Source organism: Paenibacillus albiflavus (genome assembly GCF_004344915.1).
Taxonomy (GTDB): Bacteria; Bacillota; Bacilli; order Paenibacillales; family NBRC-103111; genus Paenibacillus_AM; species Paenibacillus_AM albiflavus.
Genome location: NZ_SKFG01000017.1, coordinates 1 through 57671, shown reverse-complemented (window position 1 = coordinate 57671; position 57671 = coordinate 1). Strand labels below are relative to the sequence as shown.

Here is a 57671-nt window from a genome sequence, read left to right as displayed (position 1 = left end):
CATTTTCACAAAGTGCTCATCCTTTCGCTTATGCTCATGCTCATCACGCCCTCAGTACATGTACAAGCTGCAGAGACGAAGCCACAGGTACAGGTTCTCCTTCTCTATGACAGTCTTGCTAAGCATACTGCACAAGAGGGTAATGTTGAGGCGCTTAAGCGAATGCTTGCAGCCTACGGTGTACAAGTTACATTCACAAGCATCGATCAATATGTTTCAGGACTCATCACAAAGTTTAATAAAGTCATTTATATCCAGAACGCAGGTGATTTATCGATCACGAATCCCGATTATTTGCACGATATGGAGGGCTATACAGGGGATTACATGCATATTGGCAAGCAGATACCTGCCAAGTTACAACGCCAGCTGGGGGTTCAAATAGCGACAACCCTTCCATCATCGATTCAATTCCAAATCGATCGGTTCTCGCAAACCATTACGAATGACCAGAGCCTTACGTATATGGTTAGCGCAATAGGCACGACATACGGAAGCCTCATTTCTGACAGTACCGAATTACATGCGCCATTCGCTGTATGCAATGGATCTTATGCTTATATTCCTTATTATCAGCAGGGCAATTTAAGTGAGCTTATGATGGCTTATCCACTTAAAGATTGGCTCGGTGTAACCCGTGAGGCGCAAACGTATCTCCTGTTCAAAGTGATTTATCCATTTTCTGATCTGTCCTTATTAAAGCAATTAGCCGATCAGCTTTTTGACGCAGGCATTCCTTTTATGGTCAGCGCTCGTCCTGTATTCGAGAACACCGATTATCCTGCTATGTTGCGCTACCTCGAAGCCTTGAAATATGTGCAAGCAAAGAATGGAACGATATTGATCAATGCGCCAGTCGTACAACCAACCATAAGTCAAGAACGGCCTCTCAAGGAACAAATGGAGTCCTTCATCGACGTATTAGCCGATTACGGAATTGCTCCACTTGGAATCGGAGCTGAAATGTATTGGTCATATGATCGGCTATATGGAAGCTCTGGAATGGGATTCTTCAATTCCGCTATCCTGTTCCCTGATGAAACCATTAGACACCGTGAGGAGACACCTACCGCTTATTCATTCGCGTTCTCTGGCTTTAGTTTAAGTGCCGAAAACACGCAGGAGATTAATTATTCTGGTATAACATCGCCACAACTGCCGATGGATACAATGCTTACTTATGATTTCATAGATGATGAAACTAAGCTTGCGCAATTGGTTGATAGCATCAGGAATAGCTGGAGATTATTCGGTGATTATAAGAATGAATCACATACCGTTCAAACATCCAAGAACACAATCGTTTCAAATCAAGGCATTCTTACGATTAATCAGCAGGTAATAGATTTGAACGAAGCGCCTAAGATTATTGAAACTAATTATGACTATGTAGAAAAACAGAAGCAAAGCTTTGCAACCTTGTTTAATATTCAGAATAAAATTTTTGCTATTCTTATTCTTATTTCACTAGTTGTTTTTGGTTTTCTGCTGATCATAGGAGCCAGATTGTATAAACGCAAATATAAGAATCAAAGGAGACAATAATGACAATTTCAGACGTACTCATGCTCATCTCCGTCATTTGTATCTGGTCTCTGCTGCTCGTGAATGTCGTGCTCATCATTGCTGGTTATTTGTATTACATGAAGGTTGAGCATGATCCGCTGCCTACGATTCAAGGAGAGCCACCTTTCGTGTCGATCATGGTACCTGCGCATAACGAGGGCAAAGTCATCATTCAAACCGTTGAATCCCTTCTTGCCTTTGATTATCCGCATGATAAGTACGAAATCATTGTGATCAACGATAATTCTTCTGATAATAGCGATCTTCTCCTTCGCAATCTGCAGGATAAATACGCACAGCGCAACTTAATTGTGATTAATACGGATGCTACGACGGGCGGCAAAGGCAAATCCAATGCTTTGAACATCGGCTTCAAGCAAAGCCAAGGTGAACTCATCGCCATTTATGACGCGGACAACACACCTGAAAAAGGAGCCTTACGCTATCTGGTCGCCGAGATTATGAATGATGCATCCCTCGGGGCGGTTATTGGTAAATTTAGAACACGCAATCGCAACACGAATTTATTAACTCGATTTATCAATATTGAGACGTTATCCTTCCAATGGATGGCCCAAGCTGGCCGCTGGCAGCTATTCAAGCTATGTACCATTCCAGGCACGAACTTTATTATGCGTCGTCACATTATTGAAGAGATTGGCGGGTGGGATGTTAAGGCAATTGCAGAAGATACCGAGATTAGCTTCCGAATCTACTTGATGGGCTACAAAATCAAATTTCAGCCCAAAGCCGTAACCTGGGAGCAAGAGCCTCAAACGCTCAAGGTTTGGTTTAAACAGCGCACGAGATGGGCCAAAGGGAATATCTATGTCATCATCAAGAACATCCCTCTTCTCTTTAAGCGTTCAGCTCACAAAATCAAATTTGATATTCTCTATTTTCTATCCATTTATTTTTTGCTATTAACATCCCTTGTTATCTCAGATCTATTACTAATCTTTAATGCTTTAGGATTTGTTCACACAACAATCGCAAGCTTCAGTTCATTTCTCTGGTTGTTAGCCATTACGCTCTTTATCTTGGGCACCTTCTTAACGATCATTACAGAAAAAGGAGAAATGCGATTATCGAATATCTGGATCATCATGCTGATGTACGTCAGTTATTGTCAGCTCTGGATGATCGTCTCTGTAAATGGCCTGTACAACTATTTCAAAGATGTCATTTTCAAGCGTGAAGTTAAATGGTATAAAACAGAACGATTCTAGAACAAGGAGGAGTGCTTATGAATAAGCGATTCATTTGGATAAGCATCATATGCCTAGCTTTATTAATAACGCCAATAGTGCCAGTGTCTATAGCAAATGCCGAGACTAGCAGTCCTCGAACGTATGACCTGTCATTTATCGATTCCAATACTTCCTTATCTGGAATCTCAACAGCTAAGAATCAATATTTCAACATCGATCCGAATTGGAATGTAAATGAAGTTGTCTTTCATCTGGATTATCAAGCAACACCTTTGACAGATGATAATCGGTCCAGCGTCACGCTATCGATCAACGGAACTGACTTTCATGCTTTTCGTCCAATTAAAGCTGATCTAACCAAACAACGATTAACGATCATCATTCCCAACGAATTAATTATAAAAGGGACAAACACCCTTTCGGTGCGGGGCAATATCCAGCTGCCTAATGACAACTTGATTTGTATTACGGATAATACCAGGGAAAATTGGCTTCAATTGTACAACACATCCGGCATTACGATTCATTACACGAACGCACCTTTGGAACCGAGTATTCGCGAATTCAATCGATTATTTACAAGCATCGATACCATTGCAGACCACAAGAATGCTATAGCCGTATCGGAACAGAGCAGTTCACAAGAGCTAGAGGCAGCCATATATGCCCTCTCGGGGTTTGCCAAAGCGAATCCATTAAAATCGCGAACTACTATACCGCTTTTCACCTCCAACAAGGACATGAGTGATAAACAAGCTGTTGTCATGATCGCTTTATACGATCATCTTCCTGCTACATATAAAGGACTGTTAGGCACACCTGACCTAAACAACAAAGCGCTTATTCAATTAGTCAATGCGAATACACAGCCTACGCTTGTGATCACCTCGAATGATCCGAATCTACTTGTGAAAGCAGGTCGCTTTGTCGCGAACCAAGAACTGATGGGGCAAATCGATAGTGACAAGAAGATCATTGATGACAATACGGATGTCACAACACGTATGGTGAATATGAATCAGAATATCGTTTTGACTGAAAATGGAGAAGAACTACGGGGGCCTTGGCGTCAAGAACGATCCTTTTTTATCGCCCTCCCTGCTAGTCGTACCATTGCAGATTCAAGCAAGATTAAATTGGATTTCCGTTATGCCAAAAATTTAGATTTTGACCGCTCCATGGTGACGATATACGTCAATAACACGCCAATCGGGAGCAAGAAGCTGACACCAGAATTTGCGGATGGTGATAGCCTAACCCTACCTATCCCCAAAAATTTGAATGTAGCAGGCAATTTCAGTGTATCCGTCGCATTTGATCTGGAGATGACGGGTACTGGTTGTATCGATTACCAAAATGAAATGCCTTGGGCATTTATTACGAAGGATTCTCTGATCCAGCTTAACACCAAGGATCAAACGAATCTCTTATTCAACAATTATCCATATCCCTTCATGCGGGACGGAAATTACAGTCAAGTCGCCGTTGTAATGCCAGCCGAACGTGACCAATATACGTATCTCACCCTAACCAATTTATTTAATTTACTTGGACAATTTGCCGAAGGAAATACAGGAAATGTAAACTTCTTTGAGGATAATGTCGGGTCTGATGCCTTGCAGGGTCGCTCAATTATTGCGATTGGGTCGTATCAGAATAACAAAGTTATTCAAGCCAATAACGACAAGCTCTTTTTTCAATATGCACCTAATGGAACTGAGTTTCAATCCAATGAAAAAATGAGTATTGACCCTAGCTACGGCAAGCGGATTGGAACCTTACAGCTAATCGAATCTCCTTATAGCCCGGGAAATGGCTTATTAGCCGTTACTGGCGCTGGATCCGAATATTATTATCTTGCGTCCAAACTAATCGCTAGTTCAAGCTCGATTTGGCAAATATACGGCGATGCAGCCGTGACCGACAAGGATGGCACGATTCAATCCTTCCGATTCAAAAAGCAAGCTGGAGAAGAACAAGTATCGCCAATTAAGGATATCCTGCAAAATAAGAATACACTCGTTTTCCTAGTCACCTTCTCACTCATTCTCATACTCGTTCTTGTCTCGTTAATCCTGATTCTTCGTAAATATCGGATGAAACGGAGGAATAAATAATGAGACGAAATCAAAGCAGCTTATTGTCGGATAGTGCCTTTCTGCTCCTATTTATTCTTTGCTTTGTAAGTATTATTGTGACTTCAGGAGATGGCGACCAATCGCACTATCTGACGAACATTATTGTGCTGAACATCGCCTTCCTGATTGCGATCATTACGTATTTCTTTAATTTAATTACGGGATTAGTGCTGAATATCATTTTTATTTTTGGTTATGGCTCATTCATTCTCTATCAGACGCTTGTCATCGGCACTGCCGTTGAATCACTGAATTATTTCTGGTTAGTCATTACCCCCCTCTTCACCGTTATCACTTGGGCGATGACACTAGCCAATAAACGACTCCAGGCAGAGAATGCCCGTCTCCAGAAGAGAAATGAGATATTAGCTACAGTAGACGAAAATACCAACTTGAAAAATACACGGTCATTCCATAAGGACGCTGAAGTCTTCATGGCCTTGTCTACCCGCTATCAAATTCCGATAACCCTGCTCATGATCACGGTTAAATACTGGGATGAATTGAAGCGGATGATCAATGAGGATCAGATGAATGAAATTATCATGGAGATTTCCAAGCTAAGCGAGACGAGCGTACGCATGAACGATTCGTTGTACATGTTTGATAATGTAAGCCCTACATGGGGGTTGCTATTGTTCACAGAACACTCTGGAGCCGACATCGTTATCGAACGGATCAAACAAAAAATCGATGTGCTGAATGCCAATGAATTCGCGGACAACTATAAAATTCATCTACAGCTTAGAATCGGAGCGATCGAATATAACCCCGATACCATTTCTTCGCCGCTTGATTTTATTGTACAGGCCAAAGGTCAGTTGGAATACGATGTATAACTAGAGTAAAGGGCTGCTCGCCCTGTCTCTGACAGGTACTTTCGTCACGCATCATACGAAAGAAATGTGTAGGCTCTGTTAGCTCACACATTTCTTTTTTAATCACAAATCCTGTGTAATGCGGGTACCCGCTTTACCATCCAGAGCCAGATCCGCCTGATCCAGGGAGCAAATGACAGCGGTTCCGCCTTTCTCAGCAAAGCCTATGGCTGATTCCATTTTAGGCCCCATGCTACCGGCACTGAACTGGCCCTCATCCGCATACTGCTTGGCTTCTTTCAGTGAGATCGTCCCCAGTGATTTTTGATCCGGTTTCCCATAGTTCACAAACACGTTCTGGACATCGGTCAAAATCATGAAAACATCCGCATGCACATCCTGGGCAAGCTGGTAGCCGCTGCGGTCTTTATCGATGACGGCTTCCACGCCCACAAGGGTTCCGTCCGCTTGTCGGGATACAGGAATACCTCCGCCACCGGCGGCAATTACAATGGCCCCTTGGTTGGTCAGAGACCCAATTACATCTGCTCCGATGATGGATTTTGGCATAGGAGACGGAACGACACGACGCCAACCTCTGCCCGCATCTTCCTTGACAATCCAGCCTTTATCTCCTGCAAGTCGGTTGGCTTCTTCTTCGCTGTAGAAAACACCAATTGGTTTAGTTGGATTTTGAAATGCCGGATCTTCTCTTGATACCTCGGTTTGTGTCAGCATGCTCGTAACAGCATTGTTTAATCCGAGCTTTTGAAGCTCATTTTTCAGGCATTGGTCCATCATATACCCGATAAAGCCTTGGGATTCTGCGCTGCACACATCAAGTGGAAACTGCGGAACCACTTCCTTGGCTTCGTCCTGCTGACGTAGTATATTTCCTACCTGTGGGCCGTTTCCATGTGTGATAACCACTTCATAACCCTGCTTCACAATGCGGGCGATCACCTCACAGCTTTTTCGAACGTTTTCCAGTTGATTTTCATAGGTTGCCTGCTGTTTAGGTTGTAAAATAGCATTGCCGCCAAGAGCAATCACAACTTTTTGTGCCAATTTGAATTCCTCCTTATGATCAGCATACCGATCAGTATGCCAAATGCTGTATCCAGTCCCGAGCTGTGTCCTACACACAGCAATTCTCGGGTCCGTTCATTTAAGTTGTCTGTATCCTTTTGAAGAAGGGCATTCAAGACACCTGTCACCACCGAACTGAAGTTCTGATTCAGTGCATACTTCAGGTATTCCCGGCTGATATCGGTGGTCAGGACTTCTTTCTCTACCAGTTCAGATAAATGCAAGCGAAATGTATCCGTGAACATCCCCGTTACCGCATCCACAGCGAGCATTCCCGCGAGCATATCATCTCCAGAAGGTGTTAGGCCTTCCCCTCGCCCAATCCAGTATCTGAGCACTTTATCTATCTGCGACAAGTCTTGGGTCTGAGCCGCATCCATTAGCTGCATAACCTTCCGTTCACTATCCGAGCAGGAAGCATGAGGTTCCTTTATGAAGCATTCGATAAAATGATCCACCGAAATACCTGCTCCTGTAGGCTGACCATGAATCAGCAGCTCAGCTGCAAACGCATTCAAAAGACAGAGCAACTCCTCCTGCTGATCTATTGTCAATCCTATATCGGAATGATAAGCGTCCTTAGGATCCAATTGAATAGAGAACGAGGAAAAGAGAAGAGACGACATACTGATGTCATAGAGAACCTTTTCATCTTTTTTGATCAATGAAATGAGCTCCGGCACATGCGTATCTTCGAGATGGATGCCGAAGGGAAGCTTGCCATTCTTCGTGCTGCCTATAAAAATAAGTCCAGCTCCCATTCGGATATTCCAACCATTCTGAAACACACTATGCACATAGCCTTGTTCACCTGAATGGAGGAGAGGAAGCACAGCGGAGCTGAACTTCCCTTCTACCTGGATTGAATGTCTCATACCGCTCTCCCCCTTTCCTTCGTTTCGTTAAATCAGTCCCAGCTTTTGTGCATAAGCTTCAAGAGCTTTCTCGAAGCAAGCCAGTGGTGCGCGAACTGTACCTGCCCCGATTTGGCCGACTCCAGGTTCTTTGTGCGCAATACCGGTATTAATCACGGGTGTGATGCCCGTTTCTACTACTTTCCTTGCATCAATACCGAGACAAATTCCTTGGAAGTTCCAAGTTGGAATCGTGAAGTTAGGGTTATGGCCGATACAGATTTCCGTCATTTCATTGCTAGTTGCCAGCGCATCTTCAAATCCGCCAGCACCCACAAATCGAGTAACACCAGGAGCAGCCACCATAGCCATACCGCCAACACCGAATGCTTCCGTAATGGCACTATCACCGATATCCGGGTTCGCCATATCTTGAGAGTATCCTGTGAAGAACAAGCCCTGTGGGGTATTAACTGGAGCGGTAAACCACTCGTCTCCCATACCGCTGATCCGGATTCCGAAGTTTTTGCCGTTTCTCGACATAGCCGTTACTACGGTACCATGCTCAATCGTTCTTGCAGCATCCAGTACCGCTTTAGAGGTTGCCATGGCAATATTCAGGAAAAACTGATCGGTATCAGCTAGGAACTTCACCACGTCGAATTTATCTTTTTCGGATGCATTCGTTTGTAGGATATAAGGACTGATTTCTTTCAAGAATACGAGAGAAGCAGCGATATTCCGCTGATGGAATTCGTCTCCCATAGTAATTGCCTTTGCTAGCATGACATTAATATTCAGGCCGTTCTCGGTCTGGGATAAAGCTTTAGAGAGGGTAGGCGCCAGCACATCCCTCATCCAGTTCAGGCGCTGAACAACCTCATCGGAATAGGCTCCAAAGCGCAGCACTTTTCCGATTCCTTCATTCATCGTGCAATAAGCACGGTTGCCGTCTGTCTGATTTTCTACAACCAGAAGCGGCATGTTCGCAGAAGTGATGCCGCCCATTGGCCCCACGGCTTTGACGTGATGACATGGAATGAAAGTCACTTCTCCTTGTTTCAGCATGGTCATCGCTTCTTCTTCATTCGCCGCCCAGCCTTCGAACAAGGAAGCCCCGATACAAGCACCCTGCATAGGGCCTGTCATATCTTCGAATTCAATAGGTGGACCGGCGTGCAGAAGTACCCTTCCGTTTAATTGTTCTACTACCGATTTGGCAGGAACCACGTCCACTAGGAACGGGGCACCGGCTACTATTTTTTGTATGACTGCCTGATTTGATTCATCTATTGTTTGATAAGGTCCGTACATGCTGCATCCTCCTAATCGATATATATTTACTTAAGCAGGCTCAGAATCTTACGCATTCTTTCATTGCCACCAGCTACCGGGCGCCAGTCAAAGTGAACGGCGCTTCCGCCGTAGCTAGTTACCGCATTCACAAACTTCTTGAGTCCAACATTGACAACTCCCGGTTTTCCGTTCAGCAGCTTGGTGATGGCTTCAGAAATCTCGATGTCTCCTTGTTCTGCCTGCTCTGCAGGAGTGAATGATTTATCCTTTTCTTGAAGCTGGATGCCCATCATCGCGAGGGCGGTCCGTACAGCCTGGTTGTTGCTGTCTTTGACAATGACACCTGCTTGCTCTAGCTTGGTTTTTTGCTCTTGATAATCCTGCGGGTCTTTTTCGGTTCCGCACACCGTTGCCACGAAATACAGGTTTTTGCCTTTTGCTTTGGCTTCGCTTTGTGTTTTCTTAATGATTGGCAGCAGGGCACCGACCATATCTTCATGGGAGCCGTACCCTAGAACGACATCCAATAAAATAATCGCCGTGGATTCATCCTGGGCAGCCTGCTCGATGTAATGGATTCTCGTTTCCGGATCAATCATCGGGTGAGGCTTACCTTGCGTATACTTGTCATCTCCAAGGTCGATTACTTCATGGCCTTTGGCTTTCAGCATGTACCCGTCTTCATGGATCAGCTGACCCAGCTCAAGACCTTTAGACATAAGGACAGCGGTTTCATAAGCGAGTGTACCGCCGGAATACAGACCTTTAATTGCGGTTTGCTCCGGTTTCAGCTCAGCTTTCGGAGCTTCTGTGTCCAGTTTGTTGTAGTTCGCCTTGATTTCTCTGTCTTTAGACAGGTCAACGGCTATCATAGCAGTCTCTTCCAGCGTATGGGCGTAAAATACGTTGCCTTCATGCACCTGCGGTTCTTCACCGACGAAAATAGCAACCACAGGCTTCGATACGCGGTGCAAAAGCCGTACTACCTGATTCCGCACTTCTTTGGCAGGCGGTTTGGAAATAACTACGATCACTTCGGTGGCATTGTGCTTCTCAAGTCCTTGAATGGTATCCAACATCGTAATAGCCCCAATCGTTTCAGAGAGGTCACGTCCTCCTGTTCCAATGGCATGGCTCACCCCGCCGCCTAGACGGTCAATGAGAGTGGTGACTTCCTGAATACCTGTTCCCGAAGCACCGACAACTCCAATGTTGCCTTCTTTTACTACGTTGGCGAATGCTACCGGAACACCGGATAGTATTCCGGTTCCGCAGTCCGGTCCCATGACCAGCAAACCTTTTTCATGCGCTTTTTGTTTCAGACGCAATTCGTCCTGGATGTCAACGTTATCGCTAAAGATAAAGGCGTGCAGCCCGCGGTCAAGTGCTTTTTCCGCTTCTTCCGCCGCATATTGGCCAGGTACGGAGATCAGGGCAAGATTAGCATTAGGCAGCGCCTGCAACGCCTTGTCCCAAGTACGCACGGATTCGAATTCCTGCTTGCTGCTGCTTACTGCCTGGTTCTTCAGTTCATCTTCAATGGTGGCTAGCACCTCGGATACTTTTTCTTCACTTTCTGTGCGGATCACGATACACATATCGTTAGGACCCGCTTTTTCCAGTTCATCCGTATACATGCCGGTATTTTGGAAAATATCTTTATTTGCTGGCGTCCCCATCATAATGGAGGCTTGGTTTACTCCGTCCATGGTGGAAATCTTGTTGGTTAAGAGCATGAGGTTAACCGAATCTTGATAGGAATTTTCTTTGATTATGGAATATAGCATAAGTACAAGCACCTCTTCCGTCATATAAGTTGATTCTCATTGAAGCGGCAAAGCGGCATTAGATTAAAGAATCACGCTGCTGCTCTAGGTAAGGAATAGGTCTTCCTTATAGACTGAATGTGAAATTAATTACTTGGCAAAAGGATCTTTGTTGTCGTATTGGTTTTTATGAACAATGTCCGACACCAGATATTCATAAATGTCATCCACAATTTCAATGCCGTTTTTCTCGTATTCTTCTTGAATCAGATCGTTATTCTGTCCGGGGAACAGCACCTGATTAAAGCCGGGCGCCGGTTTGATACGGTTCAAGTCGTCCATGGTGTTCGAAATATGCTGTTTAAATAGGTCCGGATTAGTAAAGAATGCCGGGTTAATCACAAGATGAAGCTGTCCAAGATTCCGGTATTCGGTCAGATCATGGTACATCGAAGAGACCTTATCCCCGAATGGAAGGCCGAGCAGGATACCTGAAAGCACATCCACCATCATCATCAAACCATATCCCTTGGGACCGGCAATCGGGAGCAGAGCATTTACCTTAAAAGGATCGGTTGTCGGATGGCCTTCTTTATCCACCGCCCATGAATCCGGGATGGACTCATTCTTCGATCTGGCATGAAGAATTTTACCCCAAGCTTGTACCGTCGTCGCCATGTCCAGCGTCATGATACGGTTATCATGGCTAGGAGCGGCAAAAGCAATCGGGTTGGTTCCGTAATAAGGCTCTGAACCGCCGAAAGGAACAACCATTGGATCTGATTGGCACAAAGAAATGCCGATCATGTCGGATTTGGCCGCTTGCCGTACAAAATAAGAAAGGGCTCCGCTGTGTCCGATTCTTCTGACGCCGACAGCTGCTACCCCGTTTTCCTTGGCCATCTTGATGGCCTCATCCATAGCTTGCTTGGCAGCCACATGGCCTACCCCATTGTCCCCATCGAATACCGCTGTGCAGGGACCGGTTTTGTCAAACTTAAACTCTGGATTTATATTTAAACCGCCTTTGGCGATCCGTTCCGCATAGTATTCCACTCTCATGGCCCCATGAGAATGAATCCCTCTGATGTCCGCATGGACCAGAACCTCCGCCACCCCGTCGGCATGTTCTTCCGATAGACCGGCTTTATGCAGTTTTTGCGTAATCAACTCTTTTAACTTCTGTCTGGATATTCTCAATTCCGACACCTCCGTTAAATTCGATTTCAGCACCTGTGTGATCGATTCCCGCTGTAACAAGGAGAACAAAAGAAACGGTTTTACCGTCTTTAAGACGGATGCGTTTCTTAAGGTGATACTTAGAATTTATGAGCTAAAAGATATAAATTCTATATCACTGGTAAAAAGCGGACCGCTTATTACCATCGTCCTCGTCTTTGCGAGTCTAATCCTTAGAGATCTGCATCCCGGTAGCAGTCTTTGGAGTAAACATAAGCGAGTTTCTCTCGGCCGACTGCATAGCAAGCCTGCTGCACATACGGACCCATGAAGATGTAGTCGCCTTTCTTCACCGGGATCCATTCGTTATCCAGGTTGTACATCCCTTCACCGGAAAGCAGGTAAGCTCCGTGCTCCTGCACATGCGTCTCGATGAATGGATGGCATGCGCCGGGATCAAAGGTCAATATATGGAAGTTCATGTCGAAAGCAAGCTCTTTCGGAAGCAGATCCTGAATCCGCATATCCGTCATACCATCATAGTCTTCTTCCGGAATGTTATTTGTGTTGCCGGTAACGACCCATGGTTTCAAGTCTTTTAACGGTTTATACTTTTGCTTGTACAAGAACAGTTTGCTGTCACCGTCTTTCAGATTTTCCAGATACATAGTCATTCCTGGAGGGCAGTACAAGTAGCCGCCGCTTGTCAGCGTATACGACTGGTCATCAGCAGATGCCTTGATTTCGCCTTCCAGCACATAAACGAAGGTTTCGATATGTTCTTGCCCACCAAAACCATCCGTGTTTTTGCCTCCCACGTGCATGGTAACTATATAATCCACAAAGCTTGCTCCAAGCTTCGGAGTCGCCAGAATGGACATGGAGCAGTTGTCAAAACCCGGAACCACATTATTGACCAAACCTTCTGGAGCGATTAATGCATATTTGCCATGTTTAATGATGGAACGGCTAGACAGCAGATCAGTTGCATATCCCATTGTATTTCTCTCCTTTTCTTTTTAAACATTTGTGTAAAATAGATTTAGCTTGTAGCAGGGCGTTTGATCATATTCGTGAAGAATAGGAAAAGCGTACCTACAATAATGATGCCGATAGCAAGGTAGAAGCCTAGGATCTTGCTTCCCGTAGCGTCCGAAATCAATCCCGTTACAAACGGAGCGACTACAGACGACATCATCCCAAAGAAGTTAAACACACCGAACGTTGTGCTGTACCCTTTCTTAGGTGCAATATCTGCCACGTAGGAGATCATAATCGGATCGATGGCCAGTTTACCGAAGAATCCGTACATAAGTAGGAACACAATCAGTAGTTCGTTGCTTTGGATCGTAACCGTCAAATACAGAGTAACGGCCGCAATCGCTTGCAAAATAATAACAACCATAATCTTTTTATTCTTGAACTTGTCGGACAATCGGCTGAACAATAGGGCACCCGGCACAGAAGCAAAGGCAACAAGAGCAGCGGCAAAACCAATAGCGGCCCCTTCGAATCCTCTCTCCATTTGCAGGTAACTTGGCAGCCAGGTCACAATCATGTAGTACCCGTAACAAACGGAGAAGTAAATGACGTAAGCCGAAATCATTCGGATATCGCCAAAAAGCGTTTTCATCGATGCTTTATCATCCGCATTTTTTTCTTTGCTTTCTGTAACAACATCTGCTACTGGTTTTTCCTTAATCACTTTGGCAAATGCAATAACCATGATAATAATTAAGCCCGTTGTGACAAAAAGCAAAGGTCTCCAGTCCCAGCCAAGCCCTTTTACCATGTAGGAGGAACCGATATATCCGATCGCCATACCGATCGCCGACCCGCTGTTGATAATGGCGGTGGAGAAGCCCCGCTTTTCTTTCGGGATTGCGGTGGATGAGATTGAGTAAGCCGGTCCGTAATAGGTACCTTGTCCAAGTCCTGCCAGGAAACTGCCCACAAGCAAGAAAATCAGGGACGGTGCGATCCCGACGGTAAAGACTCCGAAAGCAAAGATCAGGAAGCCAGGAATCAGCATTATTTTTCTTCCGAATTTATCAGCAAGAAAGCCGGAAGGTATCTGCATAGAGGTATAGGCTAGAAAAAACAAGCTGGAGATTAGACCCATGCTGGCATCCGATTCAACGCCAAGCTGTATTTTGATCTCCGGTAAAATCGGGTTCAGAACAGTTCTGTAAATCCAGATGACAGTCCAACCGAGACAAAATAGAATGACGACCTTTTTCCAGTACTCAAGTCCACCTTTTTTAGCTGTTGGGGTTTGTTCGCTCATCTCTTTTCTGCTCCTTATGATGGGATTGGCAAGCTTGTTATGAAGATGTCGCTTAATCTTGATATGCCAGCTTATAGAGGGTGCCGATCAGAGCCTTCACGCCCTCAGCTAAATCATGGGGCTCGGTAAACTCAGCCGGATTGTGGCTGATTCCTTCTCTGCTCGGTACAAAAATCATTGCCGATGGAACAAAAGGAGCAAATATTTGGGCATCATGTCCCGCTCCGCTATGCATTAGCTTATAATTCAGGCCTTTTTCCTTGCACTGCTGTTCAACCACTTCTACCACACGTTTATCCATAGGAACTGGATCCGCATCCATCCACATATCGATCTTCAGTCCTACACCCATTTCTTCCGCAATGGTATTCAGGGAAGCTGTAATCTCTTCTGTAACTTGAACAAGCGCTTCTTTCTCCGTATGGCGGATATCCATGGTGAATAAGGCATAGCCCGGAACCACGTTAACCACATTTGGCTTCACTTCGATTTTGCCCACTGTAGCTACTAACGGATCTCCGTGTTTTTTTGTCCGGTTCATTACGTCACTGATCATAACACTAGCAGCATGAACAGCATCTTTGCGGTAATTCATCGGGGTGGTACCGGCATGGTTGGCTTCTCCCGTCACTTCTATGGTAAATCTGCGCTGACCTACAATGCTGTGGACTACACCTACAGATTTTTTTTCATTTTCCAGAACGCTGCCTTGCTCGATATGGAGTTCTACAAACGTTTTCAAGTCTTTGCGAAGCTCTGTGGATTCCTTACGGAAATCAAAGCCGCAGTCTCTCATCGCGTCTACGAAGGCTATGCCATCAAAGTCTGCAATGTTTTCCACTTCTTCGCGTTTTGCCGTACATACGATATTTTTGGATCCCCAGAATGCGTAAGGGAATCGACTGCCTTCTTCTTCGGCCATGGACACCACCTGTAGATTGCGCAGCGGCTTCCCATATGTTTCTTTTAAGTATTTAACTGCAAGCAAACCGGCAACAATACCGTACTGGCCATCGTACAAACCGCCATTGCCTACTGTATCCACGTGAGAACCGGTCAATACGGTTTCATCTTGATACTTTGTTCCTTGTAGGCCCCCGAACAAGTTGCCCACTTCATCAAAGTGAACGTTGAAGCCTTCTTTGTTCATCCAGTCCTCTATAGATTTCTGAGCCTCCAGCCATTCTTTGGAGTAAAGAAACCGGGAGACGCCTCCTTCAGGATCTTTTCCAAAATATCCGAGCCATTCTAATAGCTGCATGATATCATTGTTTAATTCTTCCATACTTACCGTCCCTTTCTATGATGATGAAAATAATTCGAAAGACGTTTAGCTTCTTGCAACTTTAGTGTAAACGCTTACCAAAGCAGAGTCATTAACAGGAGTGGATAAAAGTCTAACCGATTCTTTATCCACCATGGGTAAAAAAAGACGGGCACAGGGCCCGTCCAGCTCAAATATTTAGTCGTTTCTTTCGCTTTTTACCAAATTTAGAATCTTTAGGCCGACTCTAACCCCTAGCATCTCTTCCGAATCCTCGAAATCCATGCCGGTGATTTCTTTGATTCGTTCCAGTCTGTACATGACCGTTTTGTAATGGACAAAAAGGTCATGAGCTGCTTTTGCTGCATTTTGATTATGCTGCAAAAATACCTCAAGCGTATGCAGCAGATCATTTTTGATGGCATTCTTGCTTTCTACCAGCCTGCTTAAAGAAGCGGGAATGAAAGAGGTTAGTGCGTCAGGATCAGGAAACTGGCATAGCAGCCGGAACAGGCCAAGTTCAGCATAGGCAGTAACCGACTCATTGCCGTAGAGCGTGCCTCCGAGGTCCAGTGCATCTTCGGCCTCCTGGTAGCTTCTCGCAATATCCGTTACGGTTTCCGCAACATTGCCGATGCCGACCTGCACGACAATATCTTTGGCTTTTGTCCGGATATTCTCCTGAATCTCGCGGGCTTTATCCTTAACAGCGTTCAACCAGCCTTTCCCCTTACCTTCCTGCTGGTCAACCGGTAAAAGCAGAATAATCGTATCGCTTCGGCTGCGCATAATACCGTCTGCAAATTGGGAGCGAATAGCTTCGTGCAAATAAGTAAAGGTTTTGCTCTGCAATCTGCGCAAGCTTATAGGTTTGTTCATTTCTTTTTGACTCAGAGAGATGAACTCGTCTTTCACATGAAACAATAACACAGCATACGAACGGTCCAAATCCCAGCCAATCAGATTAGCCCGATGATACACCGTTTCCATCATTTGGCCTTTACCCGCAAGAAGATCGTCAATAATATCATTTATAAATTCACGCTCTACCTCTGCCACGGCAAATTGCTTAACCAGTTCCAGGGACAGAGCGGTAGCGGCATTTTCGATTGCAATAAAGTCCAAATCTTCTATCGGTTTGTAGGCTTCGGTAACGACTAGATGCACTTTAATTCGGTTTACCGTTCGAATGGGTACCACTACCTGCTCGACCAATTTTGTTTCCGGTTCCGTAACCTGTGCCGTCATCCAATAATAAGGAAATTTTGTTTCGACTATTTTAACTCGTTCTACATTCCGTTCCTTTTGTTCTACCGGCGTCGTGTGAAAGGATGTAGGCGTCATACAGACAAAATTTCGGTCATAGAGGGCAACGGGGTTTCCGATCAATTCCTCCAGTGTAGTGATAATAGGTTCCAGACCGGCATCCATTAAGGAAAGCGTTGTGAAGCGATCATGCACATCTTTAAAATATTTAAGCTTCATCACTTGGTTATTAAATAATTCCTGCATTACGGGATAGAGCACATCCACATAAGGGATGTCCTGAGGGATTTGGATAATGGGCAGAGCCGTCTTCTCGCCTGTTTCTATGATGACATCCGGGATCTTTTTGACGAAACGGTGGTTTTTGATCATTAAGGCGCTGACTCCCTTATCAGCTAGACGGGAGACAAATTCCCGCTGTTCCTCCTCTGTATAATTGAGGATCGGATACAGGCTGGTCAGCAGCATCTCTCCACCACTCAACCAATCCGCGATATCGGGAGCTTCCATAATGGTGATGCCTTTAATCACATTCGAGAGGCCTTTTTCGCCCCCGAGTACTTTCGCATTTTGCAGTCTCTCCATTTTCAGCACATGTTCCACTCTAAACTCCATATCTTCAACCCCTTTTATTCGAAAAATAACATTTGGCAGGAAATATATCGTTTCGTGACTTTCAAAGTTCCGTGCCGGCATGAGCCGACTATTGGATCTTGCATTTAAGGACTGTACTATAATCTTACCAATACTGGAGCCGAAAGTCTTCCGCTTGGCTCCTGAAACCAAGCATCACCGCACTGCACTTCATGGATCTCGCCTTCCGTACCAACACCCTGGATATGAACGGATGGATATTTCTCATCGTTATGGACATCAGTAATGACACCTGTGGTTTGAGCGTTCTCCTGCTGTTCTTCGAGTGTTATGGATACAGTTTACATCCACTGAAAAAGTGCTTGCAAATTATTGGTTTTAGGAATAATATTTGATTATGACAAAGAGAGTTGCACGGAGGAAAAAAATAAACCAAAAAATGTATTTTGTGTAGGAGTGATTACTAAATGAAAAATCAAGCTGAGCAAGCAACCGACAATTCAGGGTGGTTGCGACATAGCTCAAATGTTAGTTTAGAGGAAGTTAATAATACCGTTAAAATTCCGAAAAAAGCTGGATTCTGGCGGAAGTTTCTAGCCTTTGCCGGTCCTGGATCGCTAGTAGCCGTAGGTTATGTGGATCCTGGTAACTGGGCAACGTCGATTGCTGGTGGAGCTCGGTTTGGCTACACGCTATTAACTGTAATTCTCATCTCCAATTTAATTGCGATGCTGCTGCAGTCATTGGCTGCGAAATTAGGAATTGTGACAGGCCGCGATTTAGCCCAAGCGACTCGAGATGCAGTTGGCAAAAAAACAGCCTTTTTTCTTTGGATACTAACTGAGATTGCGATTGTTGCAACAGATTTAGCGGAGGTTATCGGATCCGCTATCGCACTTAATTTATTATTTGGAATCCCTTTATTACTCGGTATCTTAATTACTACACTCGATGTACTGCTTCTGCTGCTTTTACAGAAGAAAGGGTTTCGCATTATCGAGTCCATTATTATCGTGTTAATGGCTACGATATTTCTAGTGTTTGTATTTGAACTGATCGTTTCGAAGCCTGAAATAGCGGCGGTATTAGGTGGTTATGTTCCAAGTTTTGAAATTGTGACAAACCCTGAGATGCTGTTTATTTCCTTGGGGATCTTAGGCGCAACCGTAATGCCTCATAATTTATATTTACATTCGTCTATCGTTCAGACTAGACAATACAAACGCAATAGAGAAGGACGCAAAGAAGCTTTAAAATTCTCAATTCTCGATTCAAACGTTTCATTAACGATTGCCTTTATTATCAATTCCTCCATTCTGATACTTGGCGCCGCTGCTTTCCACGGAACCGGTTTGGATGTTTCTGAAATTGAAGCTGCCTACGAACTATTGAGCCCTACTGTAGGTGTAGGTATTGCCAGCACATTGTTTGCCATTGCTTTGCTTGCCTCCGGTCAGAACTCAACGATTACGGGTACGCTAACAGGACAAATCGTGATGGAGGGTTTTATCAATTTAAAAATTTCTCCTTGGCTTCGCCGCATTATTACTCGGTTAATTGCTGTTGTACCTGCATTTATTGTAACGTGGATGGCTGGATCAAGAGGAACTGGGGATTTACTCTTATGGAGCCAAGTGGTACTGAGCCTGCAATTGCCTTTTGCCGTAATTCCACTCGTCTTATTCACAAGTGATAAGAAGAAGATGGGAGAATTCGTGAACCCGCCATGGGTTAAAATATTATCTTGGCTTGCCACTGTTGTCATTCTCGCTTTAAACGTTTTCCTAGTTGGTTACATCATTGTGACGGGTCATGAGCTGGGGTAACATGTGGGCGGTATAATACGAACAAAAAGCACCTGCTCAGGGTGCTTTTTGCTTATTCATTTGATGCTACAAGTAGATTTTGCATACCGAAGCTGCGCCAAAAATCGCACCTACGATAAAGTAATGATGCCAATTGCTCTTGCCAAACAGAACTTGTCCGTTTAGCCAACGAGAAATGATGCATATAGTGAAACAGCCAATAAACCATATGAAGTTTATCGGCTTGTTCAATTGATAAACAGCAGCTGCAAGGAGTGAACTATGGCTGATCATAAAAAAATAGATAGATAGTTGAGCAGAAAAAGATCTTTTACTATGATGAGAAGTAACAGATCCTTTATGAAGAAGAGCAATAGAGCCGATCAAGCTGATTACACTATAAAAAATTAGAATACTGGAAAAAATCATAAATTGAGCCTCCTATAATTAGTTTAAAGTCATTAAACAATACGGGGTAAACCCCACGTCAACTAATGATTTGCAATTCCGAAGATCACCACTTCAATGAATGGGAAAGGAAATGGATCAAATGCGAATAGGTGAGTTTATTTGTAAGGCAGGTGCAACGAAGGATACGATCAGGCATTATGAGGACTTGGGCTTAATCCAGTCCAAACAAGCGAATGGTACAAGGAGATACACCGACAAACATCTGGAGGATTATGAGGTTATTCAGGAGTTGAAAGGTTATGGTCTTAAGTTGAAGGATATTCAGCTCATTTTTGCAATGAAGAATAATTATGGCTGTGGGAACTCAGAACTAATAAAGGAAGCCCATGATTCTCTAAAACTTCAGCTGGACGTTCTGAGCAAAGAGGAAGAGGAGCTTCGCAATAGGAGAATAAAGCTTGAAGAATTGGTTCGAAGTATGCATGAGCTACATAACTAGCTGTACTTGTCTATGGATCGCTCTATTTAAATGCAGTTGACCCAAAATTCTCATTTTTGTTCACTGCAACAACCCGAGGTGATATAATTGCTGAATTAGTGAGATTATGTAAGGAATAATCTCGTCATTTAACCATTTTATAACAGGAAGAAGGGTTACTTTGTCACGCCTCGTTTATGTTGCGCTTTTAATGCTCAGTCTCATTTGGGGTGGTTCATTCTATTTTATCAAAATGCTGCTCCATGACTTCGGACCGTGGACAATCGTTTTCCTCCGATCTTCTTGCGGTTTAGCGGTTGTCGTATTGATTATGCTCGTGTTCAAAAAGCCGTTTGGATGGCGAACCATTCCTTGGATTCCAATGGTTATCATGGCGCTGATCAATACAGCGATCCCATGGTCGATCATAGGGTTTAGTGAGACGCGATTGAGCAGCAGTATGGCGTCGATTTTGAACGCGACTACACCCATATGGACGGTCGTGATCGGCATCTTGTTTTTTAGGCAAGTATCCAACAGGAACCAATGGCTTGGGTTAGCAATTGCCACTATAGGCATGATTGTCCTACTCGGCATTACACCAGGATCGGTCACATCAGTAGACCTGTTGGGATTTGTATGTATGCTTTCAGCGGCATGCTGTTACGGATTCGGATCACAGCTGTCCAAGCGTCTTCTCTCTAAATATTCGATGTATCAGATTACATTCGGCACTTTACTAACCAGCTCGGTATCGAGCGCAATCATTGCATTTACGATGGAGCCGATCTCATTCTCGCATCTTGTTGCGCCAAACAATTTACCGATGATCGTGGGATTAGGCGTATTCGGATCAGGCTTTGCTTACATTCTTTATTATTTTATCGTTCAAAAAGGAAGCCCCGAGTTTGCGTCCATGGTCACTTATCTGGTACCTTCTACTGCTCTAATCTGGGGGTATGCCCTTTTAAACGAAAAAATCGAATGGAACATGATAATAGGATTATTGATCGTTCTGGCAGGCGTATTCCTCGCAAGCAAAAAAATAAGGCCTCAACAAGAGGCCCATTCATTGAAAATTAGATAATTAAGCTGTTATATAAAATACGAATTCCTGGCCATTCTTAACAGGCTCTTGAGCAAGAGTATACCCGTGTTTAATCACTTCTTCAGGCACGTTTCGAAAAGCTGCCGGGCAGTCTGCGATAACTTGTAGCAGCTGTCCTTTTTTCATATCCCTTAATGTTTCCAATGTGTAAATCACCGGATATGGGCAAGATTCTCCTCTAAGATCTAGCGTGTAATCAATTGACATTCGTGTATTCCCCTTTCTTAAATCCAACTCCGAAGCGGTAGTTTTTCTGCCAGTAGACCGCAATTGCAAATCCTATTCCTAACATAACAAGTGTAACAAGCAGCGCAGCATAAGGTCCCATAAGCGGGATCAGATTTATTTTGGAGCCACTCTTCACCAGAAGGTTAAAGACACCGAGATGATCCCAAGCATAGGCAAGGCCAGTAGCGCCCATGATGTTGCCGATAAATACGGGTAAAAAGACAATCTGTCCTTCCATCAGCCGATACATCATACCTGTCTCACAGCCGCCAGCCAGCACGATTCCGAAACCGAACAGCGCTCCACCGACAAAAGTACTCGGAGCGGCGATTTTGGTGATAGGTTCTAATCCATAAATGATGAGGATCACAAGTGTCGCAACTGAACTGATGGCCATGCCAATAATAATGGCTTTCGTCATAGTAGCCCGGCCGCTGATCCACAAATCTCGGAATGCGGACGTAAAACAAATTTGCCCTCTTTCAATCAGAATACCAAAGGCAGCCCCGAATATAGCAGCTACGCCGAGCATCTTTTGGCCTGAGATGAAAAAGTAAATGATAAGGCCCGCATAACATAGTGCCAGGATGGCACCGACATAAGGTTGTATCTTCTTCGTTTTTTTAGTCAGCGTCGCAATATTTCCTTTTTGTAGGACGGGCTTGCCTTTCCACCACCTCGTATTCACCACTTTAACACCCACATAAGTACCTACTGCGGTAGCAGCCATAAAGATCCAGGAATGGAGTGAAAATTGCGGAACACCTGTGAAAAAAGCAGCCAGATTACATCCTAATGCCAACCGTGCGCCGAAGCCTGCGATGAGTCCGCCAATAAATCCTTGCAGCAAACGACGTTTTTGTTTAGGAACTCTGATTTTAAAATTATTGCTAAAAAGAACCATCATCAAGGCGCCTATAAACATGCCCCAGACGATCCAGCCATCCGTTCTGGTAAGTGTAGTTCCGTTCATATGGACCAAGTCATAATAAGCCCAATCAGAAATATCCACGCCGAAGAGCTGTAGAATATGGCCCCCAAGACGGGTGAATTCGCCTGTTACCGCCCATACGGTCTCGGTAATCCCAAAATATAAAGCACTTAGAATACCGGCAATCCCCATTACAATATAAGGGCTCCAGTACTTATTAAATAGTTTGTCTAGCATGCGATTCATCTTTTAACCCCTTTAATTTTTGCATAATAAAATAGATTTTGGTATGCGCCTACTCACAACTTATGTTAATTTTCATACTTTATGTAAATAAGCCATCCTCCATTTTACTACAATCGTGATTAGATGTGGGGATTATTTTTTGATGTATGAGGCAATGCAAATAGAGGAAATGACCTATTATCGGATCACTTCCTCTTTATTATATATTGACATATTATTTATATATCAACTTATAGTTAACATGGTTATGGAGCTCATAAGTTTCATGATTCCATTGTGCATTTAGCAAATGAACAGCCTCTACGCCTAACTGTTCTTCATTTTGCTGAATAGATGTAAAAATCGGAGCTACACCTTGTTCCTGAGGCGAATTAAAGCATACAACCTCGCATTCTGCCCAATCATTTCTTCGTCTCTGCAGCTCTTGCTGCAAGTTAATTCCCAGTTGATATTCACTAACCACGAAAGCCTTCACATTCGGATGCTGATCTATGAAATCGCCTAAGATCAATTGATCCTCTACAACATACGCAGGATGTACAACCTGCCCTCTTTGAACAATTGCATTCGTATAACCTTGAAACTGCGCTTCATAAGTTGAGTTGTTCTCTATTGATGTTGTAATGAAAGCAATGTCTAAATACCCTTTATCAAATAGATAATCCGTTAAATCATAAGCCGCATGTTTATGGTCAGTCCCAATAGTACAAGCCGCTATCCCTTTGAAAGATTGATTCAATAAGACGATTGGAAAGCCATCCAGTACGAGTCGAACCAATTCTCCATTGTAATGCGCTCCGCATGCTGGAAGCACAATTAAACCATCCACACCGAATTTTATCCAATCGCGGATCGCAGTCTCCTCCACATCCTGCTTATTGCCTGTTAGCTTGATCAATAATTGACAATTCATCTTAGCGCATTGCTGCTCAATCGCTCGGAATAAACGAAGTCCGAACGAATCGCTGAGATCAGGCAGCAGCAGTCCAATCACCTTAGATCTAGCCTCAATATCGCCGATCGTATCTTTTGGACGCTCACTCTGCGGCATGTGATCCCTACCTGCATCTACGTTAGTGACATAAGAACCTTTACCGCGTATCCGCTCTATGTATCCTGATTGAGCAAGCATCTCCATTGCCTTCTTCGTCGTTATCCGACTAACTTTATACTCATCGGCTAACTCCTTTTCTGAAGGTACCCTGTCTCCAGGCTTTAATTTGGAAGTTCGAATATCGTAAATCAATCGATTATATATTTTTTCATATAACGTTTCTTGCATTTAAGCACCTCTAGATATGTTGATATATAAAATATATCATTATTACATTTTCGTATCAAGAGAACGCTAAATTCGATGAAATTGGCCAAAATAACGATGGAAAATGGGTTTTAATAGGGTGAAAAAGAGGGAGAAAGCAGTCATATTTTGTAAATCTATATCTCTGCGTGGTATATTATGGTAATATTAATGAATGCTAGGTATTTTGTTATAATTATGAATATTCCAAACAAATGAAATAGATATCTCGAGTCTATCATAAGTACTCTCTACTCCCTATGCTAGATACAGAGGGCATTAGAAGGAGTAAGAAGGTCATAATTAGATCATGAACAGCCACATTAAAACCCGAAAAATAGACACTTTATTTTAAAGTATCAATCTTTCGGGTCATAGTTCGATCCATCAACTACTTATCCACATGTTGATAAGTATTAGGATTAAGATTTCCACATATCAATTGATAAGAGATAGGTTATGTTATTAAATATCATCAACTTTCTTTCTTACCTTCCGTCGAATTTTAAAGCCGAAACTATTGGTATGTACCTCATTTTTTGCCAGCAGTTTATATGCGTCAAGCAGGTTTGAAGTTCGTACTATAATGTAGATACCAATTGCAATCGCTCCTATACAGAGTGGGTAGTAAGGAACTAGAAAATCTGAAGTAATATACTTTCTATTTATTCCAAGAGCTATGAGTCCCGCAACAAATAAACACATACCTACTAAATTAATAACTCTATGTTTTTTTTCCAAATTTTCATATCTTATAGTCAACTCGTTAAGATATTTTTCATCAAAAAGCAAAGATTCTGTCTTTAGTACTTTATATTGATCTTCCTCTAAAAATGATACTGTCACAAACATTCCTATCCCGATTGTTGCAAAAATGATAGTTGGAATCATATACATCGCTGGATCTTGTTTAAATATGAAATAAGGGATAGTAGATAAAGCAATCAAGAAAAATCCTAATGCCATATACTTCGAAATTTTATGTGCAGACATCAAATATCCCTCTGCCATTTCTTTGTTCACATAATACCCGGCCTCTTTATCATTGCTAGGCTCGACAGTATCCTTTAACAAGTAGTCCATAGAGACCCCAAATATATTTCCAAGCATAATAAGTTTTTCAGTTTCAGGATACCCTTGGCCATTTTCCCATTTGCTTATGGCTTGTCTTGAAGTGTGCAATTTTTCGGCTAAAGCCTCTTGGGAAAGCCCTTTTTCTTTTCTCAATTTATAAAGTTTCTCACCAAATGTCACTTGCTATGAACTCCTTTCATTTATTGCTACTTTAGAATTCCTTGTTTTTGTATATATTTACTTTCAACAATTCGTTTATTATCTCACATTTATTCCTGACTGACATGCCAGTCTCCATTTCTTATTTCTGATTATTATTTTTTTTATGTTGTGATACGCCATATATAATGGCAATAATGATGAATCCTATAAAAACGAATATATTTGTTGTTGGCTCACTAATTCTCGGTATGGAGTCCTGGAAAACCTTTAAAAGAACTAATACTCCTACGGCAAAAATAATTCCAATAATCGATACTTGTTTCATCATTTCTTTCCTCCCTGTGTAGTTTTTGAATATTAATTTAATGTTACCTCTTTGTATGTCTATATCTTAGAAAAACACCGTTCTTGGTTCTACCATGTGGGAGTTGCACTTTGTCAACTTAAGGTTGCAATCGTGTTATACAGTGTATTTTGCATAAGATTTACCCATCTTCTCTCTAAATATAAAAAACAGCAGAGCCTATACCCTGCTGTTTCTCTATTCTAATCGTTACTTGTAATTGGTTCACCAGATCTTTCCGTCTCCACTGAAATAATTGTAGTTGCATACTTAACAGATTCACTATCATGCGAAGTGTATATGACGATCTTATCCTTAGCCATAGTGAGCATTGTTTTAAAAATGTCATCAGATGAGGCCTGATCGATACTGCTGGTGCTTTCATCTAATATGTATACATCTGCATCCTTTAGCAGCATTCTCGCAATGGCAATCCTTTGTTTTTCGCCGCCTGATAGATTTGCTCCGTTTTCCATGAGTAGCGTTTCCCAGCTTTTGGATTGAAGTATGGGGGCTAATATCCTGGATTGTTCTATGTATGCCTTCTCCTCTTCCGTTAACAGCCTGCCAAATCCAATATTCTCTTGCAAGCTTCTAGATAAGATTGTCGCATGTTGGGATAGATAAGCAATTCTAGATCGGAGCGAATGGTTACTAATCATTTCAATTGGGGTGTTATTGATATGGATTCCATGACTATGTCGGAATTTGAGCAAAAGCTTCAGTAAGGATGATTTGCCTGAACCTGAAGGGCCACGAAGGTAAACAACCTCTCCTTTAGAAAGTTGTTTTCGAACGAAAAACCTAAAATTCAACTCACCTAATTTAAACGCTGGATTATCAAATGAAATGGATTCAATTGTGTTAAGTTGCTGTGGACCATCATCTTCTTTATTGTGATCTAACTCATTCTTAACGAAGTCAAGACTAGTTTCTAACGTTTTGAAGCTTAAATTAACTTCTGTTAACTTTCTTAAAGAGTTAAAGAACAATGGGAGCGCAATACCAATAATGACGATTGTGCTAATAGGTAGCCACTGCTGTGTGATTGAATAGGTTATTTCCAAGTATATGAGCGTCTGAACGAGTTGATTTATAAAATCAATGATTGAGCTTGATCCCTGAGCAAATTTATTCGTATTAGCTAAAGTCCGATACATCTTACCTAAACTTGGCACTACAATGTTCTCTAATGTACGATAATCCGAAAATTGTTTGATATTATCAACATTAGACAAAGTTGAAACAAGATCCTTGTTAGCAATGGCACTTTTGGATTGCATAGCTTCCATCTTTTGTTTTAGCCTTTTATTGATAAACCGAAAGCCAAAGTAGTTAACGGGTATTAGAAGCAGTAATACCACGAAGATTACCCAATGAACTGAAAAAGCTAAGAAGAGAGAAACGGCAATAATAAATGTAGCTTGGGTTATCCCTTCCAAACTAGAAAGCATGAATAAATACAATGAATCTACTGCAGTGACTATTCTGTTAATTAAATAGGTAGGTTCAAGTTTGCTGTATGCGTCATACTTCATTTCAAACATTTTTCTGAGTAGCGATGATATATGCTCTGTATTAAATTTGGCCGCATAGTTTTGTCTGTATATTAATAAAGCAAATTGTAGTGCAAAAGAAACAAACATTGCCGTAATAACGATCCCGAATATATTTTTACTCATTCCTGTTGTTTGATTGGTTACAGCCTGAATAATGATGGGAGTAATCGTCGCAGTCACTGAAGTTAATATGACTAACACCAGGGTTATAAGCACAAATTTTTTGTTCTTCAAAATTAAATCTTTCATAAATCTTCCCCCCATTTACATTATCCAAAGATAAATTTCCCTATTTTTCAATATAAAGGGGGTAATAATGAAAAACAAGATGGAAAAATAAGAAGGTTTAAACCCCTGACTTCTGGCGCACCGGGTATAGCATCGTAAAGTTGAATGTTTTGATGTCCGTATAGGGGATTGTGAGAGCGTTCAACGGTTCTAGCGGTACCGTCTCCATCCCAAGTACTCCTTCACTCCGATCGAGCTCATAATCGGACGACTGCTCCGCCCACGCGAACATCGCATCATATACTTGCCACATATGTGCCTCATCCCCGTACACGCGTGCGCTCGCACAGAGCCCTCCACGTACCTCCAGAGTCTCAATGCCATCCGGTACATCTCCGAACTCGCGAACCGCCAGTCCAACCCAGAGTGTATCTACTTGCTTGCTCCATTGGTCCTGCGGAATGAATACATATGCTGAAGGCCCATCAGTAAGCCGCGCATCCTTAAGGGAGATCTTTTCTATAAGCGTACTCCACGCAACTCGCGTCCCGCTCCTATCAGGTGTCATCCCCGTCCGTACCGCCAAAACCTTGAAAGGTGCCAATTCAACTAACTCAATCGCGACTTGTTTTTGTTCATTCATTGTTTTTCCTCCAATTATCATTTTTAGTGCTTTTGGAGCCCTAACCGGGCGATAGCCTTCCGTTAGTTCTTTACTTATTGGTATTTGGCTCATAGTCTATCCTCCAGTTTTGTTTTCGTAGATTGATGGGTACGCAACACATCACGGTAACTGACCACTCAACGTCCGTTTCCGCCAATCCTCCACGATCCACACCAGCATCTGGTGGTATGTAGTGGGCATACCAGGATCGCTCTCTATCTGCCTCGTAATCAGGAGACGTAGCGAGCCAGCGATAAATCCACTCGAGAACACCCGATATTGAACCGTAGCCACAGCGGAACCCGATGTCGATCGTTTGGAGTTCGGTATGACGCAGGAGATATGCCGCCTCACTTATTCTTCGTTTTCGTATGTACTCTTTGATTGGGTAGCCTGTCATAGCATAAAACATGCGATAAAAATTAGGCACCGACATAGCAGCGGCCTCGGCAACCCGTTCCAACTCAATTGACTCTTCAAGGTGTTCCTCTATATAATCAATCGCACGTTGAACAATTTCGACAGTATGCATCACAGCCCCCTTTTAATCTTATAGCGTTGCATAGAATGTTCCTTATCTCTGAACTTATCATAGCAAATTGTTCCTATCATGAAGTGTATTTTTTTATCAAATTCAAATCTTTTGATAAACAAAAAATAGAGGTTATCAGCTCATATAATGAACTAACCATCCTCTATTTGTGCATAGACATAATATATTAATATCTTCGAACACAAAAAAACAGCAGAGCCGAAGCCCTGCTGTTTCTCTATTTAAGCTATAACCTACTCCGTAGTGTACGGAAGAAGTGCTACTTGACGTGAACGCTTGATTGCGATTGTAAGAGCACGTTGGTATTTAGCGGAAGTTCCAGTTACACGACGTGGTAAAATTTTACCGCGCTCGGAAATGAACTTTTTAAGCGTTTCGATATCTTTATAATCGATGTGCTTGATCTTGTTAACAGTAAAGTAACAAACTTTACGGCGCTTGCCTTTACCGCCACGACGTGGAGCAAATTTGCGCTCGCCGCGATCTTCGCCACCATTGTTTCTTTTTTCAAAAGCCATGTGGTTTCATTCCTTTCTACTCTAGAATGGCAAATCATCATCGGAAATATCAATTGGTTTTCCGTCATCAAAGAATGGGTCTTGTTGCTGCATACCGCCAGAACGATTGCCAGCCTGTCCACCAGATCCTCCAGTAGAACCGCCACCACTGTTACCACCACCGCCAGAGTAAGACTCTTCACGGTTAGCCGAATTCGCTGATTCCAGGAATCGCACGTTATCCGCAATAACTTCTGTCACATAAACTTTGCGACCTTCGTTATTATCGTAACTACGCACTTGAATACGACCTTCAACGGCTGCTAGACGACCTTTGCGCAAGTAATTGGCACAAGTCTCAGCAAGCTGTCTCCACGTTACGACTGGGATAAAATCCGCCTCGCGTTCGCGTGTTTGTTGGTTAGTGAATGGACGATCTACAGCGAGAGTAAACTGAGTAACAGCTACACCAGCTGGTGTATACCGAAGTTCAGGATCTCTTGTTAGTCTGCCGATCAAAATGACTCGATTTAGCATCTTACACCCTCCTGACGATTCTTACTTACACACTTAAATGAATTAAGCTTCTACTTTAGTGATGAGATAACGAATGATTTCATCAGAAATCTTCATTACACGATCCATTTCAGCAACAACTTCTGGAGTTGCTGTGAAGTTGACTAGGACATAATGTCCGTCACGGAACTTGTTGATCTCATACGCTAGACGGCGCTTACCCATTACATCATGCTTCGTAATTTCGCCACCATTGTTCGTGATGATGCCTTGGAACTTCTCTACAGTAGATTGAACAGCTTCTTGTTCAATGTCTGTACGAATGATGTACATCACTTCGTATTTGCGCATGTATTTCACCTCCTTTTGGACTAAACGGCTCCTATGAAGGAGCAAGGAGCGAGCATATCAATTAGTAAACTCGCACCTAAATACTATATCAAAGATCATATCTCTTTACAAGTGGAGGAATTTATCTTTTCATGCAAAGTAAAGTTCTGGACAAAGCTGGCACGATTTTCGTCACATGATAATCCCCTGTCGCGGTAATACTTGTATTACCACAAGCGATTTCAGCCATTTACATTCATAAGGAAAAGGAGCTGTCAACTAATGGGTGAAAAAACAGAATTCTCGCAAGGCGATACCGCCCCAAATGATGGAACATATATCGAAATAGGTGAAAATGATTTTCATATGGGGATTAACGATCCCTTAATGATTGATCTCAAGCAAGGGCAGAAGTTCCCTGAGAACAAGAACCATAATCGGAAATGGAAACGATTCAATCAATAAATGTAAGCAGTCGACCAAAAGAGGAGCTTCGCTTGAAGACTCCTCTTCTAACTATCTTTTTCTATTTAACCAATTTGATTGATTTATCTTCTGTAGACACGATTAGAATTACATCATTGTCTGCAAAAACATTTGAAACCTGATCTGTTATGGCTAAATGAAGATTTCCTGACTTGTCCAAGACTTTAACGCCATAGTCTTCTCCCGCTGCAAGCTTGCATATTAATTTGTCATTCACTAATTGAACGCTTTCTAAAGACTCTTTTAATACAATCGTGTCTTCTTTAGATGGCTCTGCCTTGTAAAGATTCAATTGTCCCATTGTATTTCCCACAGTGTAGTATACATTGCCGTCTATTTCATCATACCAATTTGAAACTTTGTTATCCGATATCTTTTGCTCATTTGTACCATCCATGTCTGATGAATATAAGTACAGATCTGCATCCTTCAGATAGTAAAGCTTGTTGTTCAAAACTTTGAAATTGCTTACTTCAGCATTTATGATTTTCTCAGTTTCATTAGTCTTTACATTTATTTTGTAAACTTTATTTAAATCTTCTTTGTCAGCAGAAATGGATGATCCCAGTACATAAACATCGTCTCCGATTATCGTAGTGGAATTATTGGTACTTAAACTTGAACTCGTTCCGTTAACTGATTTGTGCCAGCCGTATATAAGTTTTGGATTTCCTATAGCTTTACCATTGGTAGCCTGTTGCCCTGCTGGTACGAGTATAAGATTGTTACCACTTGGAGGTACAGATTGATTTATGATTAAGGTACCATTAGACGTATTTTTGAAATCAAGATATCCTTGATGCTCTATTGTAGCAATGCCTTTATCGTTTATCCTGCCATACTCATCAGAGCCCATTGTAGCTCCACCAAGATGATAAGAAAACCAAAGCTCTTTATCTCTTATTTCAAATTTCAAATTCTTATTAAGGCCGTATTTGGAATCCACTTCATAAGAATATACCAATTCCTTGTTTGACGTGTTATTTACAGGTACTTTGTATACTTGGTTCGTGCCCCCTGCTGTTTCTGTAAAGTAATAATACCCTTTATACACAGCAACATCATTGTCACCTGCAGATTTAGGAAGATTCACTTTTACGACCTGTACGTTATTAGAAGTTATACTGAGTCCTTCCGAGTCATCCCACGCATATTCCCATTCAAATTTATCATGTGCAAATTTCCATGTTAGAGGGAAATAAATGACATCTTTATAATTTAAAAGAGGGTAATCTTCTTTTGAATTATCTACTGTCTCTCCATTTATTGTAATCTTAAAGGTAGGTATCGTTGCCTTGAAGCTGCTCAAATTTTTGTGATTTGTTGTGTTAGGTACATAGGATGATGTCACGTTCCCTTTAACAATTTCAAGTCCATCATTTTGTGTCCATTTCGTTTGCAATCCCAAAAGTCTGGAATCGTACCATGTCATTGGGAAATAGGTTATGCCCTTATAAACTAATAGAGGATATTCTCGATATTGATTTTCAACCTTATTTCCATTTAGCTTAAGGGCAAACGCTGGCAATGTAACTTTTACATTTGTCTCCGCAGCGCTACTTTGCTTTGGAGGCAATATCAAATTCAAACTAAGAGTAAACAAAACGGCACATAAAACGATCTTCTTTCTCACAGAAATCAACTCCACCTTTCTCTGTTTTTGATAATAATTTAACGAAATAATCAATTAATTTGTTTCAACTGCGATATAAATTTGTTTAATCCACTTTTTATCGATTGTTTTCTGCACAAGAAGAAACGGTTTCACCGTCATTAAGGACGGATACGTTTCTTAAGGTATTACCTAGAATTTAGGACACAAATGTTATAAATTCTATAATACTAATAAAAAAGCCTTCAATACGATTAATTATCGCATGAAGACTTCGCTTATGTTACGTTGATATAACGCGGTTTGATATGTATGGCGGAGAGGGTGGGATTCGAACCCACGCACGGCATACACCGCCTAGCTGATTTCGAGTCAGCCCCCTTGGGCCTCTTGGGTACCTCTCCATATTCTTGTGCAAACTAGAATAAGTTTACAACAAGAAATAGTTTATCATAAATTAACAGTTGTGACAACCTAGGAATAACAAATTATCTTCCGATTAAATAGCTTAAAGGCAAGTACAATTCATTAGCAGCTATTACAGCTATGATAATAACAAAAATAATAACAATCGCATATAACGCCGTTCCGATAATACCTGTTACCATACCTGCAGTAGCCATACCTTTGCCCGCTTCACCTGTACGTTTAATCTCGTCATTAGCTAGCTTAGCAAATACGATGGCAATGATTCCGATGATAAATCCTGCGTATGGAATAACTAAGCTTAGAATACCCAGTACAAGCGCCGCTACTGCCTTACCGTTCGTCCTAGGCGGTGCTGACGGCGGCATTTGTCTCATACCTTGATAATTGTTCTGATAGTTTCCTTGATAATTGTCGTTCTGGTCCAAATGTTAACAACTCCTTAATCTTCCATATTAATAAACTACGTATAAGTTTACATGACTAAAACAGATAATTCAAAACATTTTTTGTCGTAAATACGCTTAATTCTCTTCCTCCGCTCCCTGCCCCTTATCCGAAGCAGACCGCAGCACTTTCTTAAGCTTGCTCTCGAACTTGGCACGCGGTACGAGTACAGAGTGCTTACAACCCACACATTTGATTCGAATATCCATCCCCATACGTATGATCTCCATTTCATTCGTGCCGCAAGGATGAGGCTTTTTCATGAGGACAATATCGCCAAGCTCATATTGTTTACGCTCCATTGTGATTCACCCGACTTTTTTCAGTATGATATATACAACTTAAGTTAAGGAAATTTCATGATGATCAAATTCCTTCTTAATTTCTGCAAGCATGACTCTGGTCACTTCTGTCTGTCTATTCGGCAAGCATTCCACTGTCGTTCTCATCACAACCGCTGAGCTGTCCAATGTTTGAATACCTAGTACTTTAGGCTCGGATACGATTAGCTCACTTTCATTATACATTCTCATTGCCAATTCATTAAGTACTTTTAATGCGCAATCTAAATTCGCTCCATAGTCTATTGATACATCAACCACTGCTACTGAGTTATAGACGGAAAAGTTTGTTACCTGTGCAATGGTTCCGTTTGGTATAATCTGAACTTCCCCTGTTGAACTTTTGACACGAGTTACACGCAATCCAATTTGCTCAACGGTGCCTTTAAAGGCACCGATCTGAATAACATCACCAACTGCGAATTGATCCTCAAAAATAATAAAAAATCCGGTTATAACATCCTTCACTAAACTCTGCGCTCCAAAACCAATGGCAAGTCCGAGTACCCCTGCTCCCGCAATAATCGGTCCAAGATTAATGCCAAATTGACTGAGTATTAATAGAATAGCAATGAAGTTAACCGTATAGGAAATACAATTATGTATGAGTTTGCTGATCGTCGTTCCTCTTCTGGTATCAAATTGAATCTTCGAGCGATCTCTAACCTTCATGACCTTATCAATCGCTTTATCGGCAACCGTTATAACAACCCTTGCTAAAATATAAATAAGTATGATTCTGAAGCCATGCCCGATAATATCTAATTCTGCTGTATAGTCTACAAATTTTGCCCAGTAAGTTTCAAGTAAATTCATTCTAGATGTCCTCCTTGCCAAATCCGCTTAATTCTTAGATACGTGAATAACTTTCCCCTTGCTTCCTATAGATCCCACGAATTTCTACGTGCTCCGAAACAATAATTTGCTGGACAGCATCTAGATCCGTGCCACTGAATTCAATAGACAACGCACAGCCCGCTGTTATCGTTTTGGGAGTTGGGCACATATCTATTTCCAGACCTGCATATTCCAGTAGCATCTCCGCTCTAAGCGCTTGTTGGGTTGAATCAAAGGCAATCAGCATCATTTCCACAAAGATGATCCTCCGCTACGTATATTCTCTCACTTAATTCCGTATACTAGTAAAAATTGTTAGTCTAGTATCGTTTATCATTTCTCATATCGGAGGGATCACATGTTCGCCTCTTCCCCCATTAAGCTGCTTTATACCGATGAGCATACGACGAGTAAACTCTCAACCTATTTAATAACCTTGCTGAATATGGTCGGTACTCGGCCGATTGTTATTTGCTGTGTAGGTACAGATCGATCTACTGGTGATTCACTTGGCCCCTTAGTTGGAAGTCAACTTTCTAAAAATAGCCCAAAGAATTTTTATGTTTATGGTACGTTAGATGAACCTGTACATGCAATGAACTTGAACGATAAAATTAGTGAAATTCATGGTCGCTTCCATAATCCATTTATTATTGCTGTGGATGCTTCCCTCGGCCAAATGAGTTCAATCGGACATATTCAAGTCGGTGACGGTCCTCTGAAGCCAGGCAGCGGTGTGAATAAAGAACTGCCGCCTGTTGGTAACATCCACATTACAGGTATCGTGAATGTATCTGGTTTCATGGAATATTTTGTTCTGCAAAATACGCGTCTTAGCATCGTTATGAATATGGCTGAGGTGATTTCCACTTCCATCTTCCATTCGATGCAATCTTTGCATCTTTTGCGAACTACCCATGCTGCGGGCAATGAAATTTAGAATAAATGACTAAGCCTGCTGTAGTGTATGTGCGATTGCTTCTTTCTCTTCAGGCGATAAAGTATAGGTTGATACACCCTTCTGAATCGGCTTGGCGTAAATATAATTTTGGTCACGTCCATAAATACTCGTAAGAACGACTCCATCCGCCATATCATCCAAAATTGCAATAGAGAAGCTTAGATCGTTGTTCCCCATTTCTCCAAACGCACTATAACGATGGATATAAACCTTTGACTTCATTGTCTTCATTGTTGTTTGAATTTGTTGTATTTCACGATCCATTTGTTTGCCAAAATCACCTTGTTCATTCAATCTAGCTTGAATGCCGATCAGCAGTTCTTCTATATTGACTTCACTCGGTCCATTGAGCAGGGCTTTGTAAGCCTTCTTCACACGTGACAGCTTAACAAACAATACGATGACTAAAATAAATAAAATAGCAACGAATAAAGTTACAACCACTAATCCTGGTAATACCCACTCTTCCATCTGATCCTTCATCCTCTCACATCTTCACTACATTTCTTCTTGGTATTATAGAATTTATAACATTCGTGTCATAAATTCTAAGTAATACCTTAAGAAACACACCCGTCTTTAAGGACGGTGAAACCGTTTCTTCTGGTTGTATATAAATTCGGTACACTTCTATGGGTACAGAAGAATTCGTACATCTATGCGTAATTAGCCGCAATATCCTTAACTGCATCAATCAAAGCATCGATATCTTCAATTGTTGTATAGAAACCAACTGAAGCTCGAACTGCCCCTTGTTCTAATGTACCTATGGATTCATGACTGAGTGGTGTGCAATGATATCCCGAACGTACTGCAATTTCAAATGACTGGTCCAAAATAAAGGCAATTTCCGAGGAATCCACATTCTTCACATTGAACGCAACAATTCCTGTCTTAGCTTGTCCAATTTTAGGTCCTAACACATGTATTCCCTCAATTAAACCTAAGCCTTCCATTAATCGCTGTGTTAATGCCCATTCTTTCTTATAAATCTCCTCTACTGTCTGCTCCAGCACGAATTTAATGCCAGCGCTAAGCCCTGCTAAGCCTACCGTATTATGTGTCCCTGCTTCATAACGATCAGGTCGTACACGCGGCTGATCAATCTCCTCTGACTGACTGCCCGTACCGCCATATAATAGCGGTTCTAGTTCAAGCTCTGGGTGGATATACAATCCACCTGTACCCTGCGGCCCCATGAGCCCCTTGTGGCCGGGAAAAGCCAACATGTCGATCCCCATCTGATCGACATGGATCGGCAGGATGCCTGCGCTCTGCGCCGCATCCACGAGCAACCGCACGCCCTTGCTGCGGCAAAGGGCGCCTATCCCCGGCACGTCTACGATCGTGCCGAGCAGGTTCGAGCTGTGTGCGACGACACACAGCGTGGTCTCAGGGCGGATGGCCGCCGTGACATCCGCCACCTGAATGTTCCCGTGCGTATCCGCGGGAACATAGGTGACTGAAACGTTCCGTGTACGTTTCAGATGCTCTAACGGCCTTCGTACGGAATTATGCTCGATCATGGTACATACCACATGATCGCCTTCTCGTACGAAGCCATTGATGGCTAAATTCAGCGACATCGTCGTATTCATCGTAAATGCGATATCGTTTGGGTTGCGCACTCCAAATAGCTTCGCAGCATTCTTCCGAGCATCAAACACCACTCGACTCGTCTTGAGAGACATACTATGACTTCCACGACCTGGTCCCGCTGTACTTTCGTTCATGCTATTCATCATCGCTTCCATCACGCTAGGCGGCTTAGGCCAAGAAGAAGCAGCATTATCTAAGTATCTCACTTCTCTTCCTCCCCCCTTTGCGTATTATAGAATTTATAACATTCGTGTCATAAATTCTAAGTAACACCTTAAGAAACGCACCCGCCTTTAAGAACGGTGTAACCGTTTCTTCTGGTCATTTAGCTTTTTTCTAGCATTCACCATTTCTAGCCGCTCGCATTCATCATGCAATTGATTCATGCTGCTCATTAAAGATGGCATACCTGAATCAGTTCTGATCGAAACGATATTGACTTATCCAGTCAATCCTTGGTTTCTTGAGAGAACAATCGGGTATGCCATTCAATTTATTATAGTTAACGACAATGAAACCTATGAATTAATCTATTTTCTTTTGCAACAATTCTAGTATACGCTCAAGATCATCACTAGAATAATATTTCAGTTCAATCTTGCCTTTATTGTCCAAGTGATGGATGGTAACTGTCGTTTGGAATCTTTCACGCAAATGCTCTTCAGCTTGTTGAATATAAGGATCTTTTTTCTTATCCTTCTTCTTCTCCGTTGCTACCGGTTTAGCAGCATTCTTAGCTTCTTCAAGCATTTTCAGTTCTTCTTCTAACTGACGAACACTCCACTGCTCCGCTATACATTTTTCTGCCAAAGATTTAAGCAATTTTACATCCTTCACGCCAACTAATGCACGAGCATGTCCCATTGATAATGTTCCACGTGAAACATATTCTTTTACATTGTCAGGTAATTGTAATAAACGAAGGAAGTTTGCAATATGCGAACGACTCTTACCCACCTTAACAGATAGCTCTTCTTGAGTTAATGAAAATGCTTCAATCAGATTCTGGTAAGCAATCGCAATTTCCATTGCATTCAAATCTTCACGTTGTACGTTCTCGATTAATGCAATCTCCATTACCTGCTGATCCGTTAGTTTACGGATAACTGCTGGGATTGTTGCAATATTCGCGATTTGAGATGCTCTGAATCGTCTCTCCCCTGCAATAATCTCATAACCTTTGATCACATTACGAACAATGATAGGTTGAATTACACCATGCTCTTTAATAGATACAGCTAATTCTTGAATGCTGTCATCGTCAAAAGCTTTTCTTGGTTGATAAGGATTGGCTCTAAGCTGACTAAGTGGAATTTGTACAACCTTATCATCTTCATTAATGTGAAGATTATCGATTAATGCATCAAGTCCTTTACCTAACCGCTTGCTCATGGGAGATCACTTCCTTTGCAAGTTCGAGATACACCTCAGCACCTTTGGAGCGAGGGTCGTAAGTAATGATCGATTGCCCATGGCTCGGCGCTTCGCCTAAACGAACATTTCTTGGTATAACCGTTTCATATACTTTTTGTTGAAAATATTTTTTAACTTCTTCTATTACTTGTATACCGAGGTTTGTTCTTGCATCAAACATCGTTAATAACACACCTTCAATTTGAAGACTTGTATTCAGATGCTTCTGTACAAGACGAACTGTATTTAAGAGCTGAGATAAGCCTTCAAGCGCGTAATATTCACATTGAATTGGAATAATGACAGAATCAGCAGCTGTTAATGAATTGACCGTCAGAATACCCAGTGAGGGAGGACAATCAATTAAAATATAATCATATAAATGACGCAGTAGATTCAAAGACTTCTTCAACCGAACCTCACGCGAAATTGTAGGCACTAACTCAATTTCAGCTCCCGCTAATTGAATTGTAGCAGGGATTATTTTCAAATTCGGTATATTCGTGTCAACTGTTGCGTCATTTGGATGAATATCGTTAATAATGACATCATAAATGCAATATTGAACGTCAGCTTTATTAATCCCGATACCACTTGTTGTATTACCCTGCGGATCAATATCGACTAGCAACACCTTCTTGCCAAGTGATGCCAATGAGGCGCCTAAATTTACGGATGTCGTTGTTTTTCCTACGCCACCCTTTTGATTTGTAATTGCTAATATTTTAGCCAAAGCTAACTCACCTCAATTATTAAATCTGCAATCACGTTAATTTGATTCATACAAGTAGAAACAATTTCACCGTCCTTAAGGACGTGCGCATTTCTGCGTGATAGTTCAGAAAGTAAAAGTGTATAACTTATACATCTGATCTATTAATAAGATCATAATTGAGCACTGAATATGTAGTATTCACGTACACAAATGGATAAATATTTATACATAGACAATAAAAATCGACCTATCCATCCCATAACTACTGAAATTCATTATTTTTTGAGACGATAATTCTATTCTATCATATTTCAAGATTGATTTACTACATCCACTCACAAAAAAAGACCTCAGGTCCTATACTGAGGTCTTGTCTTTAATGTATTCATTAGCGTTTAGGAATTTTAATCACAATTTCATAATGATCTTCATAATCTTCTTCTGAAGTATTAATATTCAGCCCCGAACTTGTGACCATCTGTACCGATTGACGAATGGTGTTCAGAGCAAGACGTACATCCTTCGTATAAGATACACGTTTTGCCTTTTTAGGCTTATTCGTTAGTTCCTTTAGGAATTGAATTCTAATTTCCGTTTGCTTTACATTTAGTTCTTTTGCGATAATTTCATCTAGTACTTTAAGCTGCAATTCTTCCGTATCTAAAGCTAGTAAGGCTCTTGCATGACGTTCCGTAATTTTACGTTCTAATAAAGCTGTACGAATCGGTTCTGATAATTGCAGCAATCGAATTTTATTGGCTATCGTTGATTGACTTTTACCCAGACGTTGAGCCAAACTTTCCTGTGTTAAACTCTGATGTTCAATAAGCTGCTGGTAAGCAATTGCTTCTTCAATTGCCGTCAGATTCTCACGCTGTAAGTTTTCAATCAATGCAATCGATGCAGATTGAGAATCATTGAATTCTCGAATGATTGCAGGGATCGTTTCTAACCCTAGCTTTTTTACAGCTCTTAACCGACGTTCTCCAGCGATTAATTCATATTGATTATTCGTAATCCGAACAACGATTGGTTGGATAACGCCATGTGTCCGAATGGTGCGACATAACTCATCTATTTTATCATCGCTAAAAACCGTTCTAGGTTGATATGGACTTGGAAGGATCTCACCTACTGGAATATTCTTAACTTCATCAGTTGGTCCCTTTTCTGTAAAACCGAATAGCTTAGAGAATTGTTCTTTCATATTATAAAACCACCCTACTTCCCCCGAAAAATGTTATGCAAGAGAATTAATTTCATAATATCTTATCGAGCATCAATCAAGATTTATTTATGTTATGTCTATATCTACACTGAGTTCATTATCTTGTGTGCCTCGTATTTTCTTGATCATAAATAGCGAGTAATGAAATTGTATCAGGAACTAAATCTATTAATCAATAAACATGATTACAATTTCCATTGTAGTATGAGCTTCATCTATTAATAGGCTTAATATTCCCATCTAATAGGTTCAAGCCCATTAATAGTTCGTATCCTATATTCTACATTCATTGAATGATTTCCTGCATCGTACTCAGCTACGCCATCAAAGACAATTACAATTAATGTTCCACGTGAAACATTGACGAAATATATGTAAAAGAGATTGAACATTAATAGCTCAAAACAATAATCAGTGCTTGCCAAATAGCTAAGAATGATCCATACTCGCAGCGGTCACTACGCACGTGTAAAGTACTTACTTTTGTATTGACCTCAATTAACCAAGCAAAATATAACTCTAGACATTAGTGGAATTTAGTCTTTTTCATAATACAACTAAACAATCCTAGTAAAATATTAAAATAGTAATATTTTACATAAATTATATTTAATTACAATCACATCAGCTCTATGTTAGTAAAACAGTCATGAAGCAGCCATCTATTTAATTAGAGGCTGCTTTAGTGGAGTGCCCGCTTTACGCGGGTATTTCTTAGCTGTCGGTGCTGTCTTGGTAATATGAACAAAGTGTCTGATGCCCTCTACTACAGGCAGCTCCATCCGATCAATTCTCACGCGTTTGGCGCTAAGCTCTCTTAAGCTGAAGGATGATTCTTCAATCTCGTTCTCTACTTCAGAACCCTTCATAGCAACGAACATGCCGCCTGGCTTCACAAAAGGCAGACAGAACTCGTTCAATACGCTGAGCCTTGCAACAGCCCTTGCCGTTACAAGATCATAGTGATCACGGTGCTCAGGCGTTCTTGCAACATCCTCTGCTCTTCCATGGACGCAGTTCACATTCGATAACTCAAGTGTATCCGCAAGCAGATTCAAGAAGTTAATTCGCTTATTGAGAGAATCTACGATGGTAAGCTTGAGGTCTGGAAAAATAATTTTGAGTGGAATGCCTGGGAATCCCGCTCCAGAGCCAATATCAGCCATCGTTTTCACTTGATTCATGTCTTTATAGAAAGCCAGTGAAATCGAATCGTAAAAATGCTTCCAATAAACCTCCGACCGTTCCGTAATTGCCGTAAGATTTATTTTCTCATTCCATTCAACAAGCAATTGATAATAAGCTTCAAACTGCTGAGCTTGACGTGCAGATAATGTCAGACCATGCTTGCTAAGCTCGGCAGCAAATTGTTCTTGCAATGCATCCATCATGTATTCATCCTTTATCCTTGTGCTCTCGCTGCTGTAACGCGGTTATAGTGCTCCAAATAGACAAGCAGAATGGAGATATCCGCAGGCGTTACACCCGAAATACGACTCGCTTGGCCAATCGAAACAGGTCGAATTTTGTTTAGCTTCTGCTTCGCTTCTGTTGCGATACCGTAGACTTCCTCATATATTATATCGTCAGGAATCTTCTTCATTTCCATCTTGCGAAGCTTATTCACCTGTGTTAATTGCTTATCGATATAACCTGCATATTTCGTTTGAATCTCTACTTGCTCCTTCATATCATCGGTTAACTCAATAGGAGAAGGAGAAAGCTGTTCAATATGACGATATAGAATCTCAGGTCTACGCAGCAGAGATAGCAGATCAACTGCATTCACAAGCGGTGCGGAACCTATACTGTTTAATAAATTCGTAAGTTGTTCATCTGGACGAGCTTTTGTCATTTGCAGACGCTCGATTTCCTGTTCAACAAGCTCCTTTTTGTTAAGAAATGCTTGATAACGTTCTTCCGTAATGAGCCCGATCTCATGTCCGATTGGAGTCAGACGCATATCCGCATTATCATGGCGAAGCAGCAAACGATACTCCGCACGAGATGTTAGCAGACGGTATGGCTCATTCGTACCCTTAGTAACCAAATCATCGATTAGGACGCCAATATAGCCTTCAGAGCGGTCAAGAATGACTGGCTCTTTATCTTGTACGAGACAAGCCGCATTAATTCCTGCCATGATGCCTTGACCCGCTGCTTCTTCGTATCCAGAAGTTCCGTTAATCTGACCTGCTGTAAATAAACCGTTAATCACTTTCGTCTCAAGCGTCGGCTTAAGCTGCGTTGGAACGACTGCATCATATTCGATCGCATAACCATTACGCATCATTTCTGCACGCTCTAGACCAGGAATCGAACGCAGAATACGAAGCTGCACATCCTCCGGCATCGACGTCGATAGCCCTTGCACATAATACTCTGACGTATTAAGTCCTTCCGGCTCTAGGAAAATTTGATGCTTCGGCTTATCGGCAAAACGAACAATTTTATCCTCAATCGATGGGCAATAACGAGGTCCCGTACCTTTAATGGCGCCCGAGAACATCGGTGCACGGTGCAGATTATCCGTAATGACCTGATGTGTATCTTCGGACGTATACGTTAACCAGCATGGCAATTGCTTGTTAGTGCTTGTCGTTGTCTCATAAGAGAAGAACTTCGGCTCCTCATCACCAGGCTGAATCGTCGTTTGATCAAAATCAATCGAGTCCTTGTGAATACGAGGCGGCGTACCTGTTTTGAAACGTACAAGATCAAAACCAAGCTTAAGCAAGTTTTCCGACAGCTTAATAGAAGGTTGTTGATTGTTAGGACCGCTCTCATACATCAGCTCGCCCATAATCACTTTGCCGCGCAAGTACGTACCTGTAGTCAGTACAACCGCTTTGGCATTATATTGTGCGCCTGTCTTCGTAATAACACCCTTAACCACGCCATCCTCCACTACAAGGTCATCCACCATGCCTTGTCTTAGCGTCAGCTTAGGCGTCCTCTCGATCGTCTCCTTCATCACTTGCTGATACATAAATTTATCGGCTTGCGCACGCAAAGCGTGAACAGCAGGTCCTTTACCCGTGTTCAGCATACGCATTTGGATAAATGTTTTATCAATATTGCGCCCCATCTCACCGCCAAGCGCATCGATTTCACGCACGACATGCCCTTTAGCAGGCCCGCCAATCGACGGATTGCATGGCATGAAAGCAACCATATCTAAATTAATTGTAATTAGCAGCGTCTCACAGCCCATACGTGCAGCAGCTAGTGCAGACTCACACCCTGCATGTCCCGCTCCGATTACAATTACGTCATAGTCACCAGCTACATAACTCATTATGAATACCCCCCTTTATTTACCCAGACAGAACTGCGAGAAAATCTGATCAATCAACGACTCAGCTACAGCATCACCGATCACTTCGCCTAACTGCTCCCAAGCCGCTCTAATATCAATCTGTATCATATCAATCGGCACATAAGTCTCATTCGCTGTCAGAGCATCTTCAAGTGAGCGTTTCGCCTGCTTCAGCAATTGGATATGTCGAACATTACTTACATACGTCAAATCACTGCTTTCAATACTGCCTTCAAAGAACATAAGCGAAATAGCTTTCTCCAGATCAGCCAGACCCTGGCCCTCAATTAGAGACAATTCAACAATTTGATCCTTGGCAAAATAAGATTCAATCACGCCGCGATCAAGCTGCGTGGGCAAATCCATTTTATTAAGAATGGCAATGGTTTGCTTATTCTTCATAAGGTCAATCATCGCATAATCTTCCGCATTTAGCGCATCCGCTTGGCTGATCATAAACAGAATAAGATCTGCGTCTGTCACTGCAGAACGTGAACGTTCTACACCGATCTGCTCAACCACATCTTCTGTTTCCCTAATGCCAGCCGTATCCAAAAGCTTAAGTGGAATACCGCCGATATTGACGTACTCTTCAATGACGTCACGTGTCGTTCCAGGTATATCTGTAACAATCGCACGATTGTCTTGTGCAAGTGCATTCAATAATGAAGACTTGCCTACATTCGGTTTACCTACAATCGCAGTCACGATACCTTCTCTTAAAATCTTGCCCTGCTCTGCGGTATGAAGCAAAGTATCAATCTGCCCCATCACCGTCTCGCATTTCGTCTTAATAAAAGCATTCGTCATCTCTTCTACATCATGCTCAGGGTAATCGATGTTCACCTCAATATGAGCCATCAATTCAACCAGCTCATAACGAAGCTCTTTGATTCGTTTCGACAAATTCCCCTCAACCTGTTTCAAAGCCACACTAAATGCACGATCAGACTTGGCACGGATCAAATCAATAACGGCTTCCGCCTGCGTCAAATCAATTCGGCCACTCAAGAAAGCACGCTTTGTGAACTCTCCTGGTTCAGACAAGCGAACGCCTTGAGCCAGAATTAAATCCAACACCTTGCGTACAGATACAATGCCACCATGACAGCTTACCTCTACCACATCTTCCATTGTAAAAGAACGCGGTGCCAGCATAACGGTCACAAGGACTTCCTCGAGCTTATTACCCGTATTGTTATCTATAATATAACCATAATGAACGGTATGCGTAGCCGCATCCGCCAGGCTTGTTTTCGATTTAAAAATACGATCAACCATCGCAACTGCTTCACTGCCGCTCACGCGGATGACTGCGATACCACCTTCGCCAAGCGGCGTCGATATCGCTGCAATCGTATCATTCAACATGTACAACCACCTCTAATCCAAGATGAAACGTTATCACTTCGAATTTATTACACTACAGTTTTATTCTATATAAGACTAATAAAAAGGCAATGACGCTTGGTTCATAAGTGTCATTGCCATTAATTCTTGACTTACGTCCTCATTGTAATCACAATGCGACGATTAGGTTCTTCGCCCTTCGAGAACGTTTTGACATTCGCATGATTCTGCAACACCGTGTGAATTACTTTGCGTTCCTGAGCATTCATCGGTTCAAGTACAACATCTTTGCGTGTACGAAGAACACGATTCGCTAATTTATTCGCTAGATCCTCGAGCGTCTGTTTGCGACGTTCGCGGAAATTCTCTGCATCTAATACAATGCGGATGAAGGAAGATGAATAACGATTCGCTACAATACCAACTAAATATTGCAGAGCATCTAAAGTCTGCCCTCTTTTACCAATCAATATGCCGAGTTCTGGACCAGAAAGCTCAAGCAATGTATATTCTTTATCTTTGGATCTATTAATGGTTACAGAAATTTGCATTGCTTTCATCAAATCTTGTAAGAAAACAATCGCCTCTTCTACTGGATCTGGGATCACTTCGAGCTCAACCTTCGCATTCTTGGAGCCAAACAAGCCGAATAGGCCTTTGGTTGGCTGTTCCAGAACGTTTACCTTCACTCGATCTTCCGTTACATTCAATTGCGCAAGTCCCGATTTGATAGCTTCTTCAATTGTTTTAGCAGAGACAATCAAATTCTTCATCAGTAACTTCACCCTTTTATTTGGAAGCTTTTTTATTCGATTTCTTCTTCGATCCCTTACCTGATTGAGCCGATTGCTCAATTACTGCAGTCTTGCCTTTGAAACCACCGTACATGAAATAATATTGAACAGATGTGAAGATATTACCATAAATCCAGTACAACGCCAATGCTGCTGGGAACTGAAGCGCCATTACGTAAATCATGACTGGGAAAATAAACATGATAATTCGCATTTGAGAATTCATTTGGGATTGCATGAACAACTGCTGGAGATACGTTGTAGCAGCCGCTATAATAGGAAGCCAAATTTTCTCTGGTTGATCTAACTGGAACCATAAGAAATGTTCACCATGTCCTACAATGTTCGGATTTCGCATAATCGCTTGATAAAGAGCAATTAGAATCGGCATTTGTACAATCGCAGGCAAACATCCAGCAAGTGGATTTACGCCATGCTTTTGGTACAGCTTCATCGTTTCTTCTTGCATTTTTTGCGGATTTGCTTTGTGCTCATCACGAAGTTTCTTCATTTCAGGCTGAAGCTCTTGCATCTTCTTCGAGGAACGGAATTGCTTGAGTGATAGTGGCAAGATGATCAAACGAATCAAAACTGTGATGACCAAAATCGCTAGGCCATACTGATTGAATAACAGTCCTGCGAACCAGTCCATCAAACTAGCAAGCGGTACAATTAAATATTTAGAAAAGAAACTATTCGTCGGATCATTGTAATCAAGCACAGATAATCCAGAACTGCTGCATCCTGATAGAACGAGTAGCATCAAGGAAGCAGGGACCAAGAGCCATAAACGTCGAGTCAAAAGTACTCCTCCTACATCTTATACTATCCACGAAACAATAACGTTTCATTGCAAGGTGCGTTTGCACTCTGTTTGGTATTATAGAATTTATAACGTTTGGGTCATAAATTTCTAAGTAATACCCCAAGAATCGCATCCGTCCTTTAAGACGGGTGAAACCGTTTCTTTTGGACAAATCTAACATTTAAACTATATCATACTGGCTGTCTTATTTAAAGAAGCTTTGCGAAACACATGCTTAACGCTTTTTTCTAACTCTTGATACGACAAAGTGACGGCAGGCTTTCTCACGATTACGATATAATCGTAGCCTCCGACGATTTTATTGTTATTCAGGCGGACAATTTCTTTTATCATTCTGCGCATACGATTGCGTACAACCGCATTGCCGATTTTTTTGGAAGCCGAAATTCCAAGTCGAAAGTTCTCCTGTCCTGATCGCTTATAATAGTAGAGAACGAACTGGTGATTCGCAACCGACTTGCCAGCTCGATACACCTTATTAAAATCTTCTCGCTTGGCGAGTCGATATTCTCTTTCCATACCCTCACCCCAAACAAGCCGCTAAATCGGCAGCCTCTAACTTTGCCGCACATTAGCTATCCTTAACCAAAACCTGATGCAATATAACGTTATCTTAAATTATCAACAAAAAAGACCACCGAGCAGTGGTCCATCATTTAAGCACTCAATACTTTTCTTCCTTTTTGACGACGAGCAGCTAGCACCTTACGGCCGTTAACTGTAGCCATTCTTTTACGGAAGCCGTGGTTTTTCTTACGTTTTCTAGTATTAGGTTGGAAAGTAGGACCCATCTATATTGCACCTCCCTATGAGGATATTTCAATCCTTAAAATTTCTCTCAATATTAAACCATTTTTATAGGCAAAAGTCAACCTTTGTAAATTCACCTTTATTTAAATCTTCAAATAGCGTTGTTACTCTTCTCCTTCATTTGTGGACAAGAAGAAACGGTTACACCGTCTTTAAGGATGGAGGGGTTTCTGCGAGAAATAGCCATGTATGGTGTGAAACTTATACACACATCTATTTTAAACTCAAAAACCTCTTTTGTAGTTATCCACGGCATAACTTGTGAATAATCAAATTGTCCACATTTTTGATTTATCCACCTAACTAACAGATTATCCACAATATCTTGTGGTGTCGACAATTTTTGTACACAAGGTATGGAAACTGTGGATAAAACAAATGTTTCGTTGATTCTAGCGGCTTATTCTGCTAAGATTAGAATGTTTCGATTGTGGATTAACCCCTATATCAACAAAAATTATTAACAACCTGTGGATAACATTGTTGACAAGTCAATTTAATTGCGAATTATGTCTTATTAACAACCTGCGTATTGTGGACAACTTTGTCGAGCAATAGCCCTTTTTAAATACAAACCTAAGAAGAAACGGTTTCACCGTCTTTAAGGACGGCTTTGTTTTGGTCCCATTCGGGCGAGGCATTCGTTTCTTTTTGCACAAGGAGTGAAATAGGTGGAAGGTCATGAAAATGACATCTGGCAGAACATTCTAGCCATTATTCAAACCAAGGTAAGCCGTCCAAGCTTTGAAACCTGGTTAAAATCAACGAAAGCGAATTTCACCGCAAATTCAGCCATCATTTTGACACCTAGCAATTTTGCAAAAGACTGGCTTGAAAGTCGATATCATAAACTAATCTCCTCAGCTATTGTCGAATATACAGGCAAGGAATACGAACTTAAATTCCTAATTGAACAAGATGAGCCTATCAAATCAGTCAAATCGCAAGCACAAGCTCCCGCCGAGCAAAATCAAGCAAATACACCGGCAGAAGAACCTTATCCACATATGATGAACGCCCGATATACATTCGATACATTCGTCATCGGATCAGGCAATCGATTTGCTCACGCGGCTTCATTAGCTGTAGCCGAAGCGCCTGCCAAGGCATATAACCCACTTTTCCTCTATGGAGGAGTTGGTCTTGGTAAAACCCATCTCATGCACGCAATTGGTCATTTTGTGCTAGAGCATAATGCGTCTGCTAAAGTGCTCTATATCTCATCCGAAAAATTCACCAATGAATTCATTAATGCCATTCGAGATAATCGCGGTGAGGGATTTCGCAACAAATATCGCAGTATTGATATTTTGCTTATTGACGATATTCAATTTCTCGCGGGGAAAGAACGAATTCAGGAGGAATTTTTCCATACGTTTAATGCTTTGCATGAAGAAGGCAAGCAAATTATTATTTCCAGTGACCGTCCGCCCAAAGAAATTCCAACACTGGAGGACAGGCTGCGTTCAAGGTTTGAATGGGGATTAATTACCGATATTCAGCCGCCGGATCTGGAGACAAGAATTGCGATCCTAAGGAAAAAGGCTAAGGCTGAAAACCTTGAAATTCCGAATGAAGCAATGGTCTATATTGCGAATCAGATCGACACGAACATTCGTGAGCTAGAAGGTGCGCTTATCCGCGTCGTTGCTTACTCATCCCTTACAAATCAAGACATCAGCGTGCATTTGGCAGCAGAAGCGCTCAAGGACATTATTCCGTCTTCACGTCCTAGAGTGATTACGATTCAGGATATCCAGCAGCGTGTTGGCGAATTCTACGGTCTGAAACTGGAAGATTTCAAAGCGAGGAAACGGACCAAAGCTGTCGCATTCCCTAGACAAGTGGCTATGTATCTGGCAAGGGAGATGACAGACTTCTCGCTACCTAAGATCGGGGAAGCATTCGGTGGACGTGACCATACGACCGTTATTCACGCGCATGACAAAATAACGGAGTCACTTAAAGTCGACACCGAATTGAATAAAGTTATCCACTCTTTAATCGAAAAAATAAAGAATCCATCGTCTTAACAATAAACAGGCCTATGCACAATCTATTCACATGTGGATAGGCTTATTTAACGCCTGTTTCATCCACATATCCACATATTCACCGCACCTACTACTACTATTACTTAATAAAACAATGTATTATTAAAGATATATGTTCCAAATTAACAATGCAGAACCACGGGAGTGAAATTATGAAATTTACGATTTTGAAAGATCAATTAAATGAATCCATCGGTCATGTTGGTAAAGCGATCTCGAGCCGTACAACTATTCCTATTCTTACAGGAATCAAAATAGACGCAAACTTCAGTGGAGTAACTTTAACTGCTAGCGATACGGACATCTCCATTCAGAGTTTTATCCCTACGCAAGCAAATGATCTTACGATTGTTGAATTACAACTTCCGGGAAGTGTTGTATTGCCAGCAAAGTTTTTTGCTGAATTAATTCGCAAGCTTCCTTCTCAACAAATTGAGATCGAAGTTCAGAATCAATTTCAAACAACGATTCGCTCAGGTTCTTCCGAAGTACAGATTATGGGACTGGATCCTGAAGAATTTCCTTTATTGCCGCAAGTAGAGGAAACTCGGATGTTCCAAGTGCCTAGTGATATACTCAAAACGATGATCAAACAAACTTCCTTTGCTGTATCTTCCAACGAAACAACGCCAATTCTAACGGGTGTTCTATGGAATTTGGCGAACAATAAACTTAAATTCATCGGTTGCGATCGTCACCGTTTAGCATCAAGAGAAATTGCAATTGAAATGAACGCAATCGATCGTCTGCCACAAATTGTTATCAGTGGTAAGACACTTAATGAATTAAGCAAAATTTTGCCAGATCAAAACAGCTTAATTGATATTGTTATTTCCGATAATCAAGCTTTGTTCAAAATGCAATCCATTCTGTTCTACACTCGTATCCTTGATGGCACATATCCAGATACGACTAAGCTCATACCGCAATCCTTCAAAACGGAACTTGTGGTCAAAACCAAAGAGCTTGCAGATGCGATTGACCGAGCTTATTTATTGTCTCGTGAAGACAAGACTAACATTGTTAATCTAATCATCAACGAGAACAACACAATTGAAGTTTCATCACCTTCAACTGAGCTTGGTAAAGTAACGGAGCAAATTGAGATTCATTCCATCAAGGGCGATTTATTAAAAATCTCCTTCAACTCGAAATATATGCTCGATGCGCTTAAAGTCATCGATTCTGATTATATTTATATTGGTTTTACAGGTTCTATGCAGCCGATTATTATCAAGCCCGAGGATGGCTCAGCCATTCTACAGCTGATCTTGCCGTACCGCACCCCACAATAAGGAGATTGTGAATAGGATGAAGAATATACCGATTTCGACCGAATATATTACGCTAGGCCAGTTCTTAAAGCTGTCTGATTGCATTCAATCAGGCGGACAAGCCAAGAGCTTTCTTGCAGAAGCTAACGTATTAGTAAATGATGAGGCTGAGAATCGCCGCGGACGCAAGCTGCGTGTAGATGATCGGATTGTAGTTGAAGGCTGCGGTGAATTTAAGGTTGTTGCTAAGTAAGCATAAAGGCAATAACCAGGAGGGCGTCTTTTGTTTCTCAAAAAACTGTCTGTACGACATTACCGTAACTATGAAGAGCTCGAGCTGAACACAGATAGCAATGTGAATATTTTCTTAGGCTCAAATGCGCAAGGCAAAACGAATCTGCTTGAAGCGATCTACGTTCTTGCATTAACGAAGTCACATCGGACTTTTCAAGACAAGGAATTGATTCGCTGGCAAGCAGATTCGGCGCATATAGCTGCTGAGATTGATAAGAAATATGGTCCGTGCAAGCTGGAATTAGCTTTATCGTCCAAAGGAAAACGTGTCCGGATTAATGGACTTGAGCAGCGCAAATTAAGTCAATTTATTGGCGCATTGAATGTTGTTATGTTTGCCCCAGAGGATTTGGAGATCGTGAAGGGGAGCCCGGGCGTACGCAGAAGATTCATGGATATGGAGATCGGACAAGTTTATCCCAGCTATATTTACGACTTGTCCCAATACCAGAAAACATTGCAACAGCGTAATAATATGCTGAAGAATGCTTTCAAAGCACCACTAGATCAGGATATGTTATCTGTCTGGGATGAACAGTTAGTAACCTATGGTGTTAAAATTATGAAAAAACGTCAAAACTTTATAAAAAAGCTACAAAAGTGGGCTGAGCAGATCCATGCTGGCATTACGAATGGCAAGGAACAGCTAACTATTACGTATAGTCCATCTGTAGCCGATAGTGAAGAAGTAGACGATACTGTTGTATTTGATCAATTTATGGTAAAGTTATCTAAGATAAGGGATCAGGAGATACGTAGAGGCGTAAGTATTCTTGGACCGCATCGGGATGATTTACTTTTTTTTATTAATGGCAAAGAAGTACAAACGTACGGCTCACAAGGACAACAACGGACTACCGCGCTGTCCCTAAAGCTAGCAGAGCTTGAGCTCATCTATGAGGAAGTAGGAGAATACCCCATTCTCTTGCTTGATGATGTTTTGTCCGAGCTTGATGAATATCGTCAAACACAACTGATCCAGACGTTTCAAAGTAAGGTTCAGACATTTATCACGACCACTGGTCTTGAAAGCGTGCATTTGGATCAACTAAACAACGCTTCGATTTTTCATGTTAATAGCGGCAGCATCACGGATTAATTCCATTTCACTTATAAAGAACGGTCCTTAAAGACGGTGTAACCGTTTCTTCTAGACAATTGGGGAGTTGATAGCTTGTTTATCCATTTAGGTGGCGAGAAAATGATTCGTTCTTCTGAGCTCATCGCTATATTTGATTTGTCCATCGAGAAAACCTCGAAAATATCAAAAGCGTTCGTTGCCTCTGCAACGAAGGAGCATCGCATTGAAGTTATTGGCGAAGAGGAGAGCAAGTCACTAATCGTGACCTTGAATAAAGTTTATTATTCTCCCATTTCTGCTTCTACGCTGGGAAAGCGTGCTCGATATTTACTAGCTGACCAGAAAATTTGATCACTGGTTTAAGTATTACTGACTAATAGAAAAAGCAGGTGAACGCATAGTGTCCGAAAATCATAATAGTTATGACGAAAGTCAGATTCAGGTTCTCGAAGGGCTGGAGGCCGTTCGCAAACGCCCGGGTATGTACATTGGTTCGACTAGCGGCAGAGGACTTCATCACTTGGTGTGGGAAGTCGTTGACAACTCCATTGACGAGGCGCTCGCGGGTTTCTGTACTAGAATCGATGTCATTGTTCACAAAGACAACTCGATTACCGTAATCGATAATGGTCGTGGTATTCCTGTAGGTTTGAATACGAAGCTGCAGAAGTCAACCGTTGAGGTCGTTCTGACGGTCCTTCATGCTGGCGGTAAATTTGGCGGCGAAGGATATAAAGTATCAGGCGGTTTGCATGGTGTCGGTGTCTCGGTTGTTAATGCATTGTCTAAACGATTAGTTGTTACGGTTAAACTTAATGGCAAAGTGTATCAACAAGAATACCATCGCGGTGTTCCTCAATATGATCTAAAAGTAATTGGCGAAACGGAAGAAACAGGGACGACGGTTCAATTCTGGCCAGACGAAGAAATTTTTACTGAAACAACAGAGTATCAGTACGAGACTTTGGAAGGTCGGATCAGGGAACTGGCGTTCTTGAATAAAGGACTTGAAATTAACTTAACCGATGAACGTACTGATCATTCTGAGAGCTTCAGATATGAGGGCGGTATTATCTCGTTTGTTGAATTTTTGAATCGCAATCGTATTCCAGTGAATGAAGTGCCGATCTATACAGAAGGCATGAAGGATGGAATTTCGGTTGAGGTCGCTATTCAATATAATGATTCCTATACAGAAAATATTTATTCGTTTGCCAATAACATTCATACGCACGAAGGCGGTACGCATGAATCTGGATTTAAGAGTGCACTAACGCGTATTCTGAACGACTATGCACGTAAATCCAATTCGATTAAGGAATCGGATAACAATTTATCGGGCGATGATGTGCGTGAAGGGATTGCGGCGATTATTTCCGTCAAAATTCCAGATCCTCAATTCGAGGGACAGACGAAAACGAAGCTTGGTAACTCTGAGGTTCGTGGTATTGTCGAATCGTTATTCTCCGAAAAATTGCAGATGTTCCTGGAAGAGAATCCAGCGGTTGCAAAGAAAATCGTTGAGAAGGGTGTTCAGGCTGCTAGAGCACGTGAAGCTGCGCGCAAAGCGCGTGAATTGACCAGACGTAAAGGTGCGCTTGAAGTTAGCTCTTTGCCTGGTAAGCTAGCGGACTGCTCCTCCAAAGACGCTTCAATCTCTGAGCTGTTCATTGTCGAAGGGGACTCAGCGGGCGGATCTGCCAAGAACGGACGGGATCGTCATTTCCAAGCGATTCTTCCACTTCGTGGTAAAATTCTGAACGTTGAGAAGGCAAGACTGGATCGTATTTTATCGAGTACTGAAATTCGTGCGATGATTACGGCGCTTGGAACGGGGATATCGGAGGACTTTGATATTACCAAAGCGCGTTACCATAAAATTGTTATTATGACAGATGCCGACGTCGACGGAGCGCATATTCGTACGTTGATGCTCACGTTCTTCTACCGGTACATGCGCAAGCTGGTTGAAGCGGGTTATGTGTACATTGCACAGCCACCGCTTTATAAGCTGGAGCGTAACAAAGTGATTCGATATGCTTATAATGATCGTCAAAAAGACGAGATTATGGCTGAATTCGGTGAGAATGTGAAAGTTAATATTCAACGCTACAAAGGTCTTGGTGAAATGGACAAGACTCAGCTATGGGAAACAACGATGGATCCAGAAGCGCGTACACTGCTTCAAGTGACGGTTGACGATGCGATGTTCGCTGATCAAATGTTTGATACCTTGATGGGTGACAATGTAGAGCCTCGTCGTGAATTTATCCAGAAGCATGCGAAGTACGTTAAGAACTTGGATATCTAAATAAAAGCAGTTTGCTATATAACCTTAAGAATGCACCCGCCCTATATAGGGCGGGATCAGCTTTCTTCTAGCAGGAGGTAAGAGATGACCGAGGAGAGGAATTCACAAATCAAAGAAATAGATATCGGGTATGAAATGCGCACATCATTTATGGACTATGCGATGAGTGTTATCGTAAGTCGCGCATTGCCTGATGTTAGGGATGGTATGAAGCCTGTTCATCGTCGTGTTCTATACGCGATGGCTGATCTTGGAATGTCTCCTGACAAACCATATAAGAAATCAGCGAGAATCGTAGGGGAAGTACTAGGTAAGTATCATCCACACGGTGATTCGTCAGTATATGGAACAATGGTTCGTATGGCGCAAGATTTCTCACTTCGCTATCCGCTGGTAGATGGTCACGGTAACTTTGGTTCGATTGATGGTGACGGTGCTGCCGCAATGCGTTATACAGAATCTCGCCTGTCCAAAATTGCAATGGAATTATTGCGTGATATCAATAAAGAAACCGTTGATTTTATACCTAACTATGATGGAGAAGAGACGGAGCCTGTTGTTTTACCATCTAGGTTCCCAAACTTGCTTGTCAATGGTGTTTCGGGTATTGCAGTCGGGATGGCAACGAACATTCCACCTCATAACCTGGGCGAAGTTATCGATGGTATTCAGCTGTTGATTCGTAAGCCTGATGTAACATCACTTGAGCTTATGAGTGCCATTAAGGGACCGGATTTTCCAACGGGCGGGTTAATTCTAGGACGTGAAGGCATTAAGCAAGCATATGCAACAGGTCGTGGATCGGTTACGATGCGTGCTAAAGCAGAGATCGAAGACAATGGCGGCAAGGCACGTATTGTCGTAACTGAAATACCATATCAAGTGAACAAAGCACGCTTGGTTGAGAAAATTGCTGAACTTGTTCGTGAGAAGAGAATTGATGGAATTACAGATTTACGTGATGAATCTGACCGTGTAGGTATGCGGATTGTGATCGAGCTGCGTCGCGATGTAAATCCAAGTGTTGTGCTCAATAATCTGTACAAGCATACAGCATTGCAGTCCAATTTTGGTATTATTATGATCGCGCTCGTTAACGGTGAGCCGAAGGTTCTTAGTCTTCGTGAAGTATTGCATCATTACTTGGTACATCAAGAAGAAGTTATCAGACGTCGTACACAATTTGATTTGAGAAAAGCTGAAGCACGTGCGCATATTCTCGAAGGTTTACGCATTGCGCTTGATCATATCGATGAAGTGATTGCCCTTATTCGTGCTTCACGTACAACGGAAGAAGCACGTGCAAACTTGATGGAACGATTCGGTTTATCAAATGAGCAAGCACAAGCGATTGTTGAAATGAGACTACGCCAGTTAACTGGCTTGGAACGTGAGAAAATCGATGCTGAGTATGCAGAGCTAATGGCATTAATTACAGAATTAAAAGCTATTCTTGCTGATGAGCAGAAAGTTCTCGCGATAATCAGTGAAGAACTCGAAGAAATTAAAGCAAAATATGGTGACGAACGCCGCAGTGAAATTACGATCGGTCAAGAAGCGATTGAAGACGAGGACTTGATTCCACGTGAAGATGTTGTCATTACAATTTCCCACACTGGGTATATCAAGCGCCTTCCAGTTACGACTTACCGTTCACAAAAACGTGGAGGACGTGGTGTCGTTGGGATGGACACGAAGGTAGATGATTTTGTCGAGCATCTATTTGTAACGAATTCTCATCATCACTTGCTGTTCTTTACTGACAAAGGTAAGGTGTATCGCCTAAAAGCTTATGAAATCCCAGCGCTTGGACGCACAGCACGCGGAACTCCGATTATTAACCTGATTCAAATTGAACAGGGTGAGAAGATCAGTGCGATTGTTCCAGTCGAGGGCTTCGAGAGCGAAGACTTCTTGTTCTTTGGAACAAGACAAGGTGTTGTGAAGAAAACACCGCTTAACGATTTCACTAATATTCGTAAAGTCGGTTTAATCGCCCTTGGCTTGCGTGAAGACGATGCGTTGATTGATGTCAGACTTACAGATGGCAATCAAGAGCTTATCATGGCTACGAAACAAGGGATGTCTATTCGTTTCTCGGAATCCGATGTTCGATCCATGGGTCGTACGGCTACAGGGGTTAAAGGTATTCAGCTTGGAGAAGATGATATTGTGATTGCAATGGACGTTGTTCGTGCAGATGATACCGTGCTGATCGTTACTTCCAAAGGTTTCGGTAAACGTACACCTGAGTCCGAATACCGTATTCAGACTCGTGGCGGTAAAGGTATTAAGACACTTAACGTAACATCTAAAAATGGTTATGTTGTAGGTCTTAAAGTGGTACGTGAAGATGAGGATCTCATGATCATCACGACTTCAGGTACACTAATCCGCACAAGCATGTCTGGAATCTCAGTAATGGGACGCAACACACAAGGTGTTAAGCTAATCAATACAAGAGAAGACGATGAAGTTTCAACAGTAGCTCGCGTGAGCAAGAGTGAAGAAACAGACGAAGAGTCTGAGGATGAAGAGATTTCAGAGTAAGCATATGACTGTAGAGCAGGTACTTCGGTGCCTGCTTTTGTTATTGTCTTATTGCTGTGAAAAGTATTTACAATTGTGGTACTGTGGATTTTAAGTTAATTATGATCTATGTATGAATTGTTCAGCAGATCGAAATAGTAAAGGGGGGCGATCCTTAATGACAAAGAGTAAATTGAATCCAAAAGTTGATGGATTCTTAAGTAAGTCTAAAAAGTGGAAAGCAGAATATGAGAAGTTAAGAAGTATCGTGCTTGACTGTGAGTTGACCGAAGATTATAAGTGGATGCATCCTTGTTACACGCATGAGAATAAAAACATCGTTCTCATCCATGGATTCAAAGAATATTGTGCACTTTTGTTTCATAAAGGCGCTTTGTTAAAAGATCCGAGCGGGATTCTAATCCAACAAACAGAGAATGTACAAGCAGCGCGACAGATTCGGTTCACCAATATTCAAGAGATCATTGAAATGGAACCTATCATCAAAGCCTATATTCATGAAGCCATTGAAGTTGAAAAAGCAGGCTTGGAAGTGACTTTGAAGAAAACGACTGAATACAGTATTCCTGACGAGTTTCAAAATAAACTCGATGATATGCCTGAGTTGAAAACTGCTTTTGAAGCATTGACGCCGGGACGGCAAAGAGCGTACCTTTATTACTTCTCAGAACCTAAACAATCCAAAACTCGAGTTTCGAGGGTTGAAAAATATATGCAGCAAATTCTGAATGGAAAAGGATTAAATGATTAGTATACGTGACAAACTACACTGAGTTTTAAAAGTTCTAATTAATGTTTGACACATATTCATATACATGTTATAGTTGTCTTCTGCCGCTGAAACGGCAACGTTCGACAAAATACTACAAGCTGCTTAATAAGCGTTGAAAAACACTTTAAAAAAGAATTTCAAAAAAAAGCTTGCAATTACCTAGTCGAATGTGATATATTAATTAAGTCGCCGCTGAGAAACACGGCAGCGAAAAATGAAAGAAATTGTCCTTTGAAAACTGAACAACGAGTGAAGAAATAAATGAGATTATTAATCTCAACAACGTCGATATCCACAAGATATTGACAAGCTAGCAAGAAATTTTGAGCAAATCAGCTCACCTTTAATGGAGAGTTTGATCCTGGCTCAGGACGAACGCTGGCGGCGTGCCTAATACATGCAAGTCGAGC

The 57671-nt window shown here is 41.9% G+C and carries 55 protein-coding genes, 1 tRNA gene and 1 rRNA gene (1 of these 57 running past the window's edge); 18 read left to right on the top strand and 39 right to left on the bottom strand.

Annotated features, from left to right (window positions below; all coding sequences use genetic code 11):
* The 4 genes in view from E0485_RS16500 to E0485_RS16485 are tightly spaced (at most 17 nt apart) and all read left to right on the top strand, a layout consistent with a single transcriptional unit that may run on beyond the window.
* Positions 1–1545: the 3' portion of a hypothetical protein gene (locus E0485_RS16500; protein WP_132419164.1), read on the top strand. 18 nt of this gene lie to the left of the window's left edge; 1545 of the gene's 1563 nt are visible here — the last part of the coding sequence; its start codon lies off the left edge, out of view; its stop codon occupies positions 1543–1545.
* Positions 1545–2795, top strand: coding sequence for a glycosyltransferase family 2 protein (locus tag E0485_RS16495; RefSeq protein WP_132419162.1), 1251 nt, complete (start codon positions 1545–1547; stop codon positions 2793–2795). Before E0485_RS16500 ends, E0485_RS16495 begins: the two co-directional genes overlap by 1 nt.
* Before the next feature lie 17 nt (positions 2796–2812).
* A complete protein-coding gene (locus E0485_RS16490; protein WP_132419160.1) occupies positions 2813–4894 on the top strand; it encodes a cellulose biosynthesis cyclic di-GMP-binding regulatory protein BcsB in 2082 nt (693 codons plus the stop codon).
* Complete coding sequence (locus tag E0485_RS16485) at positions 4894–5754, top strand: GGDEF domain-containing protein (protein ID WP_132419158.1); 861 nt, start codon at positions 4894–4896, stop codon at positions 5752–5754. Before E0485_RS16490 ends, E0485_RS16485 begins: the two co-directional genes overlap by 1 nt.
* Before the next feature lie 102 nt (positions 5755–5856).
* Here E0485_RS16485 and arcC read toward each other — a convergent pair whose 3' ends face one another.
* The 9 genes from arcC to E0485_RS16440 all read right to left on the bottom strand — a co-directional run bounded on the left by arcC (position 5857) and on the right by E0485_RS16440 (position 17349).
* Positions 5857–6801: a carbamate kinase gene (gene arcC, locus E0485_RS16480; protein ID WP_132419157.1), complete on the bottom strand. Its 945-nt coding sequence runs from the start codon at positions 6799–6801 to the stop codon at positions 5857–5859.
* On the bottom strand, positions 6783–7697 hold the full coding sequence (locus E0485_RS16475) for a DUF2877 domain-containing protein (RefSeq protein WP_132419155.1): 915 nt from the start codon (positions 7695–7697) through the stop codon (positions 6783–6785). The genes arcC and E0485_RS16475 overlap by 19 nt, the downstream gene beginning before the upstream one ends.
* Before the next feature lie 27 nt (positions 7698–7724).
* Positions 7725–8990 carry a YlbE family protein gene (locus E0485_RS16470; RefSeq protein ID WP_132419154.1) on the bottom strand — a complete coding sequence of 422 codons (1266 nt, stop codon included), beginning with the start codon at positions 8988–8990 and terminating at the stop codon, positions 7725–7727.
* Between the two features lie 26 nt (positions 8991–9016).
* A complete protein-coding gene (gene fdrA / locus E0485_RS16465; protein WP_132419210.1) occupies positions 9017–10759 on the bottom strand; it encodes an acyl-CoA synthetase FdrA in 1743 nt (580 codons plus the stop codon).
* A gap of 129 nt (positions 10760–10888) precedes the next feature.
* The gene (gene allD, locus E0485_RS16460) at positions 10889–11938 is read right to left on the bottom strand and encodes an ureidoglycolate dehydrogenase (protein ID WP_132419152.1); all 1050 of its coding nucleotides are present in this window, start codon (positions 11936–11938) and stop codon (positions 10889–10891) included.
* A gap of 212 nt (positions 11939–12150) precedes the next feature.
* Complete coding sequence (gene allE / locus E0485_RS16455; protein WP_132419151.1) at positions 12151–12915, bottom strand: (S)-ureidoglycine aminohydrolase; 765 nt, start codon at positions 12913–12915, stop codon at positions 12151–12153.
* Between the two features lie 44 nt (positions 12916–12959).
* A complete protein-coding gene (locus tag E0485_RS16450; protein WP_132419149.1) occupies positions 12960–14204 on the bottom strand; it encodes an MFS transporter in 1245 nt (414 codons plus the stop codon).
* A gap of 52 nt (positions 14205–14256) precedes the next feature.
* Positions 14257–15489: an allantoate deiminase gene (allC, locus tag E0485_RS16445; protein WP_132419147.1), complete on the bottom strand. Its 1233-nt coding sequence runs from the start codon at positions 15487–15489 to the stop codon at positions 14257–14259.
* Positions 15490–15666: 177 nt separating this feature from the next.
* On the bottom strand, positions 15667–17349 hold the full coding sequence (locus E0485_RS16440) for a PucR family transcriptional regulator (RefSeq protein ID WP_235857604.1): 1683 nt from the start codon (positions 17347–17349) through the stop codon (positions 15667–15669).
* Positions 17350–17795: 446 nt separating this feature from the next.
* Between E0485_RS16440 and E0485_RS16435 the strand changes: the two genes are divergently transcribed.
* Complete coding sequence (locus E0485_RS16435) at positions 17796–19154, top strand: Nramp family divalent metal transporter (protein WP_132419145.1); 1359 nt, start codon at positions 17796–17798, stop codon at positions 19152–19154.
* 66 nt (positions 19155–19220) lie between these two features.
* Here the strand turns inward: E0485_RS16435 and E0485_RS16430 are convergent, their stop codons facing one another.
* Positions 19221–19562 carry a hypothetical protein gene (locus E0485_RS16430; protein ID WP_132419144.1) on the bottom strand — a complete coding sequence of 114 codons (342 nt, stop codon included), beginning with the start codon at positions 19560–19562 and terminating at the stop codon, positions 19221–19223.
* A 112-nt stretch (positions 19563–19674) separates the two neighbouring features.
* Here E0485_RS16430 and E0485_RS16425 point away from each other — a divergent pair, with 112 nt between their 5' ends.
* The gene (locus E0485_RS16425; protein WP_165921210.1) at positions 19675–20043 is read left to right on the top strand and encodes a MerR family transcriptional regulator; all 369 of its coding nucleotides are present in this window, start codon (positions 19675–19677) and stop codon (positions 20041–20043) included.
* Positions 20044–20203: 160 nt separating this feature from the next.
* Positions 20204–21109, top strand: coding sequence for a DMT family transporter (locus tag E0485_RS16420; protein ID WP_132419142.1), 906 nt, complete (start codon positions 20204–20206; stop codon positions 21107–21109).
* Here E0485_RS16420 and yedF read toward each other — a convergent pair whose 3' ends face one another.
* From yedF to rpsF, 11 genes are all read right to left on the bottom strand, one after another.
* Positions 21110–21337, bottom strand: a complete 228-nt coding sequence (gene yedF, locus E0485_RS16415; RefSeq protein WP_132419141.1) for a sulfurtransferase-like selenium metabolism protein YedF — start codon at positions 21335–21337, stop codon at positions 21110–21112.
* A complete protein-coding gene (yedE, locus tag E0485_RS16410; protein ID WP_132419140.1) occupies positions 21327–22535 on the bottom strand; it encodes a selenium metabolism membrane protein YedE/FdhT in 1209 nt (402 codons plus the stop codon). The genes yedF and yedE overlap by 11 nt, the downstream gene beginning before the upstream one ends.
* Positions 22536–22749: 214 nt before the next feature.
* Entirely contained in the window at positions 22750–23817 is a 1068-nt protein-coding gene (locus tag E0485_RS16405; RefSeq protein WP_132419139.1) for a GntR family transcriptional regulator, read from the bottom strand.
* Between the two features lie 483 nt (positions 23818–24300).
* The gene (locus tag E0485_RS16400) at positions 24301–25089 is read right to left on the bottom strand and encodes a helix-turn-helix domain-containing protein (RefSeq protein WP_132419138.1); all 789 of its coding nucleotides are present in this window, start codon (positions 25087–25089) and stop codon (positions 24301–24303) included.
* A gap of 121 nt (positions 25090–25210) precedes the next feature.
* Positions 25211–25399 carry a hypothetical protein gene (locus E0485_RS16395; RefSeq protein ID WP_132419137.1) on the bottom strand — a complete coding sequence of 63 codons (189 nt, stop codon included), beginning with the start codon at positions 25397–25399 and terminating at the stop codon, positions 25211–25213.
* A gap of 218 nt (positions 25400–25617) precedes the next feature.
* The gene (locus E0485_RS16390) at positions 25618–27222 is read right to left on the bottom strand and encodes an ATP-binding cassette domain-containing protein (RefSeq protein ID WP_165921209.1); all 1605 of its coding nucleotides are present in this window, start codon (positions 27220–27222) and stop codon (positions 25618–25620) included.
* A gap of 97 nt (positions 27223–27319) precedes the next feature.
* Positions 27320–27844, bottom strand: a complete 525-nt coding sequence (locus tag E0485_RS25340; RefSeq protein ID WP_207910999.1) for a GyrI-like domain-containing protein — start codon at positions 27842–27844, stop codon at positions 27320–27322.
* A gap of 70 nt (positions 27845–27914) precedes the next feature.
* Entirely contained in the window at positions 27915–28397 is a 483-nt protein-coding gene (locus E0485_RS16380) for a helix-turn-helix domain-containing protein (RefSeq protein WP_132419135.1), read from the bottom strand.
* Positions 28398–28651: 254 nt separating this feature from the next.
* Positions 28652–28936 carry a 30S ribosomal protein S18 gene (gene rpsR, locus E0485_RS16375; protein ID WP_132419134.1) on the bottom strand — a complete coding sequence of 95 codons (285 nt, stop codon included), beginning with the start codon at positions 28934–28936 and terminating at the stop codon, positions 28652–28654.
* Positions 28937–28957: 21 nt separating this feature from the next.
* Positions 28958–29452, bottom strand: a complete 495-nt coding sequence (ssb, locus tag E0485_RS16370) for a single-stranded DNA-binding protein (RefSeq protein ID WP_132419133.1) — start codon at positions 29450–29452, stop codon at positions 28958–28960.
* A gap of 42 nt (positions 29453–29494) precedes the next feature.
* Positions 29495–29782, bottom strand: a complete 288-nt coding sequence (gene rpsF / locus E0485_RS16365; RefSeq protein ID WP_132419132.1) for a 30S ribosomal protein S6 — start codon at positions 29780–29782, stop codon at positions 29495–29497.
* A 261-nt stretch (positions 29783–30043) separates the two neighbouring features.
* Here rpsF and E0485_RS16360 point away from each other — a divergent pair, with 261 nt between their 5' ends.
* Complete coding sequence (locus E0485_RS16360) at positions 30044–30226, top strand: YjzC family protein (RefSeq protein ID WP_132419131.1); 183 nt, start codon at positions 30044–30046, stop codon at positions 30224–30226.
* A 61-nt stretch (positions 30227–30287) separates the two neighbouring features.
* Here E0485_RS16360 and E0485_RS16355 read toward each other — a convergent pair whose 3' ends face one another.
* The 6 genes from E0485_RS16355 to E0485_RS16330 all read right to left on the bottom strand — a co-directional run bounded on the left by E0485_RS16355 (position 30288) and on the right by E0485_RS16330 (position 34157).
* Entirely contained in the window at positions 30288–31880 is a 1593-nt protein-coding gene (locus E0485_RS16355; RefSeq protein WP_132419130.1) for a DUF5050 domain-containing protein, read from the bottom strand.
* A 292-nt stretch (positions 31881–32172) separates the two neighbouring features.
* A tRNA-Ser gene (locus tag E0485_RS16350) sits at positions 32173–32263 on the bottom strand.
* An 84-nt stretch (positions 32264–32347) separates the two neighbouring features.
* The gene (locus tag E0485_RS16345; protein WP_132419208.1) at positions 32348–32662 is read right to left on the bottom strand and encodes a DUF4190 domain-containing protein; all 315 of its coding nucleotides are present in this window, start codon (positions 32660–32662) and stop codon (positions 32348–32350) included.
* A 147-nt stretch (positions 32663–32809) separates the two neighbouring features.
* Positions 32810–33034: a DUF951 domain-containing protein gene (locus E0485_RS16340; protein ID WP_132419129.1), complete on the bottom strand. Its 225-nt coding sequence runs from the start codon at positions 33032–33034 to the stop codon at positions 32810–32812.
* 39 nt (positions 33035–33073) lie between these two features.
* On the bottom strand, positions 33074–33889 hold the full coding sequence (locus E0485_RS16335; protein WP_132419128.1) for a mechanosensitive ion channel family protein: 816 nt from the start codon (positions 33887–33889) through the stop codon (positions 33074–33076).
* Between the two features lie 34 nt (positions 33890–33923).
* Positions 33924–34157 carry a DUF3343 domain-containing protein gene (locus E0485_RS16330; protein ID WP_132419207.1) on the bottom strand — a complete coding sequence of 78 codons (234 nt, stop codon included), beginning with the start codon at positions 34155–34157 and terminating at the stop codon, positions 33924–33926.
* A gap of 111 nt (positions 34158–34268) precedes the next feature.
* On the opposite strand from E0485_RS16330, the gene yyaC reads away from it, so the two are divergent.
* The gene (gene yyaC, locus E0485_RS16325) at positions 34269–34850 is read left to right on the top strand and encodes a spore protease YyaC (RefSeq protein ID WP_132419127.1); all 582 of its coding nucleotides are present in this window, start codon (positions 34269–34271) and stop codon (positions 34848–34850) included.
* Positions 34851–34859: 9 nt separating this feature from the next.
* Here the strand turns inward: yyaC and E0485_RS16320 are convergent, their stop codons facing one another.
* From E0485_RS16320 to rpmH, 12 genes are all read right to left on the bottom strand, one after another.
* Positions 34860–35342 carry a DUF4446 family protein gene (locus tag E0485_RS16320; protein ID WP_235857602.1) on the bottom strand — a complete coding sequence of 161 codons (483 nt, stop codon included), beginning with the start codon at positions 35340–35342 and terminating at the stop codon, positions 34860–34862.
* Positions 35343–35527: 185 nt separating this feature from the next.
* Complete coding sequence (locus E0485_RS16315) at positions 35528–36676, bottom strand: aminotransferase class V-fold PLP-dependent enzyme (protein ID WP_132419125.1); 1149 nt, start codon at positions 36674–36676, stop codon at positions 35528–35530.
* A gap of 319 nt (positions 36677–36995) precedes the next feature.
* Entirely contained in the window at positions 36996–37862 is an 867-nt protein-coding gene (locus E0485_RS16310; protein WP_132419124.1) for a ParB/RepB/Spo0J family partition protein, read from the bottom strand.
* The gene (locus tag E0485_RS16305) at positions 37843–38616 is read right to left on the bottom strand and encodes a ParA family protein (protein WP_132419123.1); all 774 of its coding nucleotides are present in this window, start codon (positions 38614–38616) and stop codon (positions 37843–37845) included. Before E0485_RS16305 ends, E0485_RS16310 begins: the two co-directional genes overlap by 20 nt.
* Positions 38617–38986: 370 nt before the next feature.
* Positions 38987–39805: a nucleoid occlusion protein gene (noc, locus tag E0485_RS16300; RefSeq protein WP_132419122.1), complete on the bottom strand. Its 819-nt coding sequence runs from the start codon at positions 39803–39805 to the stop codon at positions 38987–38989.
* 683 nt (positions 39806–40488) lie between these two features.
* Positions 40489–41214, bottom strand: coding sequence for a 16S rRNA (guanine(527)-N(7))-methyltransferase RsmG (gene rsmG / locus E0485_RS16295; protein ID WP_207911001.1), 726 nt, complete (start codon positions 41212–41214; stop codon positions 40489–40491).
* A 14-nt stretch (positions 41215–41228) separates the two neighbouring features.
* Complete coding sequence (mnmG, locus tag E0485_RS16290; protein ID WP_132419120.1) at positions 41229–43124, bottom strand: tRNA uridine-5-carboxymethylaminomethyl(34) synthesis enzyme MnmG; 1896 nt, start codon at positions 43122–43124, stop codon at positions 41229–41231.
* Positions 43125–43139: 15 nt separating this feature from the next.
* Positions 43140–44516, bottom strand: coding sequence for a tRNA uridine-5-carboxymethylaminomethyl(34) synthesis GTPase MnmE (gene mnmE, locus E0485_RS16285; RefSeq protein ID WP_132419119.1), 1377 nt, complete (start codon positions 44514–44516; stop codon positions 43140–43142).
* Between the two features lie 131 nt (positions 44517–44647).
* Positions 44648–45268 carry an RNA-binding cell elongation regulator Jag/EloR gene (jag, locus tag E0485_RS16280; protein WP_132419118.1) on the bottom strand — a complete coding sequence of 207 codons (621 nt, stop codon included), beginning with the start codon at positions 45266–45268 and terminating at the stop codon, positions 44648–44650.
* 16 nt (positions 45269–45284) lie between these two features.
* Positions 45285–46091, bottom strand: coding sequence for a YidC/Oxa1 family membrane protein insertase (locus E0485_RS16275; RefSeq protein ID WP_235857601.1), 807 nt, complete (start codon positions 46089–46091; stop codon positions 45285–45287).
* A 189-nt stretch (positions 46092–46280) separates the two neighbouring features.
* The gene (rnpA, locus tag E0485_RS16270) at positions 46281–46634 is read right to left on the bottom strand and encodes a ribonuclease P protein component (RefSeq protein ID WP_132419117.1); all 354 of its coding nucleotides are present in this window, start codon (positions 46632–46634) and stop codon (positions 46281–46283) included.
* Between the two features lie 137 nt (positions 46635–46771).
* Positions 46772–46906, bottom strand: coding sequence for a 50S ribosomal protein L34 (rpmH, locus tag E0485_RS16265; RefSeq protein WP_132419116.1), 135 nt, complete (start codon positions 46904–46906; stop codon positions 46772–46774).
* Between the two features lie 690 nt (positions 46907–47596).
* Between rpmH and dnaA the strand changes: the two genes are divergently transcribed.
* The 9 genes from dnaA to E0485_RS16220 all read left to right on the top strand — a co-directional run.
* On the top strand, positions 47597–48958 hold the full coding sequence (gene dnaA, locus E0485_RS16260; RefSeq protein ID WP_132419115.1) for a chromosomal replication initiator protein DnaA: 1362 nt from the start codon (positions 47597–47599) through the stop codon (positions 48956–48958).
* A 173-nt stretch (positions 48959–49131) separates the two neighbouring features.
* The gene (gene dnaN, locus E0485_RS16255) at positions 49132–50274 is read left to right on the top strand and encodes a DNA polymerase III subunit beta (RefSeq protein ID WP_132419114.1); all 1143 of its coding nucleotides are present in this window, start codon (positions 49132–49134) and stop codon (positions 50272–50274) included.
* A gap of 16 nt (positions 50275–50290) precedes the next feature.
* Positions 50291–50506: a S4 domain-containing protein YaaA gene (gene yaaA / locus E0485_RS16250; protein ID WP_132419113.1), complete on the top strand. Its 216-nt coding sequence runs from the start codon at positions 50291–50293 to the stop codon at positions 50504–50506.
* Positions 50507–50536: 30 nt separating this feature from the next.
* Entirely contained in the window at positions 50537–51646 is a 1110-nt protein-coding gene (gene recF, locus E0485_RS16245; protein WP_132419112.1) for a DNA replication/repair protein RecF, read from the top strand.
* Positions 51647–51721: 75 nt separating this feature from the next.
* A complete protein-coding gene (gene remB / locus E0485_RS16240; protein WP_132419111.1) occupies positions 51722–51979 on the top strand; it encodes an extracellular matrix regulator RemB in 258 nt (85 codons plus the stop codon).
* Positions 51980–52028: 49 nt separating this feature from the next.
* On the top strand, positions 52029–53939 hold the full coding sequence (gene gyrB / locus E0485_RS16235; protein ID WP_132419110.1) for a DNA topoisomerase (ATP-hydrolyzing) subunit B: 1911 nt from the start codon (positions 52029–52031) through the stop codon (positions 53937–53939).
* 84 nt (positions 53940–54023) lie between these two features.
* Complete coding sequence (gene gyrA, locus E0485_RS16230) at positions 54024–56489, top strand: DNA gyrase subunit A (RefSeq protein WP_132419109.1); 2466 nt, start codon at positions 54024–54026, stop codon at positions 56487–56489.
* Positions 56490–56646: 157 nt separating this feature from the next.
* Complete coding sequence (locus E0485_RS16225) at positions 56647–57240, top strand: YdeI/OmpD-associated family protein (RefSeq protein ID WP_132419108.1); 594 nt, start codon at positions 56647–56649, stop codon at positions 57238–57240.
* Positions 57241–57604: 364 nt separating this feature from the next.
* A 16S ribosomal RNA gene (locus E0485_RS16220) occupies positions 57605–57671 on the top strand; the annotation flags it as partial.

Excerpts from the sequence above, each read along its gene's own strand:
- E0485_RS16340 (WP_132419129.1), bottom strand. The coding sequence starts at position 33,034 with ATGGAGCGTAAACAATATGAGCTTGGCGATATTGTCCTCATGAAAAAG.
- E0485_RS16225 (WP_132419108.1), top strand. The coding sequence starts at position 56,647 with ATGACAAAGAGTAAATTGAATCCAAAAGTTGATGGATTCTTAAGTAAG.
- yyaC (WP_132419127.1), top strand. The coding sequence starts at position 34,269 with ATGTTCGCCTCTTCCCCCATTAAGCTGCTTTATACCGATGAGCATACG.
- ssb (WP_132419133.1), bottom strand. The coding sequence starts at position 29,452 with ATGCTAAATCGAGTCATTTTGATCGGCAGACTAACAAGAGATCCTGAA.
- E0485_RS16335 (WP_132419128.1), bottom strand. The coding sequence starts at position 33,889 with ATGAATTTACTTGAAACTTACTGGGCAAAATTTGTAGACTATACAGCA.
- mnmE (WP_132419119.1), bottom strand. The coding sequence starts at position 44,516 with ATGTTGAATGATACGATTGCAGCGATATCGACGCCGCTTGGCGAAGGT.
- E0485_RS16470 (WP_132419154.1), bottom strand. The coding sequence starts at position 8,990 with ATGTACGGACCTTATCAAACAATAGATGAATCAAATCAGGCAGTCATA.
- E0485_RS16485 (WP_132419158.1), top strand. The coding sequence starts at position 4,894 with ATGAGACGAAATCAAAGCAGCTTATTGTCGGATAGTGCCTTTCTGCTC.
- yaaA (WP_132419113.1), top strand. The coding sequence starts at position 50,291 with ATGAAGAATATACCGATTTCGACCGAATATATTACGCTAGGCCAGTTC.
- E0485_RS16330 (WP_132419207.1), bottom strand. The coding sequence starts at position 34,157 with ATGCTGATTGCCTTTGATTCAACCCAACAAGCGCTTAGAGCGGAGATG.
- E0485_RS16345 (WP_132419208.1), bottom strand. The coding sequence starts at position 32,662 with ATGAGACAAATGCCGCCGTCAGCACCGCCTAGGACGAACGGTAAGGCA.
- E0485_RS25340 (WP_207910999.1), bottom strand. The coding sequence starts at position 27,844 with ATGAATGAACAAAAACAAGTCGCGATTGAGTTAGTTGAATTGGCACCT.
- E0485_RS16425 (WP_165921210.1), top strand. The coding sequence starts at position 19,675 with ATGGATCAAATGCGAATAGGTGAGTTTATTTGTAAGGCAGGTGCAACG.
- rnpA (WP_132419117.1), bottom strand. The coding sequence starts at position 46,634 with ATGGAAAGAGAATATCGACTCGCCAAGCGAGAAGATTTTAATAAGGTG.
- mnmG (WP_132419120.1), bottom strand. The coding sequence starts at position 43,124 with ATGAGTTATGTAGCTGGTGACTATGACGTAATTGTAATCGGAGCGGGA.
- E0485_RS16320 (WP_235857602.1), bottom strand. The coding sequence starts at position 35,342 with ATGGAAGAGTGGGTATTACCAGGATTAGTGGTTGTAACTTTATTCGTT.
- E0485_RS16430 (WP_132419144.1), bottom strand. The coding sequence starts at position 19,562 with ATGATTTTTTCCAGTATTCTAATTTTTTATAGTGTAATCAGCTTGATC.
- rpmH (WP_132419116.1), bottom strand. The coding sequence starts at position 46,906 with ATGGGTCCTACTTTCCAACCTAATACTAGAAAACGTAAGAAAAACCAC.
- E0485_RS16360 (WP_132419131.1), top strand. The coding sequence starts at position 30,044 with ATGGGTGAAAAAACAGAATTCTCGCAAGGCGATACCGCCCCAAATGAT.
- E0485_RS16380 (WP_132419135.1), bottom strand. The coding sequence starts at position 28,397 with ATGCATACTGTCGAAATTGTTCAACGTGCGATTGATTATATAGAGGAA.
- allC (WP_132419147.1), bottom strand. The coding sequence starts at position 15,489 with ATGGAAGAATTAAACAATGATATCATGCAGCTATTAGAATGGCTCGGA.
- E0485_RS16390 (WP_165921209.1), bottom strand. The coding sequence starts at position 27,222 with ATGAAAGATTTAATTTTGAAGAACAAAAAATTTGTGCTTATAACCCTG.
- rsmG (WP_207911001.1), bottom strand. The coding sequence starts at position 41,214 with ATGGATGCATTGCAAGAACAATTTGCTGCCGAGCTTAGCAAGCATGGT.
- dnaN (WP_132419114.1), top strand. The coding sequence starts at position 49,132 with ATGAAATTTACGATTTTGAAAGATCAATTAAATGAATCCATCGGTCAT.
- E0485_RS16310 (WP_132419124.1), bottom strand. The coding sequence starts at position 37,862 with ATGAGCAAGCGGTTAGGTAAAGGACTTGATGCATTAATCGATAATCTT.
- rpsR (WP_132419134.1), bottom strand. The coding sequence starts at position 28,936 with ATGGCTTTTGAAAAAAGAAACAATGGTGGCGAAGATCGCGGCGAGCGC.
- rpsF (WP_132419132.1), bottom strand. The coding sequence starts at position 29,782 with ATGCGCAAATACGAAGTGATGTACATCATTCGTACAGACATTGAACAA.
- E0485_RS16405 (WP_132419139.1), bottom strand. The coding sequence starts at position 23,817 with ATGCAAGAAACGTTATATGAAAAAATATATAATCGATTGATTTACGAT.
- E0485_RS16450 (WP_132419149.1), bottom strand. The coding sequence starts at position 14,204 with ATGAGCGAACAAACCCCAACAGCTAAAAAAGGTGGACTTGAGTACTGG.
- E0485_RS16440 (WP_235857604.1), bottom strand. The coding sequence starts at position 17,349 with ATGGAGTTTAGAGTGGAACATGTGCTGAAAATGGAGAGACTGCAAAAT.
- E0485_RS16475 (WP_132419155.1), bottom strand. The coding sequence starts at position 7,697 with ATGAGACATTCAATCCAGGTAGAAGGGAAGTTCAGCTCCGCTGTGCTT.
- allE (WP_132419151.1), bottom strand. The coding sequence starts at position 12,915 with ATGGGATATGCAACTGATCTGCTGTCTAGCCGTTCCATCATTAAACAT.
- noc (WP_132419122.1), bottom strand. The coding sequence starts at position 39,805 with ATGAAAGAACAATTCTCTAAGCTATTCGGTTTTACAGAAAAGGGACCA.
- fdrA (WP_132419210.1), bottom strand. The coding sequence starts at position 10,759 with ATGCTATATTCCATAATCAAAGAAAATTCCTATCAAGATTCGGTTAAC.
- E0485_RS16435 (WP_132419145.1), top strand. The coding sequence starts at position 17,796 with ATGAAAAATCAAGCTGAGCAAGCAACCGACAATTCAGGGTGGTTGCGA.
- yedF (WP_132419141.1), bottom strand. The coding sequence starts at position 21,337 with ATGTCAATTGATTACACGCTAGATCTTAGAGGAGAATCTTGCCCATAT.
- E0485_RS16490 (WP_132419160.1), top strand. The coding sequence starts at position 2,813 with ATGAATAAGCGATTCATTTGGATAAGCATCATATGCCTAGCTTTATTA.
- E0485_RS16395 (WP_132419137.1), bottom strand. The coding sequence starts at position 25,399 with ATGATGAAACAAGTATCGATTATTGGAATTATTTTTGCCGTAGGAGTA.
- E0485_RS16495 (WP_132419162.1), top strand. The coding sequence starts at position 1,545 with ATGACAATTTCAGACGTACTCATGCTCATCTCCGTCATTTGTATCTGG.
- jag (WP_132419118.1), bottom strand. The coding sequence starts at position 45,268 with ATGAAGAATTTGATTGTCTCTGCTAAAACAATTGAAGAAGCTATCAAA.
- gyrA (WP_132419109.1), top strand. The coding sequence starts at position 54,024 with ATGACCGAGGAGAGGAATTCACAAATCAAAGAAATAGATATCGGGTAT.
- yedE (WP_132419140.1), bottom strand. The coding sequence starts at position 22,535 with ATGAATCGCATGCTAGACAAACTATTTAATAAGTACTGGAGCCCTTAT.